41 protein-coding genes (1 of these 41 cut by a window edge) are annotated in these 43111 nt (G+C 70.7%); 26 read left to right on the top strand and 15 right to left on the bottom strand.

Annotated features, from left to right (window positions below; all coding sequences use genetic code 11):
- Window positions 1-994 precede the first annotated feature (994 nt).
- Window positions 995-1795 (top strand): HAD hydrolase family protein, encoded by an 801-nt coding sequence (locus AB0H54_RS23960; protein WP_357347990.1) that lies wholly within the window; start codon window positions 995-997, stop codon window positions 1793-1795.
- Window positions 1796-1799: 4 nt separating this feature from the next.
- Here AB0H54_RS23960 and AB0H54_RS23955 read toward each other — a convergent pair whose 3' ends face one another.
- The gene (locus tag AB0H54_RS23955; RefSeq protein ID WP_357347988.1) at window positions 1800-2222 is read right to left on the bottom strand and encodes a VOC family protein; all 423 of its coding nucleotides are present in this window, start codon (window positions 2220-2222) and stop codon (window positions 1800-1802) included.
- A gap of 91 nt (window positions 2223-2313) precedes the next feature.
- On the opposite strand from AB0H54_RS23955, the gene AB0H54_RS23950 reads away from it, so the two are divergent.
- The gene (locus AB0H54_RS23950) at window positions 2314-3252 is read left to right on the top strand and encodes a YafY family protein (protein ID WP_357347986.1); all 939 of its coding nucleotides are present in this window, start codon (window positions 2314-2316) and stop codon (window positions 3250-3252) included.
- Between the two features lie 44 nt (window positions 3253-3296).
- Here AB0H54_RS23950 and AB0H54_RS23945 read toward each other — a convergent pair whose 3' ends face one another.
- Together AB0H54_RS23945 and AB0H54_RS23940 are read right to left on the bottom strand one after the other, a co-directional pair.
- Complete coding sequence (locus AB0H54_RS23945; protein WP_357347984.1) at window positions 3297-3986, bottom strand: SGNH/GDSL hydrolase family protein; 690 nt, start codon at window positions 3984-3986, stop codon at window positions 3297-3299.
- A 10-nt stretch (window positions 3987-3996) separates the two neighbouring features.
- Window positions 3997-5415, bottom strand: coding sequence for an MFS transporter (locus AB0H54_RS23940; protein WP_357347982.1), 1419 nt, complete (start codon window positions 5413-5415; stop codon window positions 3997-3999).
- A gap of 103 nt (window positions 5416-5518) precedes the next feature.
- Here AB0H54_RS23940 and AB0H54_RS23935 point away from each other — a divergent pair, with 103 nt between their 5' ends.
- Entirely contained in the window at window positions 5519-6127 is a 609-nt protein-coding gene (locus AB0H54_RS23935; RefSeq protein WP_357347980.1) for a TetR/AcrR family transcriptional regulator, read from the top strand.
- Window positions 6128-6157: 30 nt separating this feature from the next.
- Here the strand turns inward: AB0H54_RS23935 and AB0H54_RS23930 are convergent, their stop codons facing one another.
- Together AB0H54_RS23930 and AB0H54_RS23925 are read right to left on the bottom strand one after the other, a co-directional pair.
- Window positions 6158-7096 carry a hypothetical protein gene (locus tag AB0H54_RS23930; protein ID WP_357347978.1) on the bottom strand — a complete coding sequence of 313 codons (939 nt, stop codon included), beginning with the start codon at window positions 7094-7096 and terminating at the stop codon, window positions 6158-6160.
- Window positions 7097-7209: 113 nt separating this feature from the next.
- Window positions 7210-7854 carry a hypothetical protein gene (locus AB0H54_RS23925; protein WP_357347976.1) on the bottom strand — a complete coding sequence of 215 codons (645 nt, stop codon included), beginning with the start codon at window positions 7852-7854 and terminating at the stop codon, window positions 7210-7212.
- Between the two features lie 109 nt (window positions 7855-7963).
- On the opposite strand from AB0H54_RS23925, the gene AB0H54_RS23920 reads away from it, so the two are divergent.
- Window positions 7964-9469 (top strand): hypothetical protein, encoded by a 1506-nt coding sequence (locus AB0H54_RS23920; RefSeq protein WP_357347974.1) that lies wholly within the window; start codon window positions 7964-7966, stop codon window positions 9467-9469.
- Between the two features lie 10 nt (window positions 9470-9479).
- Here the strand turns inward: AB0H54_RS23920 and AB0H54_RS23915 are convergent, their stop codons facing one another.
- From AB0H54_RS23915 to AB0H54_RS23895, 5 genes are read right to left on the bottom strand one after another with little or no spacing between them, the layout of a single operon-like run.
- Window positions 9480-10262 carry a sirohydrochlorin chelatase gene (locus AB0H54_RS23915; RefSeq protein WP_357347972.1) on the bottom strand — a complete coding sequence of 261 codons (783 nt, stop codon included), beginning with the start codon at window positions 10260-10262 and terminating at the stop codon, window positions 9480-9482.
- Window positions 10262-11557 carry a GTP-binding protein gene (locus AB0H54_RS23910; protein WP_355278692.1) on the bottom strand — a complete coding sequence of 432 codons (1296 nt, stop codon included), beginning with the start codon at window positions 11555-11557 and terminating at the stop codon, window positions 10262-10264. The genes AB0H54_RS23915 and AB0H54_RS23910 overlap by 1 nt, the downstream gene beginning before the upstream one ends.
- The gene (cysD, locus tag AB0H54_RS23905; protein ID WP_357347970.1) at window positions 11557-12516 is read right to left on the bottom strand and encodes a sulfate adenylyltransferase subunit CysD; all 960 of its coding nucleotides are present in this window, start codon (window positions 12514-12516) and stop codon (window positions 11557-11559) included. Before cysD ends, AB0H54_RS23910 begins: the two co-directional genes overlap by 1 nt.
- Complete coding sequence (locus AB0H54_RS23900) at window positions 12513-13232, bottom strand: phosphoadenylyl-sulfate reductase (RefSeq protein ID WP_357347968.1); 720 nt, start codon at window positions 13230-13232, stop codon at window positions 12513-12515. Before AB0H54_RS23900 ends, cysD begins: the two co-directional genes overlap by 4 nt.
- A 20-nt stretch (window positions 13233-13252) precedes the next feature.
- Entirely contained in the window at window positions 13253-15043 is a 1791-nt protein-coding gene (locus AB0H54_RS23895; protein WP_357347966.1) for a nitrite/sulfite reductase, read from the bottom strand.
- 435 nt (window positions 15044-15478) lie between these two features.
- On the opposite strand from AB0H54_RS23895, the gene AB0H54_RS23890 reads away from it, so the two are divergent.
- The 4 genes from AB0H54_RS23890 (at window position 15479) to AB0H54_RS23875 (ending at window position 18214) form a co-directional block, all read left to right on the top strand.
- Window positions 15479-15907 (top strand): SgcJ/EcaC family oxidoreductase, encoded by a 429-nt coding sequence (locus AB0H54_RS23890; RefSeq protein ID WP_355278700.1) that lies wholly within the window; start codon window positions 15479-15481, stop codon window positions 15905-15907.
- Between the two features lie 108 nt (window positions 15908-16015).
- Window positions 16016-17203, top strand: a complete 1188-nt coding sequence (gene hemW / locus AB0H54_RS23885) for a radical SAM family heme chaperone HemW (RefSeq protein ID WP_355279259.1) — start codon at window positions 16016-16018, stop codon at window positions 17201-17203.
- 42 nt (window positions 17204-17245) lie between these two features.
- Window positions 17246-17788 (top strand): DinB family protein, encoded by a 543-nt coding sequence (locus tag AB0H54_RS23880; protein WP_357347964.1) that lies wholly within the window; start codon window positions 17246-17248, stop codon window positions 17786-17788.
- A gap of 201 nt (window positions 17789-17989) precedes the next feature.
- Window positions 17990-18214, top strand: a complete 225-nt coding sequence (locus AB0H54_RS23875; protein WP_355278702.1) for a hypothetical protein — start codon at window positions 17990-17992, stop codon at window positions 18212-18214.
- A gap of 90 nt (window positions 18215-18304) precedes the next feature.
- Here AB0H54_RS23875 and AB0H54_RS23870 read toward each other — a convergent pair whose 3' ends face one another.
- Entirely contained in the window at window positions 18305-20125 is a 1821-nt protein-coding gene (locus AB0H54_RS23870; protein WP_357347962.1) for a hypothetical protein, read from the bottom strand.
- Window positions 20122-20487 carry a hypothetical protein gene (locus AB0H54_RS23865; RefSeq protein ID WP_357347960.1) on the bottom strand — a complete coding sequence of 122 codons (366 nt, stop codon included), beginning with the start codon at window positions 20485-20487 and terminating at the stop codon, window positions 20122-20124. Before AB0H54_RS23865 ends, AB0H54_RS23870 begins: the two co-directional genes overlap by 4 nt.
- Before the next feature lie 318 nt (window positions 20488-20805).
- Here AB0H54_RS23865 and hrcA point away from each other — a divergent pair, with 318 nt between their 5' ends.
- The 12 genes from hrcA (at window position 20806) to AB0H54_RS23805 (ending at window position 35880) form a co-directional block, all read left to right on the top strand.
- Window positions 20806-21840, top strand: a complete 1035-nt coding sequence (hrcA, locus tag AB0H54_RS23860; RefSeq protein WP_218717363.1) for a heat-inducible transcriptional repressor HrcA — start codon at window positions 20806-20808, stop codon at window positions 21838-21840.
- A 130-nt stretch (window positions 21841-21970) separates the two neighbouring features.
- Window positions 21971-23125, top strand: coding sequence for a molecular chaperone DnaJ (dnaJ, locus tag AB0H54_RS23855; protein ID WP_355278709.1), 1155 nt, complete (start codon window positions 21971-21973; stop codon window positions 23123-23125).
- Window positions 23126-23129: 4 nt separating this feature from the next.
- Window positions 23130-23870, top strand: a complete 741-nt coding sequence (locus AB0H54_RS23850) for a 16S rRNA (uracil(1498)-N(3))-methyltransferase (RefSeq protein WP_357347957.1) — start codon at window positions 23130-23132, stop codon at window positions 23868-23870.
- A gap of 208 nt (window positions 23871-24078) precedes the next feature.
- Complete coding sequence (locus AB0H54_RS23845; RefSeq protein WP_336083603.1) at window positions 24079-25140, top strand: PhoH family protein; 1062 nt, start codon at window positions 24079-24081, stop codon at window positions 25138-25140.
- Window positions 25141-25203: 63 nt separating this feature from the next.
- Window positions 25204-25758, top strand: coding sequence for an rRNA maturation RNase YbeY (gene ybeY / locus AB0H54_RS23840; protein ID WP_189033070.1), 555 nt, complete (start codon window positions 25204-25206; stop codon window positions 25756-25758).
- Window positions 25755-27128, top strand: coding sequence for a hemolysin family protein (locus tag AB0H54_RS23835; protein WP_357347955.1), 1374 nt, complete (start codon window positions 25755-25757; stop codon window positions 27126-27128). The genes ybeY and AB0H54_RS23835 overlap by 4 nt, the downstream gene beginning before the upstream one ends.
- Complete coding sequence (locus AB0H54_RS23830; protein ID WP_355278718.1) at window positions 27121-27456, top strand: cytidine deaminase; 336 nt, start codon at window positions 27121-27123, stop codon at window positions 27454-27456. Before AB0H54_RS23835 ends, AB0H54_RS23830 begins: the two co-directional genes overlap by 8 nt.
- Window positions 27449-28354 (top strand): GTPase Era, encoded by a 906-nt coding sequence (gene era / locus AB0H54_RS23825; protein WP_357347953.1) that lies wholly within the window; start codon window positions 27449-27451, stop codon window positions 28352-28354. Before AB0H54_RS23830 ends, era begins: the two co-directional genes overlap by 8 nt.
- A 90-nt stretch (window positions 28355-28444) precedes the next feature.
- Window positions 28445-31276: an ABC transporter substrate-binding protein gene (locus tag AB0H54_RS23820; protein ID WP_357347951.1), complete on the top strand. Its 2832-nt coding sequence runs from the start codon at window positions 28445-28447 to the stop codon at window positions 31274-31276.
- Between the two features lie 158 nt (window positions 31277-31434).
- Window positions 31435-33102, top strand: a complete 1668-nt coding sequence (locus AB0H54_RS23815; protein WP_357347949.1) for a serine/threonine-protein kinase — start codon at window positions 31435-31437, stop codon at window positions 33100-33102.
- Complete coding sequence (locus AB0H54_RS23810) at window positions 33089-34297, top strand: hypothetical protein (RefSeq protein WP_357347947.1); 1209 nt, start codon at window positions 33089-33091, stop codon at window positions 34295-34297. The genes AB0H54_RS23815 and AB0H54_RS23810 overlap by 14 nt, the downstream gene beginning before the upstream one ends.
- Window positions 34294-35880 (top strand): protein kinase, encoded by a 1587-nt coding sequence (locus AB0H54_RS23805; RefSeq protein WP_357347945.1) that lies wholly within the window; start codon window positions 34294-34296, stop codon window positions 35878-35880. Before AB0H54_RS23810 ends, AB0H54_RS23805 begins: the two co-directional genes overlap by 4 nt.
- Window position 35881: 1 nt before the next feature.
- On the opposite strand, the gene AB0H54_RS23800 is transcribed toward AB0H54_RS23805, so the two are convergent.
- Entirely contained in the window at window positions 35882-37309 is a 1428-nt protein-coding gene (locus AB0H54_RS23800; RefSeq protein WP_357347943.1) for an amidase, read from the bottom strand.
- A gap of 151 nt (window positions 37310-37460) precedes the next feature.
- Here AB0H54_RS23800 and AB0H54_RS23795 point away from each other — a divergent pair, with 151 nt between their 5' ends.
- From AB0H54_RS23795 to AB0H54_RS23775, 5 genes are all read left to right on the top strand, one after another.
- On the top strand, window positions 37461-38327 hold the full coding sequence (locus AB0H54_RS23795) for an alpha/beta hydrolase (RefSeq protein WP_357347941.1): 867 nt from the start codon (window positions 37461-37463) through the stop codon (window positions 38325-38327).
- Entirely contained in the window at window positions 38314-38916 is a 603-nt protein-coding gene (locus AB0H54_RS23790; protein ID WP_357347939.1) for a TetR/AcrR family transcriptional regulator, read from the top strand. Before AB0H54_RS23795 ends, AB0H54_RS23790 begins: the two co-directional genes overlap by 14 nt.
- A 54-nt stretch (window positions 38917-38970) precedes the next feature.
- Window positions 38971-39741, top strand: a complete 771-nt coding sequence (gene recO, locus AB0H54_RS23785; RefSeq protein WP_355278743.1) for a DNA repair protein RecO — start codon at window positions 38971-38973, stop codon at window positions 39739-39741.
- Between the two features lie 69 nt (window positions 39742-39810).
- On the top strand, window positions 39811-40623 hold the full coding sequence (locus AB0H54_RS23780; protein ID WP_357347937.1) for an isoprenyl transferase: 813 nt from the start codon (window positions 39811-39813) through the stop codon (window positions 40621-40623).
- 74 nt (window positions 40624-40697) lie between these two features.
- Complete coding sequence (locus tag AB0H54_RS23775; protein WP_355279261.1) at window positions 40698-41051, top strand: YbjN domain-containing protein; 354 nt, start codon at window positions 40698-40700, stop codon at window positions 41049-41051.
- A gap of 3 nt (window positions 41052-41054) precedes the next feature.
- Here AB0H54_RS23775 and AB0H54_RS23770 read toward each other — a convergent pair whose 3' ends face one another.
- Window positions 41055-41798, bottom strand: coding sequence for a hypothetical protein (locus AB0H54_RS23770; protein ID WP_357347935.1), 744 nt, complete (start codon window positions 41796-41798; stop codon window positions 41055-41057).
- A 105-nt stretch (window positions 41799-41903) separates the two neighbouring features.
- Window positions 41904-42512 (bottom strand): TetR/AcrR family transcriptional regulator, encoded by a 609-nt coding sequence (locus tag AB0H54_RS23765; protein WP_355278751.1) that lies wholly within the window; start codon window positions 42510-42512, stop codon window positions 41904-41906.
- A gap of 103 nt (window positions 42513-42615) precedes the next feature.
- Between AB0H54_RS23765 and AB0H54_RS23760 the strand changes: the two genes are divergently transcribed.
- A protein-coding gene (locus AB0H54_RS23760; protein ID WP_357347932.1) for a hypothetical protein crosses the window boundary here: on the top strand, window positions 42616-43111 show its 5' portion. 473 nt of this gene lie beyond the right edge of the window; the window shows 496 of its 969 coding nt (coding positions 1-496); the start codon lies at window positions 42616-42618; the stop codon falls past the right edge of the window.

Here is a 43111-nt window from a genome sequence, read left to right as displayed (position 1 = left end):
CGCCGCTGATGCACGTACGCCTGTCTACCCTGCCTCGTCGGGTGGCTCCTCGAGTGGCTGCGCCTCCGGCGGCTGCGCCTCATCCGCCTGGTGCATGAGCGGTGGCGGAGCCAGCGGTGGTGGTGGCGGTTCGCGCCGCTGATGCACGTACGCCTGTCTACCCTGCCTCGTCGGGTGGCTCCTCGAGTGGCTGCGCCTCCGGCGGCTGCGCCTCATCCGCCTGGTGCAAGAGCGGCGGAGGAGCCAGCGGCGGTGGCGGTGGTCGTGGTTCGCGCCGCTGATCCGCGCACGCCTGTCCGCCCTGCTTTCCAGTGCGGTGTTTTCCGGCGGCTGCACCTCATCCGCCTGGTGCAAGAGCGGTGGCGGTTCGCGCCGCTGGCCCGCGGAACGCCCGCGCTCTTTCCTCGCGCGGCGGTGCTCCCGGCGGTGGCGGTTTGCGTCGCTGATCCGCACACGCTTGTCTGCCGTGCCTCGGGCGGCGATGTGTCCGGTGGTGGCGCCTCATCCGGCGGGTGCAGAGTGGTGGCGCGAGCGGCTGTGGGGTGACGGTTCGCGCCGCTGGCCGGTGTTTGCCAGGCCACATCGCCTGGACCTGACGGAACGGAGTGGCTGCCTCGTGCGCCGACTGCCTGAAGTTCGTTGGTACCGAACGGATCCGACAGGACGACCGGATCGTAGTGGCGGCCGGGGCGTAGCGGTGGTCGTGTCGTGATCGGCCGTCCCTGTGCGCGATTCGATCTGGCAAGTCGACGAGCGGCCGCCGGCCGCACTTCCGCCGACCTCGGTTCGAGCGCGTCCGGCGCGGCGCCTCGGCCGACTCGGTTCAGGTGCGGCAGGCGGGAGTTCCGCCGATGAGCGGACCCGCTTCGGCAGGGCTGGAGCGGCTACGTACTCGATCGGGCGGGTGAGATCAGTTGCGGGTGTGGGTGATCGTGGCTGGTAGGGGGTGCCGGATTTTCGGGTGGGTGTCGGTGGGGACGGGCACAATGGGCAGATGGCATTACTCGGGGGAGCGCCGAAACTGATCGCGCTCGATGTGGACGGAACTCTGTTGGCGACGGGGTTCGAAGTGAGCGCGCGGGTCGTGGCGGCGGTGGGGGCCGCGGTGGCGGCGGGTGCGCACGTGGTGGTGACCACCGGGCGCACCCTGCTGACGACACGGCCGGTGCTGAAGGAATTGGGTCTCACCGAGGGGCACGCGTTGTGCTCCAACGGCGCGGTGCACATCGATGTGGCGCGGGGTGAGCCGGTCGCGGTGCAGTCGTTCGACCCGGCGCCCGCCATCCACGCCCTGCGAGCGCTGTTCCCGGACATGATCTTCGCGGCCGAGCGGGTGGGGGAGGGCACCTGGGCGACGGGGCACGGACCCGGCGAGTTCTCCATCGGCGAGTTCCTCCTCGTCGACCATCAGATGCTGGGCAGCTCGCCGACACCGCGGCTCAACGGCTGGTGGCCCGGCGGCACCGTCGAGGAGATGCTGAGCCTGCTCGTCTCGCTGGAGGTGCCCGACGCCTCTTGGGTGCACGGCGAATTCGGCCCGTGGGTCACGGTCTCACGCCGCGGCGTCTCCAAAGGCTGGGCGCTGGAACGGCTCCGGCTCGCGCTCGGCATCGAGCCGGAGGCCACCCTGGCGATCGGTGACGGCTTCAACGATCGCGAGATGCTGCGCTGGGCAGCCCATTCCGTCGCGATGGCGGGCTCGCCGGACTCGATCCTCGCCCTGGCCGACGAAGTGACCGGCGACGTCACCGAGGACGGTGTCGCCACCGTCCTCGAGCGCTGGTTCGCCGCCTGACCGGCTAGGCCGACGCCGCCGCGTCCCGCTCGGCGGTCATGGCGACGAAGTGCGGGTTGCTCATGATCCCGAGCACATTGCCGAACGGGTCGAGCACCGCCGCGGTCGCGAATCCCGCGCCTTCGCCGCGCTCGGTGATCGGCTCGTACTCGGTGGCACCGAGGGCGAGCAGCCGGGCGAAGGTCGCGGCGAGATCGTCGACATGCCAGAACACGACACCGCCACCACCGGGGGCGTTGCGGGCGCCCGCGGGAGCATAGGCGCGGTTGATGATGCCGAGCTCGGCCTGCATCGGCCCGACCCGGAACTCGTAGTAGCCGCCCGGCACCTCGTAATACGGTGCCAGGCCGAGGAACTCGGTGTACCAGTCCTTGGCGGCGGTGAGGTCGTCGGCGTAGTAGGTGGTGGTCGCCATTCCCTGCAGCATGTCTGCTCCCGATGTCGTCGTTGTGGTGAGAACGACTCTGCCAGTCAAAGTGCTCACCGAATGAGCACTTTGTTGGGCAGAATCAAGAACTATGCGAGCGGACAGATTGGTGGCCACCCTGCTGTTGATGCAGGCGCGCGGCCGAGTGACGGCCGCCGAGGTCGCCACCGAATTGGAGGTCTCGGTGGCGACCGCCCGCCGTGACCTGGAGGCATTGTCGGCGGCGGGCATCCCGGTGTATCCGCAGGCGGGCCGTGGTGGGGGCTGGTCGCTGATCGGCGGCGCGCGCACCGATCTGTCCGGGCTGACCGCGGGCGAGACCAGGGCGCTGTTCCTGCTCGCCGGACCGGCCGCGCAGGCCGCGCCGGAGGTGAAGTCCGCCCTGCGCAAGCTGGTGCGGGCCCTGCCGCAGACCTTCCGGGCGGACGCCGCCGCGGCGGCCGACGCGGTCGTCGTCGACCCCGCCCGCTGGGGCCGACCTGACCCGCAACCACCCGCGGCGCTGTCTCTGTTGCAGCAGGCGGTGGTCGATCGCCGCCAGGTCCGCATGGAGTACTCGCGGGCCGGGGAACGCACGGTTCGCGTCGTGCATCCGTGGGGACTGGTGGAGAAGGAGACGGTCTGGTACCTCGTCGCGGGGACCGAGCGTGGTCGCCGGACGTTCCGGCTGGACCGGATCGGCGCGGTCACGGTCCTCGCCGAAACAGCCGATCGCCCTGCGGATTTCGAACTCGCCGGAGAGTGGGCGCGGATCGTCACCCGGATGGAGGAACGGCGGGCCGCCGTCGCCGCGACGGTGCTGGTGTCGGCGGCGCTCGCACCGATCCTGGCCGATCAGCAGGGCCGCAACTGCACCCTGCTCGGACCCACCGAGGACGGCCGGGTCGAGGCCAGGATCACCGCCGACACCGCGAAGATGGTCGCCCGGCAATTGGCGGGCTGGGGCGCCGATGTCGAGGTGCTCGGACCGCCGGAAGTCCGCGCCGAACTCGTGGCCCTCGGCACCGAATTGGTCCGCGGCAACAGCTGACCGCGCTGTGGTGCCGGCGGGGCTACCGCCGACACCACAGCGCACTAGCTGTCGAGGCGCGCGGCCAGTGCGCGGATCACCTCGGTCGCCACGACCGCGTGCCCGCTGGTGGTGAAGTGGATGAGATCGGCACTCATCAGGCCCGGCCGCGTCCGCACCGGGTGATCCCAGAACTCGGTGAGCACCGCGTCGTAGTCGGCGGCCACCGCACGGATCACCTCGTTCATCTCGGCCATGCGCGGCCGCATGGGCCGCATCGGCGCCATCCGCTCGATCTCCCACACATCGGCCACGGTGAACACCGACAACCGCGCTCCCGTCGCGGCCAGTTCGGCGAACATCGCCGAGAGGTTGTTCCGCAGCCGGTTCGGGTCGCCGCCCGCTTCGAACAGATCGTTGCCGCCGCAACTGATGTGCACGAGATCCGGCGCGAAGTCCAGGATCTCGGGCAGCTGATACTGCCTGACCTGGGTGCTGGTCGCGCCGATCCGGCCGGTATTGCGGTACACCAGCGCGGGATTCACCGACGACAGGACGGCGGCGACCCGGTCGGCCCACCCGCCCGGCGCGTAGCCGGGGCTCGGGTCGCCGGTGCCCGCGGCGATCGAGTCGCCCAGCACCGCGAAGCGCTGCCACGGCGCGTCGCGCAGCAGCGCGCTCGCCTCGTCGGGGTGCAGCAGGAGTGGATCGTCGGCCTCGGTGTACTGCTCGGACAACGGTGTGGTGGACGACATCTCGCAACTCCTAGCGATCAGTATGGGCACGGGACGGGACGACGAGCAGCAGCGCGACCGCGAGACCGATCACCGCGCCGACGGCGAACACCGTGTGGAAGGCGCGCACCGCGTCGCCGGGAATCGCGGTGAAGACGGCGGCGAGCACCGCCACCCCGAGCGCGCCACCCACCTGCCGGGCGGTCACGTTCATACCGATCCCGGCCGCGAACTGCTGCGGGGGAACCGAACTCGCGGCCGCCGTGCCGAGCACGGTGACCACGATGCCGATCCCGCCGCCGCCGAGCAGCCCGGCGGGCACCCACGCCGACCACAGCGCGGGGTCGGGGCCGAACGCGTCGGTGCTCATCCAGGCCAGCGAGGCGGCGTACATCAGCGCGCCGATCACCCCGGCCCAGCGCTGGCCCTGCGGCGCGGTGATCCGGCCGACGATCACCGAGGTCACCATCGACGCCGCCGCGCCGACGGTCAGCGCCGCGGCCGATTCGAGCACCGAGTAGCCCCAGAGCGCGTCCAGGAACATCGGTCCGGCGAGCAGCCAGGCGAACATGGTCGCGCCGAACAGGAGCGAACCCGCGTTGGCGAGCGCGAATTGCCGGTCCCGCCACAGTGCTACGGCCACGGCCGGATCGGGGTGCCGTGCCGAGCGCACCAGCGCGAACGCCACCAGCACCGTGCCGCCGATCAGCGCGGCGAGCGTGCCGGGCGCGGTCCAGCCCCAGGTCTGTCCCTCGGTGATGGCGGCGACGACGGCGCCGAGGCCGATCGCGACGGCGAGGATGCCCAGCGGATCGGGCAGGGCGGCGTCGCGGCGGGTGTCGTCGGTGCTCGGCAGTCGCAGGCCGGGCACGATCAGCGCGAGCGCGATCGGCACGTTGACGAGGAAGACCGCGCGCCAGCCCAGGCTTTCGACGAGCGCGCCGCCGATGGCCGGGCCGACCACCGCGGCGAAGCCGCCCGCGGCCGTCCAGACGGCGATGGCGGAGCCGATCTTCTCCCTGGGTGTGGCGGCCAGCACCAGCGCCAGCGCGGCGGGCACCATGAACGCCGCCGTCATGCCCTGCAATACGCGTCCGGCGATGAGCCAGCCCGCGCTCGGCGCGAGTCCGCACAGCAGCGAGGTGACGGCGAATCCGGCCAGTGCGAGGGCGAACATCCGGCGCCGCCCGAGCACGTCGGCCAGCCGGCCCGCCGGCGTCAGCAGGGCGGCGAAGGCGATCGCGTAGCCGCTGACGATCCAGGTCAGCGTGCTGGTCGCGGTGCCGGGGTAGGTGGTGGAAATGGTGGGGAACGCGATGTTGACCACGGACAGGTCGAGGAAGGCGATGAACGCGGCACCCGCCGACACGGCCAGGGTGCGGCCCGCGGCGCCGGTGTCGGGTGGCGTGCTGGTCGGCGAATCTTCGGGCCGAGCGGAAACGTCGGTCATGGGAAGTTCCTTCACGGAGGAGAAATAAGAACGTACGATCGTTCGTAGATAAAAGTACGACCGATCGTTCACTCATGCAAGAGGCGGTGGAACAATGGAGTTCATGACCCAGCTGACCGAGTCCGGCGACCAACGACTGGCCAAGGGCGCCCGCGCCAGGGCCACGATCGCGCGGCGCGCCGCCGAGCTCGCCTCCATCGAAGGGCTGGACGGCATCAGCATCGGCATGCTCGCCACCGATCTGGGGATCAGCAAGAGCGGCATCGCCACGCTGTTCGGCACCAAGGAGGCGCTGCAGCTGGCCGCCGTGGCGACCGCCCGTGACGTGTTCATCGAACGGGTGATCGCGCCGAGCCTGAGGGAGTCCCGCGGCGCGGGCCGGATCAGGACGCTGATCGACCGCTGGTTCGCGCACATCGAGGATCCGCCCTTCCCCGGTGGCTGTTTTCGCGTCGCCACGCTGACCGAGTACAGCAGCAAGGAGGGGCCGGTCCGCGATGCCGTGGTGGCCGACCACGACGAGTGGCTGGCGCTGCTGGCCGTCGAGATCCGCAAGGCGCAGGAGCTCGGTGATTTCGCCGGCGCCGACCCGGAGCAGCTGGTGTTCGAGCTCGACGCGGTGGTGAGCGCGGCCAATATCGCACGCCAGATCGGGGATTCGGCGCGGGTCGACGCCGCGCGCGCCATCGCCACGCGTCTGCTCGCGTCCTGACCGGCCCCGGAAACGCCATCGATCGGCGACTCAGTGGTGGTGTGCGTGTCCGGCGTGCTCGGCGTGCCGCGGCGCCGCGATGCCCGCGGTGAGCGTGAACGCGGCGGTGCGGACCACCTCGCCGTGCCGGAAATCGAGGAACAGGCGGTAGGTGCCCGGACCGGGAACGGCGGTGTGGAAGGTGATCTCGGGTCCGGCCGGGGTGACGCCGTCGCCGGGTTCGCCGTTCGGATGCACGTGCACGTAGGCGAGATCGCCCGCGCGCAGGATCACCAGGTGGCCGAAGGCGGCCAGGTAGGGCTGCAGATCCGTCACCGGCGCACCGTCTTTGCGGACGGTCAGCGTGAGTAGATCGCCCTCGGCGCGCAGCTCGCCGTCGACGGTGACCTCGTACCCGTCGACCGTCGCGGTGCGCCCGACCGCCGGAACCGGTTGCGGCGCATAGTGGCCCGCGATCGCGAGGTCGGCGCCGAGGGTGATCGTGCGGCCCAGCGCGCGCGGCGCGATATCGGTGAAGACCCGGTAGGCGCCCGCCTCGGGCAGGTCGAGGCGGATCACCCAGGTGCCGTCGGCCTCGCGCACCGGATGGACGTGCCAGAACCCGGTCAGCTCCCGGCGCGCGACGATCAGATGCAGTTCGCGGTCGTGGATGGGGTCGAACTCGGTGACCGCCGCCCCGTCCGGGCCGAGGATCCGGAACCGGAAGTCGATGGCGCCTGGCGCGGCGATGGTGGTGTCGAGGTCGAGGGTGTACCCGTCCTGGGTGACCAGCAGGCCGCCCGGCGCGCCCGCGGCGTGGCCCGCGTGGGCGTCGCCGTGGTCGGCGGCCGCGTGCTTGCCGTGTCCCTGGTGTGCCGCGTGCGCGGCGGTATCGATTCCGTTGTCCGCGTGGTTGTTCTGATGTGCCGCGTGCGCGGTGTCAGCGTGTCCGGCGTGGGTGTGGTGTCCGGCGTGGGCGTTGGTGGTCATCGTGATCGCCTCTTTTCTGTTCGCTGTGCGTTGCTACGAACATATACCCCCTGGGGGTATCTAGTGAAGAGGGGTGACCTGTGAACTGGGTCACTCGACCCGGGGGTCTCGGGTCAGTGCTGGGCGTTCCAGAAGCCGATGGCGATGGCGCCCCACCAGCAGATCTGGGAGATCGCACCGGAGGCGGCACCCCAGAGCAGCAATCGCGGCGGGAGCGGTGCGGTCGTCCGTTCGGCCAGTCGCGTGCTCAGCACCGTCGCCTGTAAGCCGTTGACGGTGAGAATCGCGGTCAGCACCATCTTGGTCTGGGTCAGCGGCGAACCGAGATTCGGCTCGAGCACGGTACCGCTGACGACGAGCGTCGCGAGACCGAGCCAGATCGGCACGTGCATCCGGGAGACGCCTGCCATCGCCTCGGCCAGGGTGCTGCGCCCGGTCAGCCACAGCGCGGTCAGGTAGTCGGCGATGAGTACCCCGCCGAATCCGAGTGTCAGCCCCGCCAGGTGGACGAACAGTCCGGCGGTGTGCAGCGCGGGGTCCGGGTGGACGTGGGTGGCCACCCACAGGACGCCGCCGAGCAGTACCGTCGATCCGAGTGCCGCGGCGCCGATGAGCCACCAGGAATCGAGCGGGCCGATCGGCCGCTCGGGTTCGGGGGCGGGCCAGCGGCCGCCGCGCGGTGCCGGGGCACGGAGCGTGCCCCAGATCGTCGGCGCAACAGCCGCTTCAGGTCGAATGACCAGCAAGTTCTCCGCCATCGAGGCCTCCACCCGGTGTTCCAGCAAAAGATTAGGAGAGGCTAAACTATTTCTTCGGGTCGGGTAAAGACGTTCCCGGCCGCTGTCGGCCGAGAGAGATGGGTGTGCGATGGCGGTCGGCTGGGGAGTGTCCATCGGTGCGCGCAACACGGTCTGCGCGGTGCTCGGCGGCGGCGACGATCCGGTGGTGCGGCGGGACCGGACCGGCTCCCGGGCGGACCGGATCCTCGGTTTCGCCGACCTGACCATCGCCGGTGGGCTGTTGCTCGAACCCCCGGCCGAGGAACTGGTCGTCCGGGTGCTCGGGGACGCGATGGCCGCGCACGGCGCGGTCGCCGAGCACACCGTGCTGACCGTCCCCGCCGTCTACGACGAGCGGCACCTCGCCGCGCTCCGGCGTGAGCTCGGACGGGCACGGCTGGGTGAGGTCGAGTTGGTGCCCGAGCCGATCGCGGCCGCCGCGGTGCTCGATCGGTCGGACGAGACCGTCACTGCCGCACCGGATTCGGCGACCCTGCTGGTGTACGACCTGGGCGCGACCTCGCTCGATCTCGCGGTGGTCGTGCGGGACCGGCGGGGGCATCGGATCGCCGGTCGGCCCGCCCGGTCCTATGCGTTCGGTGGCCGCTCGACCGCCGCGGCGCTGGCGGTCACCGCGCACGATCTGGCGGAGGAGGAGGAACCCGCCGCTCCGGATCCGGGGCACGCGCTCGCGGTCCGCGATCGGCTCGTCCGGGATTCACTGCCCCTCGTGCACGAATGCCTGCGTACCGCAGGGCTTTCCGCCGGGCGCCTCGACGCGGTGCTTCTCGTCGGCGGTGCGGCGTCCCCGGTCGAGGTGGCGCACGCGCTGGCCGACGCCCTGCGCTGTCCGGTCCTGCGTGAACCGGTGCCGGGCGAGTCCATCGCCCGGGGCGCGGCGCTGCTCGGCGCGCGGCGCGCGGCCGCGGGCACCGTACTGGTTCCGGTCCGTCGGCCGATCTCGCGCGGTGCGCTCGTCGCCGCCGCGATCGCGGTGCCCCTGCTGTTCTCGGTCGCGCTGGGGCTGCTGCGCGCCGACGACGGGCGTGGCGGTGCGCTGGTGGCGGCACCCGGGCGGGCGCTGCCCGCGGTGCCCGGCGAGCACGTCGGCGCGGCACCGGTTTCCGGGCCGGAACGCGCACTGCCGGTCGTTCCGGCGAGCCGCTGGACCCCGCGTGGACCCGAGAACGCGGACCTGTCGCCATCGGACCCCTCGGTGGCTGATCACGACGAGCGGACGCCCGACCGGGCGGTTGTGGATTCGTCGGTGGGATCCACGAGAGCGGAGCCCACCGGATTCGTCGAGAGCTCGGCGAGCGTCTCCGTGGCCTATCCGCCGACGACACCGGACTCGGCCACGCCGGGGCACGACGTGCCGTCCGACCAGGTGCCGTGGACGCTGACAGTCGAGATCCCGGCGCAGGCCCCACTCGAAACGCGCGGTATCCCCGCCGATCCCGGTCAAGGGGTACCGATCGATGCCCCCTCGATGCCGGCTCCGCAGGGAGTGCCGGTGGAAATCGGTGCGGCCGCGCTGGACTCGTTCGTCCCCGATATCGCGCCGGTACCGGACTCCGTCGTAGCGCACCCTTGAGGCGGATCGCTCAGGCGGTCAGTTCCCACTCCGCGCCGACGGCCACGTCGTAGCGATCCCACACGACGGCGGCGAGCAGCGGGTGCGCGCCCAGCGCCGGGACATGGACGAATTCCGGTGCGGCGGTGCGCAACCGGTCGGTGAGCAGGCCGGGCGCGAGGAACCACGGCGCGACGACGAGGCGTTCGGCGCCGCGGGCGCGCAGTCGCTCGGCCGCCTCCCGAACAGTGGGTTCGCTGGTCGCGAAGCAGATCTCGGTGCGCAGTCCGGTGCGCCGAGCCACCTCGACGGCGACCTCGGCGGTGCGCTCGTTGGCGCCGGCGCGCGAGGAACCGACCGCGGCCACGGCGATCCCGATCCGGCCCGCCCCGGTGGGGACGGCCTCGACGATCCGGTCGCACAGAGCGGTGATCAGGCGTGGATCGGGACCGAGGACGTCGGCCTGATCCAGCTGGAGCAGCGGATGTCTGCGCCGTGCCACGTCGAGCAGTCCGGGCAGATCGACGCGGGCGTGGAACGCGCTGCCGAGCAGCATCGGCACCACGATCGCGCCGGTGTGGCCCTGCGCGGCGACCGCGTCGACGACCTGGTCGACCGACGGCGCGTTGAGATCGAGAAAGGCGAGCCGGACGGTCAGGTCCGGTCGCTGCGCGGCGACCAGATCGCGCACGGCCGCCGCGTTCGCCGCCGAACGCGGGTCACGGCTGCCGTGGGCGACCAGGATCAGCGCGAGCCCGCGCCCGCCGCGCGGCGCCACGGCGGCACCACGCAGCGGGGCGAGTACCGACGTCATCAGACCGCGGTACCGACCTCGACCGAGGTCAGCACATCGCCGACCAGGCCGGCGGCCAGGGTGTTGCCACCGGCGGGGTCGATCAGCAGGAACGACCCGGTGTGCCGGTTGGTGCGGTAGTCGTCGGCCGGGATCGGCTCGGCCAGGCGCAGCGACACCCGGCCGATGTCGTTGAGCTCCAGCGTCTCCGGGCTCGGCTCGGCGGTCAGGGTCTGCTCGTCGAACCGCTCCACGAGCGCGCCGACGATCGCCTGCGTGGTCTTGGCGCCGTGCTTGAGCAGCAGCCGGGCGCCGGGACGCAGCGACTTGTCGCCCAGCCAGCACACGGTCGCGTCGAAGGTGTCGATCGCCTCCGGCGCGTCGGCCACCGAGGCGATGATGTCGCCGCGCGAGATGTCGACCTCGTCGGCCAGGATCAGCGTCACGCTGCGGCCCACCTGGGCGACGGCGAGTTCGCCGTCGGGGGTGTCGATGCGCTCGACGGTGGTGCGCTTGCCCGAGGGCAGCACCACGATCTCGTCACCGGGGGAGACCGAACCGGCCGCGATCTGGCCCGCGTAGCCGCGGTAATCGGGGTACTCGGCGGTGCGCGGCCGGATCACGTACTGCACCGGGAAACGCAGGCCGAGGGCGTGCGCGCCGGTCGAATCCGCGTCCACCGGCACCGATTCCAGGTGCTCGATCAGCGAGGGGCCGTCGTAGTACGGGGTGTTGTCCGACCGGCTGGCGATGTTGTCGCCGTGCAGTGCCGAGACCGGGATCTCGAGGACGTCCTCGTCGGCCCAGCCCAGCTTCGCGGTCAGCGAGTTGAACTCCGCGGAGATCGCGGCGAACACCTCGGCCGGATTGTCGACCAGGTCGATCTTGTTCACGGCCAGCACCAGCTTCGGCACGCCGAGCAGCGCCAGCACCGCGGCGTGGCGGCGGGTCTGCTCGATGACGCCCTTGCGCGCGTCGACCAGCAGGATCACCAGCTGCGCGGTGGACGCGCCGGACACCGTGTTGCGGGTGTACTGCACGTGACCGGGGGTGTCGGCGAGCACGAAAGACCGCTTGGGCGTGGCGAAGTAGCGGTACGCCACGTCGATGGTGATGCCCTGCTCGCGCTCGGCACGCAGACCGTCGACCAGCAGCGACAGGTCCGGGGTGGACAGACCCTTGTCGACCGAGGCGCGGGTGACGGCGTCGATCTGATCGGCCAGCACGGACTTCGTGTCGTAGAGCAGCCGTCCGACCAGGGTGGACTTACCGTCGTCGACAGAACCGGCGGTGGCCAGCCTCAATAGGTCGGACATCAGAAATAACCCTCTCGCTTGCGGTCTTCCATGGCGGCTTCCGACACACGGTCGTCGCCGCGAGTAGCACCACGTTCGGTCAGTCGGGACGCGGCGACCTCGGCCAGGATGGCCTCGTTGTCGGCCGCGTCGGAGATGATGGCGCCGGTGGTGGAACCGTCGCCGACGGTGCGGTAGCGCACCGAGCGGGTCTCCAGCACCTCGTTCTCGGCCGGGCCACCCCAGACACCGGGGGTCATCCACATGCCGTCGCGCTGGTACACCGGGCGCTCGTGGGCGTAGTAGATGCTGGCCAGGTCGATGTCCTCGCGGGCGATGTAACGCCAGATGTCGAGCTCGGTCCAGTTGCTCAGCGGGAACACCCGCACGTGCTCACCCGGCGCGTGCTTGCCGTTGTAGAGGTTCCACAGCTCGGGGCGCTGGCGCTTCGGGTCCCACTGGCCGAAGGCGTTGCGCAGCGAGAAGATCCGCTCCTTGGCGCGCGAGCGCTCCTCGTCGCGACGGCCGCCGCCGAAGACCGCGTCGAAGCGGTGCTCGGTGATGGCGTCGAGCAGCGGGACGGTCTGCAGCGGGTTGCGGATGCCGTCGGGGCGCTCGGTGAGCCGGCCGTCGGCCAGGTACTCCTCGACCGAAGCGACGTGCAGGCGCAGGCCGTACTTGTCCACCACCTTGTCGCGGAACTCGAGCACCTCGTCCAGGTTGTGCCCGGTGTCGACGTGCAGCAGCGCGAACGGCAGCGGCGCGGGCCAGAAGGCCTTGAGCGCCAGGTGCAGCAGCACGGTCGAGTCCTTGCCGCCGGAGAACAGGATCACCGGCCGCTCGAATTCGCCCGCGACCTCACGGAAGATGTGGATCGCCTCGGATTCCAGCGCCGCGAGGGTGTCGAACTCAGTCAGGCCGAGGTCGCGTTCGGTGGTGTTGGTACTCACAGGCTCACTCCCGGTGGTGGTGATGGTCATGATTGGTGCAATCCGCATTCGGTCTTGGCGAGGCCGGCCCAGCGGCCGCTGCGCGGATCGGACCCCGGCTCGGGCTTGCGCGTGCACGGCGCGCAGCCGATGGACGGATAACCCTCCTCCACCAGGGGATTGACGAGGATGCCGTTGGCCTCGATGTAGGCCTGCATCTCGTCGTCGGACCACGGCGCGATCGGGTTGATCTTCACCAGTCCGAAGGCTTCGTCGAACGAGATCAGCGGCGCGTTGGCGCGGGTGGGCGCCTCGACGCGGCGGATGCCGGTGACCCAGGCGTTGTAGCCGGCCAGGGACTTCTTCAGCGGAACGACCTTGCGCAACCGGCAGCATTCCGCGGCGTCGCGGGCGAACAGATCCTTGCCGAGCAGCTGATCCTGTTCGGCGACACTGTGTTCGGGGCGCACGTTGACCACGTTCACCCCGTAGACGGCCTCGACCGCGTCGCGGGTGCCGATGGTCTCGGCGAAGTGGTAGCCGGTGTCGAGGAACAGCACGTCGACGCCGGGCCGGGTCTGCGCGGCCAGGTGCACCAGCACGCCGTCCTGCATGTTCGAGGCGACGATGTAGTTGGTGCCGAAGGTGCGGTCGGTCCAGGCGATCAGGTCGGCGGCCGAGGCCTCGGTGCCGAGCTCGGCCGCGCCTTGCTCGGCGATGGCCCGCAGCTCGTCCTCGGACAGCTTCGCGGCGAGATTCGTTGTCACAGTTGAGATCCCCTCATCCACTAGCGGAGGTCGGCCTCGTCGGCGCGCACGGCCCACACCGCGAATCGCTCACCGGCTTCCCGGTTCTTGACGAAGTTGCGTACGACGCGGTCGATGTAGTCACCGAGCTCCACGCTGGTCACCTTGTGCTGACGCAGCTTGCGGCCGAATCCGGAATCCAGACCGAGGCTGCCACCCAGGTGAACCTGGAAACCCTCGACCTGATTCCCGTCGCCGTCGTCGACGAGCTGCCCCTTGAAGCCGATGTCGGCGATCTGGGACCGGCCGCAGGAGTTCGGGCAGCCGTTGATGTTGATGGTGATCGGCACGTCGAGCTCGGCGTTGATGTCGGCCAGGCGCTGCTCGAGCTCCGGCGCGAGCACCTGCGACCGCTTGCGGGTCTCGACGAAGGACAGCTTGCAGAACTCGATGCCCGAGCAGGCGAGCAGGTTGCGCCGCCAGATCGACGGACGGGCCTGCAGACCCAGCGGCTCCAGCTCGTCGATCAGCGCGTCGACCTGATCGTCGGCGATGTCGAGGATGATCAGCTTCTGGTACGGGGTGAACCGGATGCGGTCCGAGCCGTACTTCTCGGCGGCGTCGGCGACCTTGCTCAGGATGGTGCCCGAGACGCGACCGGCGATGGGGGAGAAGCCGACGGCGTTGAGGCCGTTGCGCAGCTTCTGCACGCCGACGTGGTCGATCGGCTTGGCCGGCTGCTCCGGCGCGGGGCCGTCGATCAGCTTGCGCTTGAGGTACTCGTCCTCGAGCACCTGGCGGAACTTCTCGATGCCCCAGTCCTTGATCAGGAACTTCAGGCGGGCCTTGGTGCGCAGGCGGCGGTAGCCGTAGTCGCGGAACAGCGAGACCACGGCCTCCCACACGTCGGGCACCTCGTCGAGCGGCACCCACGCGCCGACCCGCTTGGCCAGCATCGGGTTGGTCGACAGACCGCCGCCGACCCAGAGGTCGAGGCCGGGGCCGTGCTCGGGATGGTTCACGCCGACGAAGGCGACGTCGTTGATCTCGTGCACCACGTCCTGCTGACCCGAGATCGCGGTCTTGAACTTGCGGGGAAGGTTGGAGTACTCCTTCTTCCCGATGTAGCGCTTCACGATCTCGTCGATGGCCCAGGTCGGGTCGATGATCTCGTCTAGCGACTCACCGGCCAGCGGCGAACCGAGGACGACGCGGGGGCAGTCACCGCAGGCCTCGGTGGTGTGCAGACCGACCGACTCCAGCCGCCGCCAGATCTCCGGGACGTTCTCGACCTCGATCCAGTGGTACTGGACGTTCTCGCGGTCGGACAGGTCGGCGGTGTCGCGACCGAACTCGGTGGAGATGCCGCCGATGGTGCGCAGCTGGGCGACGCTGAGCGCGCCCGCGTCGCAGCGCACCCGCATCATGAAGTACTTGGCTTCGAGGATGTCGATGTTGTCGTCGTCGGTCCAGGTGCCGTCGTAGCCCTCTTCGCGCTGGGTGTAGAGACCCCACCAGCGGAAGCGGCCGCGCAGGTCGGCTTTGTCGATCGAGTCGAAGCCGCCCTTGGCGTAGATGTTCTCGATGCGCGCGCGCACGTTGAGCGGGTTGTCGTCCTTCTTGGACTGCTCGTTCGGGTTCAGCGGCTCGCGGTAGCCGAGGGCCCACTGGCCCTCGGAGCGGCGGCGGACCGGCTTGCCGGTGCGCTCGCGCGGCGCGACGGGGGCTTCGCTGCGCGGCCGATCGGGCCGGACGCGGCGTTCGGCTGCCGGGCGCTCGGGGCGGGCCGGCGTCGACTGTTCGGTCGAAGCGGCGTCGGTGCTCGACGTCATGTGGGGTCGCTCCTGCGGGGGTGGGTGGTACATCCGTGCTGAAGGCGCGAGGGGCTGGCTCGCGTCAGGTGGTCAGCGGGCCGATGAAAGTCGATGGCACCGGGGGAGACCCGGGCGTGGACGCCGCTGCGCTACCGGTGGAAACCGGGCCGACAACAGGCGCTGCAGACACGCTGGAAGTCGACGTGGCGCCGGGCCACGAGTCGTACTCCAGTTGCGTGCATGGGCCTATTGTGCCATGTCAGCCGGGTCGTTCCGACCGCAAGGAGATATTTCCCGCACTTTTGGGGGAAATTCCCTGGACGGTCGTCTCGTTCTGTGACGGGGGTCATAGTTCTCCGGCTGGAAGCGACTTGTGATTCGTCATGGACCCCGGATGTGCGGTGCGGCACAGCGCGTTGACCTGGAGCGTCGTTGAGGTTGCACAGTGGTCGCATGAGCAACGACGCCACCGTGGCGGGGCAGACGCCCGCCGATCTCGAGACCGAACTCGCGGCCATCACCGCCGTCGTCGAGTCCATCGCCCACGCCCAGGACAACGAACTGATCGACGAGTTCACCGCCGTCTTCCGGGCGGACGCGATCTGGACCACCGGCCACGGCAAGCGGCTGTTCGGCAGACCCGCCATCGCCGAGTTCACCGCGCAGGTGCTGCCCGGCGCCACCACCCACGGCAAGGCGACCTACGAGATCGAGCACGTGCTGTTCCTGCGGCCCGACGTCGCCGCCGTCAAGATCCGGCAGCGCTACTTCACCCTGGACGGCGAGCTGTCGGGGCAGGGCACGCCGATGTACGTCATGACCAAGGAGGACGGCGCCTGGGTGCTCACCGCCAATCAGAACACCCCCGTGGTGGCCGACTGATCGCCGACCGGTCGATCCGGGACCCCGGTCGGCCCCTGCGTGCCGGAGCCGACGGGAGCCCGGCAGACTGGAGGGGTGACTATCAGCGCTGCTTCCGGGGCTCCCGGCGTGACACCGGCCGATGCCGATCGGCCGGTGCTGCGCGATTTCGGGGGCGGCGCGTTCGGGGTCTACGTGCACGTGCCGTTCTGTGCCACCCGGTGCGGGTACTGCGACTTCAACACCTATACGGCGGGGGAGCTGGGGACCTCGGCGTCGCCGCAATCGTGGCTCGAGGCGCTGCGCGGTGAGCTCGCGACCGCCGCGACCGAGTTCGCGGCGCTGCCGAGCGCGACGCCGCCGGTGTCGACCGTCTTCGTCGGCGGGGGAACCCCGTCGCTGCTCGGCGGTGACGGACTGGCCGCGGTCTTGGACGCGGTGCGCGCGAACTTCACTCTGGCCGTCGACGCCGAGGTGACCACCGAGTCCAATCCGGAGTCCACCGCGCCGGAGTTCTTCGAGCGCATCCGGGCCGCCGGCTACACCCGGGTGTCGCTGGGCATGCAGTCCGCGGCCCAGCACGTGCTGAAGATCCTGGACCGCACCCACACGCCCGGCCGCGCGGTGGCGGCGGCGAAGGAAGCCAGGGCCGCCGGGTTCGACCACGTCAATCTGGACCTCATCTACGGCACGCCCGGTGAGACCGACGCCGATCTGGACGCGAGCCTCGACGCCGTGCTGGCCGCCGGTGTCGACCACGTCTCCGCCTATTCGCTGATCGTCGAGGACGGAACCGCCTTGGCGCGCAAGGTCCGTCGCGGTGAACTGCCCGCACCCGACGAAGACGTCCTCGCCGCCCGCTACGAACGGATCGACGCTCGCCTCGCCGACGCGGGCCTGTCCTGGTACGAGGTCTCCAACTGGGCGGCCGACGACGCCGCCCGGTGCCGCCACAACCTCGGCTACTGGGACGGTGGTGACTGGCTCGGCGCAGGCCCCGGCGCGCACAGCCATGTCGGCGGTGTTCGCTGGTGGAACGTCAAGCATCCGTCGCGCTACGCCGACCGCGTCGCTCTGGGTGGCCTGCCCGCCGCGGGCTGGGAAGCCCTCACCGACGACGAGCGCTACACCGAACACCTCATGCTCACCGTCCGCCTCCGGACCGGTCTGCCGCTGGCCACCCTCGCACCCACCGCGCGCCCCGCGCTGGACCGCATCCTGGCCGACGGGCTCGCCGAGATCACCGGTGATCACCTCGTGCTCACCGACCGCGGCCGCCTCCTCGCCGACGGCGTGGTCCGCGACCTGCTCGACTGACCCGCGAATATTCGGTATCGGTCGCGCGGCGGCCGTGACACGATGCGCCGCGTGTCTCCTTCGCGGAATGAGCTGGTGCGCTGGCAGTTCGACCTGACCTGGTCGCTGTTCGAGTACCACCTGGATCGGCTGACGGCGGCGGACTTCCTCTGGGAGCCCGCCGAACTGTGCTGGACGATGCGGCCCGACGACACCGGCGGCTGGGTCGCGGACTGGGCCGACACCGAACCCGATCCGATCCCGGTCCCGACGGTGGCCTGGCTGAGCTGGCATATCGGCTGGTGGTGGAGCGTGGCCATCGACCACGTGTGCCGCCGGACGCCACGGGAGCGGGCCGACATCGCCTGGCCGGGGCCGGGAGCGCCGACAATCGCCTGGCTGCGTCAGCTGCGGGCGGACTGGATCGCGATCGTCGACGCACTCGACGACGCCGAACTGGACGCGGCGTCGGCCTATCCCTGGCCCGCCGACGCCGGGCTGACGATCGCTCATCTGGTCTCCTGGGTCGATGCCGAACTGATGAAGAACGTGGCCGAGATCGGTCAGCTGCGACTGCTGCGGGCGGCTACGACCCAGGTCGCTTGACACCGATTCGTGACCGGAATTCCGGGGTCGGGCAGTGGCGTCGGCGACATCGATGATCGCCCGGTCAGCGCCATGAGAAGGCGTGATGCACACCTCACCGGAGGGGCTACGCACCGGGGTCGTCGAGTGCGGGGTTCGGTGGGTTCGGGGCCGAAGATAACGATTGGGGGCGTAGGCTTCGGCTCGATCCTAGGGAGCTATATGTCCACCGAACGGCACATCACCCTCGTCCAAGAGCAGAGCGAATTCGCCGAGGCGCGCTCTGCGGAGAAGGCGGAGAACGCGCGGCAGTGCGCGGTCGCCGCTCGCACGGTCGCGTCACATTCTCACGACGCGGAAGACTGCGTATCGCTGCTGGCGATGCTCGGCCTGGATGCCCTCGCGGGCAAGCAGGTGGGCGCGGCCTCCACCGCCGCCCAACGCTGAATCGGGCCGGACCGCCCTTCGCGGGCGGTCCGCACCGGCGGCCGATCCGATCGGCCGCACCCGCTCGTAGCTCTCGGCTCGCCGACACGATCAGCCCCGAGCCGAGGATCGGTGCTGCGCGTCCGGCCCTGATTCCGCCGCACCGCCGATCACACCCCCGGCGACCGTAGGTCGCCCTTCGCCGAGCAGCGCATCGGTATTCGCCCGTGTGATCAGATACGCCGGCACCGCGCGTTCTGCCCCACCACCCGGCTCCTGCGCCTGACCGAACGGCGCGGCGTAGTGGAACAGCCGATCGATCACCCGGGCCGGCGCCGGAACCCCCGGCGGATTCGCCCCGATGACCGGCCCCACCGCCCCGGGCACACTGCGCCACGCCTCCGGCCGACCGAAGTCGCCCTCGCGCCCCGACCGGTAGGGCATCCCACCCGCCGCCCCCCGATCTCCCACCGCTGCCGTCGGCCCACCCGAGCCCGGCCCGCTGTCACCGAGATCCGCGGCCGCCCGCCCGAGCCCTGCCACCGACGCCCCGATACCCGGCACAGCAGGCTCCGAATGTGCCGCGAACTCCGAACCACCGATCGCACGGAACCGCTGCGCACCGGGTGCATGGAATCCGTGGCCACTCGGCTCAGCCGACCCATGGCTACTGGGCGCAGCGGTCCCATGGCCGCCGGGTGTGTGGGGTCCGGTGCTGCCGGGCGCAGCGGACCTTGGGCCACTGGGTGTGTGGAGTCTGGTGCCGCTCGGCGCAGCGGACCCTGGGCCGCCGGGTGCGAGGAATCCGGTGCTACCGGGCGCAGAGAACTCATGGCTGGCGGGCGCAGCCGAGAGCGATGGGGTGCTGACGCCCGTAGTCGACGACGACACCACCGTTGAACTCGCCGCCGACACCCCGCCCGGCATCCCCTCGCCGGCCGATTCACCTGCACTCGAGTCCGCCACAGCCAGGCCGGTGGCGATCGATCCACCGCTCGCCGCTGTGCTGTCCAGTTGCCCGATATCCGGTGACGAGACCTGACAAGGTTCGTCTCGAACTGCCGCCGCGGTATTCCCTACGCCACTCGCCGCCTCGTCCGTCAATTGCGCGTTCATGCGTCCTGCCGACGGCCGGTGATCGCCGTCCGTAGGTAGTGCGTGGTCGCTGTCCGCCGACTGGTTGGAGACCATCCGCCGTGGGTGATCGCAGTTGATCGATGGGAATGGGTTGTAGCTCTTGGGCAGAGCACGGTCGTTGTCGGTCGACGGCTGTTCGTCGCCGCCCCTCCGCAGTGCGTGATCATGGTCCGTCAACGGCTGGTGGTGTCTACCTGCCGACAGTGTGTGCGTGCCGTCCGCACTCCAGGCGCGCGCACGTTGTCGGCCGGAATTCGCTTCCGACCCGACCGGCCGAATCGGCAGGGGCAGCACAGAAATCCGGTCGTCGATCGCGCTGAACGGCAGCACATACCGCTCCCGCATCGCGAGGCGCGCGGACTCCTCCGCGGCGGCGACTACACGATGTGCCGCCGCCCCGCTCGACGGCGACAATGCCGATCTCGGCTCGTCGAGGACCAGTTCGGGAATCGCGTACTTCGTGGCGACAATCGCCTCGGCGGCGGCCCGAACCAGGCGGGGTAGCTCCACCAGTGCGGGCGTCAGCTCCCGCGCTCGCGCCACATACGCGCTGACAGCGGCACCGGCCGCGTCGGCCCCGACACCCGCCCAGGCTGTCGCGAGTGTTTCCCGCATGGTCCGGGCGAAGGCGTCCAGCCCTTCCGTCCACCGCACCGTGATCCGGTCGAACCGGTCTGCCTGCGCGATCGCATCGGTCACCTCGAGCGCCGTGAACGCCCGCGCGATCTCCGCGTGCCGCCAGTGCCACGCATTCTCGCCACCATCGGGAATCGCTCGTGGCTCGTATCCGGTCATGGCAGAGACTTCCCGGAAATCGGTTGTCCTGCCGCGGGTTCCACCGCGCGGAGCCGACCGGCCCCCTCGTCGTCCGTGCGCACCAGTTCATCCCGCGCGGCTCGGTACGCGCACCGGAGTTCGGCGACGGCGTCGGCGTGGGCCGCCAGCACCGCGGCGACACTGTTCGCGCCGGAGTCCGCCTTGGCGCGCAGCCGGGCGACCACCGTGGTCGCGGAGATCAGCCGCGGGTCGTCCTCGCCCAGACCCCACCGCGCCTGGTCGCCGATCTCGCCGGCCAGCGCGATGAGCGACCCGATCACCCGCAGGAACTCCGCGCACCCCCGATCGAATCCGGCGAACTCCGCCGGATTCAGCGCCACCGCCGTGGCCGTATCACTGCCGTCTCGCCGCACCACATGCCCCCCGCCGTCGACACCCGAAAAACGCTGGTAAACAGCTGAATCAGTGCCGAACGTACGCCGCCGTGCGCAGCGGTACCAGAGCCGGCGCGCCACCTGTGGACAAACCACGGCCTGTGGACAACTCCACTCCGTCGCGACCATGTGAGCGGGCGATCTCGGACCGGACAATTAGACTGGAGAACGAGACGCTCCGAGCGTCCGCGTGCGAGTCTGTGCGTCGAACACAGCGGTACACGGGCCGATGACGTACCCGGCACGAGCGAGGAGGTGGGGTCGATGGCGTCGAGCACCGAGGATCGGCGATTCGAGGTCCTGCGAGCGATCGTCGCGGACTACGTCGCCACCAAGGAACCGATCGGCTCGAAGTCGCTCGTGGAACGGCACCACCTGGGTGTTTCCAGTGCCACGATCCGCAACGACATGGCCGTGCTGGAGGCCGAGGGGTACATCACCCAGCCGCACACCAGCTCGGGCCGCATCCCCACCGACAAGGGGTATCGCGAGTTCGTCGACCGGATCGCCGAGGTGAAGCCGCTCTCGGGCGCCGAGCGGCGCGCGATCATGGAGTTCCTCGAATCAGGCGTCGATCTCGACGACGTCCTGCGTCGCGGGGTGCGGTTGCTGGCCCAGCTCACCCGCCAGGTCGCGGTCGTGCAGTACCCCACGGTCTCGGCGTCGATCGTGCGCCACATCGAGGTCGTCGCGCTCAATCCGGCCCGCCTGCTGCTGGTGGTGATCACCGACACCGGCCGGGTCGATCAGCGCATCGTCGATCTCGGTGCCGTCATCTCCGACGACGATCTCGCCGCGGTGCGCGGGCTGCTCGGTGGCGCCATGGACGGCAAGCTGCTGTCGGTGGCCAGCGCGTCGGTGGCCGGCCTGCCGGAGCGGGCGCCCGCCAAGATCAAGGACGTGCTCGTGCGGGTCTCCACGGTGCTGGTGGAAACCCTGGTGGAGCACCCGGAGGAACGGCTGGTCCTCGGTGGCACGGCCAACCTCACCCGCAATGTCGCCGACTTCGGCTTCCCCGGCTCGCTGCGGACCGTGCTGGAAGCGCTCGAGGAACAGGTCATCGTGCTGAAACTGCTGGCCGCGGCACAGCAGCCGGGCCAGGTGATGGTGCAGATCGGCGAGGAGACCCAGGTCGAGCAGATGCGCGGCACCTCGGTGGTGTCCACCGGCTACGGCGCGGCGGGCGCGGTGCTCGGCGGCATGGGGGTACTCGGCCCCACCCGGATGGACTATCCGGGAACGATGGCCTCGGTGGCGACCGTCGCCCGCTACATCGGCGAGGTACTCGCCGAAAGATGACGCGGGCCGGAATCGGCCCGACCCGCAACTGTTAAGGTCGATACTTCGGCCGGTAAAGTTGAGTGGATTCGACTAAGGATGCGCCCGGCGCTCGGCTGGACCACAGCGACCAAGGACTAGAGAACTCACAGTGGCACGGGATTACTACGGACTGCTCGGCGTCGGCAAGAACGCCACCGACCAGGAGCTCAAGCGCGCCTACCGCAAACTGGCCCGCGAACTGCACCCCGACGTGAACCCGGACGAGGCCGCACAGGCCAAGTTCAAGGAAGTCTCGACCGCCTACGAGGTGCTGACCGATCCGGAGAAGCGCCGGATCGTCGACCTCGGTGGTGACCCGCTCGAAAGTGGCGGCGGCGGTGCCGGTTTCAACGGCGCGGGTTTCGGCGGTCTCGGCGACGTCTTCGAAGCGTTCTTCGGCGGCATGAGCGGGCAGGGTGGTGGCGCGCGCAAGCCGCGCGGCCGCGTCCAGCCCGGCGCCGACTCGCTGATCCGTACCCGGCTGAGCCTGGCCGAGTGCGCGGTCGGCGTCACCAAGCACCTGACCGTCGACACCGCGATCCTCTGCGACATCTGTCAGGGCGCCGGCACCAACGGCAACTCCAAGCCGGTGCGCTGCGAGACCTGTGACGGCGCCGGTGAGGTGCAGTCGGTGCAGCGCTCCTTCCTGGGCCAGGTGCTCACCTCGCGTCCCTGCCCGACCTGCCGTGGCGCGGGCGAGACCATCCCCGACCCCTGCCACAAGTGCGGTGGCGACGGCCGGGTCCGCGCGCGTCGCGAGATCGCCGCGCCCATCCCGGCCGGTGTCGCCAACGGCATGCGGGTGCGGCTGGCCGCCCAAGGCGAGGTCGGCCCCGGTGGCGGCCACGCCGGTGACCTCTACGTCGAGGTCGTCGAGCAGCCGCACGACACCTTCGTCCGCGACGGCGACGACCTGCACTGCACCGTCCGGGTCCCGATGGTCGACGCCATCCTGGGCACCACGGTCGTCGTCGACACCATCCTCGACGGCCCGACCGAGCTCACCATCGCGGCGGGCACCCAGCCCGGCGAGGTCATCCAGCTGCGCGCCCACGGCATGCCCCGGCTGCGCTCGGGCGCCCGCGGCGACCTGCTGGCGCACCTCGACATCATCGTGCCGACCAAGCTGGACGGGAAGCAGACCGACCTGCTGCGCAAGTTCAAGGGCATGCGCGACAAGGACCGCGCCGAGGTGATGTCGGCGCAGTCCGAGCACAACAGCGGCCTGTTCGCCCGGCTGCGCGCGTCCTTCAGCGGACGCTGAGGCCGTGGCCGCGACGGTCTTCTACCTCGACGAGGTGCCCGAACCGGGTGCCGTCGCGGTCCTCGACGGTCCGGAGGGCAGGCACGCGGCCACCGTGCGCCGGATCAAGGTCGGCGAGCCGATCACCCTGTCCGACGGACGCGGTGTGCTCGCCGAATCGGAAGTCGTTGCGGCCCAGAAGGACCGGCTCGAACTCGCGGTGCGGCACCGGCGGATCGCCGCGCCGGTGACGCCGCGGGTCACCGTGGTGCAGGCGCTGCCCAAGTCGGATCGGTCGGAGCTGGCCGTCGAGCTGATGACCGAGGCGGGCGCCGACGTCATCGTGCCGTGGCAGGCCGCGCGGTGCGTCTCGAACTGGGAGGCGAAGGCCGCCAAGGGCGTCGAGAAGTGGCGGGCCGCCGCCAAGACCGCGGCACGGCAGTCCCGGCGGGCCTACATTCCCGAGGTCACCGACCTGCACCGCACCCGCGATCTGATCGAGCTGGTGCGAAAGGCCGGCGCGGACGGCGCGATCGTCGCCGCCCTGCACGAGTCCGGCGCGGGCAAGTTCACCGAGCTGCCGCTGGCCCAGGCGGGCGATGTCGTGCTGATCGTCGGGCCCGAGGGCGGCCTCGACGACGCCGAACTGGCCGCGCTGGCCGAGGCGGGGGCCACCAACGTGGTGCTCGGCCCGACCGTGCTGCGCACCTCCACGGCCGCCGCGGTGGCACTCGGTGCCCTCGGCGCGCTCACTCCGCGCTGGTAGATCACCCGCCCGGCGGCCGCCGCCCGCTCGTGACCTGCGATCACCGGTCGATCGCGGTTCGGCCGATCCCGCCGTTATATCGCTGGGCGGTGTCGGTGCCGCGCGTTAAACTGTGCTCATCGAACACACAGTCGAGACCGGAAGCAGGCCATAGCCACTTTTGAAGAACTCAGGCGAGATCGGCGACCCCACCAACCCCGTATCAGGCATCGGCGCAGGCGGAAACAACGCGGGTCCCGCGGCGCGAACAGTGCGTTCCAGCATCGAACTCGCCCCGGAGTCTGTTTTCCCGTTCCTCGGCTCGGCCGACCAGAATCTTCGTCAGCTCGAGAAGCTGCTCCCGGCCGACATCCACGTCCGCGGCAACACCGTCACCATCACCGGTAAGGCCGGCGATGTGGCGCTGGCCGAGCGCGTCATCGAGCAGCTCGTGGCGCTGACCGGCCGCAATCGGGTGATCACCCCCGAAGCGGTCCGGCACACTGTCTCGATGCTCACCGAGGGCGTGTCCGAATCGCCCGCCGAGGTGCTGAGCCTGGACATCCTGTCGCGCCGCGGCAAGACCATCCGGCCCAAGACGCTGAACCAGAAGCGCTACGTCGACGCGATCGACGCCAACACCATCGTGTTCGGCATCGGTCCCGCCGGTACCGGCAAGACCTACCTGGCGATGGCCAAGGCGGTGCAGGCCCTGCAGTCCAAGCAGGTCACCCGCATCATCCTGACCAGGCCCGCGGTCGAGGCCGGCGAGCGGCTCGGCTTCCTGCCCGGCACGCTCAACGACAAGATCGACCCGTATCTGCGACCGCTCTACGACGCGCTGCACGACATGATGGACCCGGAAGCGATCCCCAAGCTGCTCGCCTCGGGTGTCATCGAGGTCGCGCCGCTGGCGTACATGCGTGGCCGCAGCCTCAACGACTCGTTCATCATTCTCGACGAGGCGCAGAACACCACGGCCGAGCAGATGAAGATGTTCCTGACCCGCCTCGGCTTCGGTTCGAAGATGGTGGTCACCGGTGACATCTCGCAGGTCGACCTGCCCAACGGGCAGCGCTCGGGTCTGCGGGCGGCCGCAGAGATCCTCACCGACATCGACGACATCCACTTCTCGGAGCTCACCAGCGCCGATGTGGTGCGCCACCGGCTGGTCTCCGACATCGTCGACGCCTACGACCGGTACGAGTCCGACACCCGCGCGGTTCCCGGCCCGCACTACCCGGGCAACCGGGCACAGCGCCGCGCCGCCGGCCGCGCGAACCGGGGGTAACTCACGCCACGCTGGCCCGATGCCGCTCCCGGCGGCGTCGGGTCGGCACCGTACCCTGAACAGGTGAGCATCGAGATCGCCAACGAATCGGGCATGGACGTCCCCGAAGAAGACCTGGTCAGCGTCGCACGTTTCGTCATCGGCCGGATGGACGTGCATCCCGCCGCCGAGCTGTCGATGGTGCTCGTCGATCTCGACACCATGGCCGACCTGCACGTGCGCTGGATGGACCTGCCCGGCCCGACCGACGTGATGTCGTTCCCGATGGACGAGCTGGAGCCGGGCGGTCGCCCCGACAGCCCCGAGCCCGGCCCGTCGATGCTCGGCGACATCGTGCTCTGTCCGGAGTTCGCGATGGGGCAGGCGCAGAAGGCGGGCCATTCCCTCGACCACGAGCTGGCACTGCTCACCGTGCACGGCGTGCTCCACCTGCTCGGCTACGACCATGCCGAGCCGGAGGAGGAGAAGGAGATGTTCGCACTGCAGGCCCAGCTGCTCGAGGAGTGGTACGTGAGCCTGCGTGAGGAACAGCGGCGCGCCGAACTGGCCGAGCGCGATGCCCAACTGCTCGGCAAGGCAGGTTTCACCGCACCGGGTGACGCCCTGGGCCCCGCGTGACCGCACTGACCCAAATCCTGCTGGCGATCGTGCTGATCGGCCTCGGCGGGGTGTTCGCCGGAGTCGACTCGGCGTTGAACACGGTGTCGCGCGCCCGGCTCGACGACATGGTCCGCGAGGAACGGCCCGGCGCGGCGCGGCTGCGCAAGATCGTCGACGACCGGCCGCGGTACGTGAATCTCATGGTGCTGCTGCGCATCCTGTGCGAGATCACCGCGACCGTCCTGCTCGCCGCCGCGGCCCTGTCGCTGTGGAGCGCGGGCACGGCGCTGCTGGTGACCGCCACGGTGATGGTGGTCGTGTCCTACGTCGTGATCGGTGTCGGCCCGCGCACCCTCGGCCGCCAGCACGCCTACTCGATCGCGCTCGGCGCCGCGGTGCCGTTGCAGATCATCGGCGCGGCGCTGGGGCCGGTGAGCAGGCTGCTGATCCTGCTCGGCAACGCGATCACCCCGGGTAAGGGATTTCGCAACGGCCCCTTCGCGTCCGAGATCGAGCTGCGGGAAGTGGTCGACATGGCCCGCGAGCGCGGCGTGGTCGCCGACGACGAACGCCGGATGATCCAGTCGGTGTTCGAACTCGGCGACACCCTCGCCCGCGCGGTGATGGTGCCGCGCACCGAGATGGTGTGGATCGAGGCCGACAAGACCGCGGCCCAGGCGATGTCGCTGGCGGTGCGGTCGGGGCACTCGCGGATTCCGGTGGTCGGCGAGAACGTCGACGACGTGCTCGGCGTGGTGTACCTCAAAGACCTTGTCCCGTACGCCGATCGCAGCCGCAAGGTGACCGTGCGCGAGGTCATGCGGCCCGCGGTGTTCGTCCCCGATTCCAAGCCGCTCGACGATCTGCTCGACGAGATGCAGCGCCGCCGCAACCACATGGCGCTGCTGGTCGACGAGTACGGCGGCATCGCGGGTCTGGTGACCATCGAGGACGTGCTCGAGGAGATCGTCGGCGAGATCGCCGACGAGTACGACACCGACGAGACCCCGCCCGTGGAAGACCTGGGCGACGGCCGCTACCGGGTGTCGGCACGGCTGTCGGTGGAGGATCTCGGCGAGCTGTACGGGCTCGACATCGAGGATGAGGACGTCGACACCGTGGGTGGGCTGCTGGCCCACGAGCTGGGGCGCGTCCCGCTGCCCGGGTCGAAGGTGACCGTCTACGGCCTGGTGCTGCGCGGCGAGGGCGGCGCCGACGCGCGCGGGCGGATGCGGGTGAACACCGTGCTGGTGCGCCGCGACGCCGAGAAGGACAAGAAGACCGAGAAGTCCCGCAAGGGCAAGACCAACGGCACCGAGCAGACCACCAACGGCAGCGAGCCCGCGGAGGTCACCGTGCCCGACGACAACGGAGATACCGATGAGTGAATTGGACGCCGAGGACAACAAACTGCTGGTGCTGGCGCGGGGCGCGCTGGGCCGCACCGGTGGCGCGAGTGGCGCCGCCATCCGCGACACCGACGGTCGCACCTACGCCGCCGGCGAGGTCGCGCTGACGGCGCTGCGCCTGACCGCGCTGCAGGCCGCCGTGGCCGCCGCGATCTCCAGCGGCGCCGAGGGTTTCGAGGCGGCCGTCGTCGTCGGCGGTGACGCCGACGACGCGGGCATCGCCGCGGTTCGCGAGGTCTCGCCCTCGGCCGCGGTGATCCGCACCGACCGCGCGGGCGCCGTGCTGAGCGAGGTGCACGGTGGCTGACAAGGAATTCCGTTCCGGCTTCGTCTGTTTCGTCGGCCGCCCGAACACCGGCAAGTCGACGCTGACCAACGCCCTGGTCGGCACCAAGATCGCGATCACCTCCTCGCGTCCGCAGACCACCCGGCACACCATCCGCGGCATCGTGCATCGCGAGCACGCCCAGCTGATCCTGGTCGACACCCCCGGCCTGCACCGCCCGCGCACGCTGCTCGGCCAGCGGCTCAACGATCTCGTGCGCGACACCTACTCCGAGGTCGACGTGATCGCCGTGTGCATCCCGGCCGACGAGAAGATCGGACCCGGTGACCGCTGGATCGTCGAGCAGATCAAGATGATGGCGCCCAAGACCACCGTGCTCGGCGTGGTCACCAAGATCGACAAGGTGAGTCGCGACCAGGTCGCCCACCAGTTGATGGCGGTCTCGCAGCTGCTCGGGCCCGAGGCCGAGGTCGTGCCGGTGTCGGCGGTCAAGGGTGAGCAGGTCGAGGTGCTCGTCGACGTGATCGCCGCGCAGATGCCCGAGGGCCCGGCGTTCTACCCCGACGGCGAGATCACCGACGAGCCCGAGGAAACTCTGATGGCCGAGCTGATCCGCGAGGCCGCGCTCGAGGGCGTGCGCGACGAACTGCCGCACTCGCTGGCCGTGGTGATCGAGGAGATCCAGCCGTACGAGGCCAACGAGGACATGCTCGAGGTGCATGCCCTGCTGTATGTCGAACGGCCGAGCCAGAAGGCGATCATCATCGGCAAGAACGGTTCCCGCCTCAAGGAGGTCGGCACCAACGCCCGCAAGCAGATCGAGCACATCCTGGGGACCCGGATCTACCTGAACCTGCACGTGAAGGTGGCCAAGGACTGGCAGCGCGACCCGAAACAGCTGGGGAAGCTGGGCTTTTGACCGTTTGAGCGTCGGCGGTACGGGGTATCGTTCGGCGAATACGCCGACGGTGTTCGGTGTGCTCGCTGATCGCCCGGGGAGGCCGTCGAAGTGCCCGATGCCAATGATGTCGGCAAGCTGCTGGAGTTGCTGCGGGCGCTGGAGATCCCCGACACCAAACCGCGGGTGCTGCGCACGCTGCTGCGGGGGCGTCGCACGCTGCCCCGGCCGATCGTCGAACTGGTCGGGGTGCAGGGGCACGCGGTGCTGGTCGCCGACCTCTACAGCTGGCTGAGTGAATCGGGCGGCCGCCGCGCGACCCCGCGGGCCAAGGTCGACCTGCACGCGCCGGACCTGCCACGCACCGCGCTCACACCTGACCTCACCGCGGTCAGCTCGCACGACGATCAGGAGATCGCCGGGCATTGCCTGCCGATCATCCAGCAGCTGGTCGCCGGCTTCGCGGCCGACGACACCGCGATGGGCGCGATCAAGTTCCCGCGCTACCGCACCGCCGATTGGCTGACGCGCCAGCGGGTCACCAGCGACGAGTCCGAGGCCCCCGACGAACTGCGCCGCAGGCTGCCGAAGCTGCTGCGCAGCGGATCGCCGACGAGCCGCTCCGACACCGCGGAAGGCGTAGCGGGGGACACGATCTCGCGCGTGGTCTTCGGCGTGCTCGCGCTGTGGCCGGTGCTGCGGCTGTGGCTGTGGGTGTCCGGGCGCATCCCCGGGATGTCGAAGGTGACCAGGTGGTTCCTGCACCAGCGCTACCTTGCACCCGAATTGTCCGGTAGTTTCCTGGGTTTCGCGTCCCGGCTGACCGCCTCGCACCGGGTCGACGAGAACGAGGAGCAGGTCGCCAAACTGCTGATCCACGCGTTCCTCGAGGATCTGCGCGACGCGTACCGGCGCCGGATCTGGCGGCCGTCGAGCTGGCGGCGCACCGCCTATCCGGTCGCGCTGCTCGGAGGTCTCGCCGAGGGCAGTGACGGTGCCCGCATCCTCACCTGGATCAACGAGATCAGGAACGAGACCGGGCATTTCGACCCGCTGGTGCTCGTCGCATTCCGGGACGAGGGCCCGAACCGCGAGGTCGGCGAGCTCGGTGACATCGGGGAGCTGCGCACGCTGCGCACCCTGGAGAGCCTGGCCGAGCAGCCCTCGCCGCAACCGCCGGACCCGTTGCAGAGCTGGGTCAGGGAGATCGACAACCGGCGCACCCACCGCCAGGCCGACGCGTGGTTCCTGCCGCTGCGCGCGCTGCTGCCCCCGGACACGCCGCCGCGGATCAGCGACCCGCGCTTCCGCGGTCTCGCCCTGCCGCCCGCACCGCCGATGGCGGCGCGCAGCTGGTTCGTCGGCCTGTGCGTGCTCATCCCGATCGCGCTGGCCGTCGCCGCCGCGCTGGTCTACTTCCCGCCGCTGCGCGGCGCGCCGTGCTCGCAGTGGCCGTGGACCGGCGGTGTCTCGGTGGCCCTGCGCGACGGTGAGTGCGTCGGCTACAGCGACAACGCCGCGCAGCTCTTCGCCGACGATCCCGAGCTGACGGCCATGCAGCGCGAGGTGTTCCGGCTCAACGAGCAGGCCACGAAGGCCCGCGCGAGCAACCCCGACCGGCCGCTGGTCTCGCTGGTGTACTTCGCCGGTCTCAGCTACGCCGACACCAATGTGCGCTACCCGCACGCCCAGGTCGAGGAACTGGCCGGGCTCGCGGTGCAGCAGCGCCGCGCCCTGCTGGCCTCCGACGAGTCGGAACCGTTGCTGCGCGTCGTCATCGCCAACGGCGGCTCGGACATGCGCCAGGCGAGCTGGGTGGTCGAGCACGCGCTGCGCGGCCTGGTGGCCGACGACCCCAGCGTGCTCGGCGTGGTCGGCATCGATCGCAGTACCGACGAGACCCGCACGGCGATCGCCCGGCTCGGCGAACTCGGCGTGCCCGCGGTCGCGACGACGCTGTCGGCCGACGGCCTGGATCGCGCCTCGCCCCTGTATTTCCAAGCGGCGCCGAGCAATACCGTGCAGGCCCGGCTGGTCGCCGACTACGTCCAGGGCGCGCGCGAGCCGAACGGCGCCCCGCGCTACGACAAGGTGACGATCTACCACCCCGAGGCGGCCGACGACCTGTACGTGACGACGCTGGTCGCCGATCTGCAGGCCGAGCTCGCCGGCCGCGGTGTCGCCCAGCAGAGTCTGAGCTGGCGCGAACAGCAGGAGCTGTACCGGTTCCCCGCGCCGTGCGAGACCGAGGGCGCCGACCGGCGCACCCTGCTGTTCTTCGCGGGCCGCAACGCTGATTTCCCCACCTTCGCCAAGGCGGTCAGCCGCGGCTGCCTCAGTGGCGCAGGACCGGCGATCCTCGGCAACGACGCGGTCACCCGGCTGATCACCGACCCCAAGGCCACCGCCGCGCTGCCGGCCAACCTGACGGTGCGCTACGTGTCCAAGGCCGCGCCGGTGATGCTCGGCGGCGCCGACTGCGTCAGCGGCGTCGGCAAACTCGGCGATCAGCCGGTGCCGTTCGAACACGAGCAGCTGTGCGTCGAACTGGCCGGGCTGATCGAGGACCTGCGCGGCTACCCGGACCTGGCCGATTACCGCCCGACGTGGGCTGGTGACCGCACCGGGCTCGCGTTCGACGTGAGCGGCCTGTTCCTGCAGGCGGTCCGGGCCAGCCGCGGCGTCCTCGCCGACCTGCCGCCGAACCGGACCGCGATCGCGGTGCAGTTGCGCGAGAGCGACTATCGCGGTGTCACCGGCACCCTGGGCTTCTCGACACGTCGCGTCGCCGACGGCTCGTCGATCGCGGTACTGGTCACCACCGCGGTCGGCGGTCCCGGCCCGCAACGCTGCCTGATCATGTTCCCGCGCCGGACCGGTCAGGACGGCTGCCCGGCCGGGACGAAGAGCGATCTCGAGGGCTGGACCGAACCGGGGCGGTAGTGCGGAGATGTCGGAATTCCCGGACCGCACTACCGGATTCGTGCTGTTATAGTCGCTCGAACATGACCTCCGGGTGGGGACCGGCTTCAGCGGCGACCGATTCGGAGACGCTGCCGGAAGGGTCCCGGTAGCACTGTGACCGTGGGAGACCGGGGCGGGTGAGTATCGCAGAGGGCGCGGAGTTCGCCGGGTATCTGATCGAGCGGCGACTGGGCGCCGGTGGCATGGGCACCGTCTACCTGGCCCGCCATCCCCGCTTGCCGCGCCACGACGCGCTCAAGATCCTGGCCGACGACCACGCCGCCGATCCCGAGTTCCGGGCCAGGTTCCTGCGCGAGGCCGAACTCGCCGCCGCGCTGGCCCATCCGAACCTCGTCGCCGTGCGCGATCGCGGGGAGACCGACGGCAAGCTCTGGATCGCCACGCAGTACGTCGCCGGGTCGGACGCGGCCGAACTCGTGCGCGACGCGCCGTCGGGGCTCGATCCGGCGCGGGCGGTGCACATCGTCGGCGAGGCGGCGCGCGGACTCGACGCGGTGCACCGGGCCGGGCTCCTACATCGCGACGTGAAGCCGGCCAACATCCTGGTGGCCGAGGAAGCGGGTCATCCCGACCGGGTGCTGGTCACCGACTTCGGGATCGCGCGCCGGGCCGAGGACACCGCGACGCTCTCGGCGGGCGGCGGACTCGTCGCGACCCTGTCCTATGTGGCGCCCGAACAACTCGGCGGCGACCGGGTCGACCTGCGCGCCGACGTCTACGCGCTCGGCTGCTCGCTGTTCCAATTGCTGGTCGGCACAGTGCCGTTCGTCCGGCAGACACCAGCGGCGCTGATGTACGCGCACCTGCACGAGCCACCGCCGCGGCCGTCGGCGCTCCGGCCGGAGCTGCCCGCCGCGTTCGACGCTGTGATCGCGCGGGCCATGGCGAAAGACCCCGCCGACCGGTTCGCCTCCTGCGGTGACCTGGCGGCGGCCGCTCGTGCCGCGGCGGACGGGCGCGCGCTGCCACCGACCGCGGCGACCCCCGCGCTCCCCGGCGCGACGACGATCGCCGAGACGCGGGCACAGCCGTCGGTGCAGGACGCCCCGCCGCACGAACCGTCCGTGCTGCCACTGCCCGTCGCCGGACCGGGCTTCGGCGGGACATGGCCACCCGCCCCGATGCTCGAGGCCGACCCGTTCACCGCGGCCCTGCTGCGCCGCCGGACGCCGTGGGGCAGACTGATCCGCCGCCGTGGCTTCCGGGTGGCGGCAGCGGTGGTCGTCGTCCTCGGGCTCGCCACGACGGCGGCGCTGGTCGCCGCCGGACCCGACGACTCGGCATCGCGCACGGCCGCGTCCACCACGCTGCCGCCACTGCCGCCGGCGACCGCGTGGGGTGCCTACAGCTTCGTCGCCGACACCTTCCCCGACCTGCTGCCCGCCTTCCAGTTCGGTGTCGGCTACCAGGAGCTTACCGGCTGCTACATGTTCGACGAGAAGTGGAACTTCGCGCCGACGGACAAGGCCGAACCGATCGCGAAGATGAGCTGTAGCGGAAACCGTGATCCCGCCGTCGGGATCACGATCGTCTGCAATACCGACCGCTCCCGCATGCTGGCGCAGCCCAGCACCGATCAGGTCGAGGGCAACGAGGAATGGCGCCGCCCGACCGGCACCGGGAACCTGCACTGGGGCAGCAATATCGGCCTGGACAAGACCCAGACCGGCTTCCTGCACGTCTACTTCGACGAACCGGCGCGCTCGTTCTGCCGGATCGATGTCAACGGCGGCGACAACGGCGCCGAACTGCGCGAGAAGTGGTGGGCCGATGCGCCGCTGTGATCCCCGCGCTGCCGTGCGGACGGCCGCCCTGCTCGCCGTCCTCGCGCTGACCGGCTGCACGGTGGCGGGCACGCCGGAACCGGCCGACGCCGACCTGTCGACGCTGGATTACGGTACCTACCAGCATGTTCCGCTGGTAGCGCCGGACGGCGACGAGTACTCGGGCCGGGTGCTGGAGTCGGTGCGGATCGGCGAGGTGATGATCAACCCGGCCAAGGCCGACGCCGCCCTGTCCCTGCCCGCCGACGCCAAACCCACGGTCCCGCTGCCGACCCCGGCCAAGGTGTCCGGTGTGCTGTCGGAGCAGGCGCGCGCCGTGCTCGACAAGTACGGCATGATCGCCGGATTCCAGGTCGCGGGCACCGACTCGGTCCGCACCAAGGGGCTGTCGCTGCTGGCGCTGCGCATGCCGGATCCGGAAGCCGCCGCCAAGGCCGCCGTCGACCTCGATGCGACCGACGCGGCGGTCAGCCGCGAGAATGTCGCCGTCGCGATCCCGAACTATCCCACGGCGCGGGCGCATTGGCGGCCCGCCGTGGCGAGCATGGCCGCCACCGTCGCGCGCGGCTCGTTCGTGGTGAGCGTGCTGGTCGCGCACCCGACGCCGGACGCCGCGGCCCTGACCGGGTTGATCGGCAAGGCCTTCGACGCGCAGCTGCCCGAACTCGATCGCTTCGTCGCCACCCCGGTCGACCAGCTCGCGCGCCTGCCGCTCGACGGCGAGCAGATGCTGACCCGGCTGGTTCCGGAGAAGCTGGGCCGCTGGTCGCGGCCCGCCGTGCTGCTCATCGATCGCGAACAGCTCGCCGGGGGCAAGACGCTGGTGCACGCCAGCGGCGTGGTCTACGGGCCGAACGTGGCCTATCTGAACGGAACCCGGCAGCAGCGATCCACGGCCGACGCCTTCGCGATGATCGGCTTCGACGGGCTGATGCGGTATCCCGATGCCGTCGAAGCGCGCCGTGCCTTCGATCGCGGGACCCGGTCACTGGCCGCCGACGGCTTGCGGACCGTCGCCGGTCCGGCCGGGCTGGCCGATGTCCAGTGCCTCGACGACGACGCGGGCCAGCCCGCGGTGCGCTTCGCCTGCCGGGTGCTGCACGGACGCTATGTCGCCACCGTGTTCGCGCCGCGCGAGCAGCAGATCAAACAGAAGGCCGCCGCCCAGTACAGCCTGCTGGTGCGCGCCGGATGACCGCACAGCTGCGGTCCGGCTCGGTCTTCGCTGGCTACGTGATCGAGCGGGTGCTCGGCAGTGGTGGGATGGGCACCGTCTACGCCGCGCGGCATCCGCGGCTGCCCCGCCTGGACGCGATCAAGGTGCTGAGCGAAGCGCACAGCGGCGCACCGGAATTCCGGGCCAGGTTCATCCGGGAGGCCGAACTGGCGGCCCGCATCGATCATCCGAACGTGGTGGCCGTGCACGATCGCGGCCTCGTCGACGGCATGCTGTGGATCGCGATGCAGTACGTCGCGGGGACCGACGCCGCGGCGGTGTTGCGCGCCGGTGTGCCCCGGCCGGAGTACGCGCTGCACATCGTCACCGAGGCGGCCGCCGGGCTGGACGCGGCGCACCGCGCCGGGCTGCTGCACCGCGATGTGAAACCGGCCAACCTGATGCTGGAGACGCGGCCGGGGGAGTCGGACCGGATCCTCGTCGCCGACTTCGGCATCGCCAAATCCGGCGCCGACAGCACCGCGCTCACCGAACCCGGCGCCTTTCTGGCCACCCTCGCCTACGCGGCGCCGGAACTGATCCGGCTCGATGCCGTGGATCGCCGGGCCGATCTGTATTCGCTGGGCTGCACGCTGTTCGAACTGCTCACCGGGCGTAAGCCGTTTCCCCGCGACACCGTCGCCGCGGTGATCAACGCCCACCTGACCGAGCCGCCGCCCCGGCCGACGCAGGTGAACCCGCACCTGCCACGGGCCATCGACGCGGTGATCGCCAGGGCCATGGCGAAGAATCCCGACGATCGGTACTCCAGTTGCGGCGCGCTGGCCGCGGCCGCGGCCGCCGCGTTCGGTGCGCCGGTGCCGCCGACGACGCGCGTGGCCCAGCCGGGTACGCCGCGTGAACCGGCCGGTCGCCCGGGCTTCGCGCCCGACGCCCTGGCCGAGGCGACCACTGTCCCGGTCGGCCTCGGCTCGGCTCGGGAACCACGCCGGGTCGTCCCGGCGCGCCGATGGCCACTGGTCGCCGGGGCGACGGCCGTGCTCACGATCGCGCTGGTCGCGGTCGGTGTCGTCGCGCTGAATCGCGATCAGTCACCGAGCGCCGCGCCCGCGTCCTCGGTGCCGCCGACCACCGCCGCCGAATCGGCATGGGGTGTCCACGACTACATCGTCCGGGCCTTTCCCGGACTGCTCCCGCGCACGCCGTTCGCCAGCGGCTTCCAGGGCATCCGGTGCGCGGCCGTCGACAAGGAGCACCGGCCGATCGCGCTCGACCGGCACGACGGCATCGGCAGGCTCAGCTGCAACGGCGATCGCGATCCCGTCGAGCGGATGACGGTGTACTGCAACGGCGACCGCACGCCGAGCAGCGCGCGCCCGTTTCTCGAGGCGACCGCGATCCGGGAGGAGAACTGGGAGCGCTCCTCGGGCCGCGGCAAGCTCATCGTCCAGGACATGCCGGGCCTGCGGGCAGGCACGACATCGGGCGGACTCGTCGTCCAATTCGACGACACCGCGCGCAACTTCTGCCTGCTCAGCGTTTTCGGCGCCACCAACGGCGCCGAGCTCTACGACCGCTGGTGGCCCATCGCGCCGCTGTGACTCACCACCACGGCGTGGGTCGCTCTCGTTCCCAGCGCAATTCGGCTTCCAGCTGTGCCGCCAGTGAGATGAGCATCGGCTCGGTGTTCGCGGTGCCCATCAGCTGCGCGCCGATCGGCAGCCCGGCCTCGGTGAAACCGGCGGGCACGTTCACACTCGGCCAGCCGAGGACGTTCCACGGCCAGGTGTACGGGCAGGCGGCGGTGATCAGGTTGTTGGTGGCGCCGACGCCGATGCCGTCGATCTCCTCCGCGCGCGGGGGCGGGGTGGCGGTGGTCGGGGCCAGGACCAGGTCGTAGTCGTCGAAGAACCCGCCGATCCGCTTGTGCAGCAACGGCTCCGCGCGCCGAGCCGCAGCGAGCACGGGACCGCCCAAGACGCCGCCGAGCCGGGCGTTGGCCGTGGTGCGCGGGTCGACGACGGCCTCCGGCATCGCCCGGCGCACCCGGGTGATCCCGGCCATCGAGCGTGGCAGGAACGAGGCGCCGATCATCAGGCCGTAGTGCAGGTCGGCCACGGTGACGGTGTGCCCGAGGCCGCGCAGCGTCTTCGCCAGCGCGTGCACGGCGGCCGCGATCTGCGGGTCCAGCGCGGTCTTGGTCGCGGTGAACGGAATCCGCAGGGAGAGTGCGATTCTGAGCTTGCCGGGGTCACGTCCCACGGCGGCGCTCGCGTCGATCGGCGCCGGGGTGTGCAGGTCACCGTGGTGTGGCCCGGCGGCGACGTCGAGCAGCAGGGCGGCGTCGCCGACGGTACGCGCGAGCGGCCCGTTGACAGTGAGGCCGTAGAACGCCTCGGCGTGCGGCCAGGTGGAGATGCGCCCGCGCTGCGGCTTGATCCCGACCAGGTTGTTCCACGACGCCGGGATGCGCACCGAGCCCGCGCCGTCGGAACCCAGTGCGGCGGGCACCAATCCGGCCGCGACCGCCGCCGCGGAACCGCCCGAGGAGCCGCCGGGGGTGCGCGTGCGATCCCAGGGATTGCGGGTGTGGCCGAAGGCGTCGCCGCTGGTGAACGGGAGCTGGCCCAGCTCACAGGTATTGGCCTTGCCCACGATCACCGCACCGGCGGCGCGCAGCCTGCGCACCGATTCGGCGTCCTCGGTCTTCGGCGTGAACTCGCCACCGCAGCCGAAGGCGGTGATCTCCCCGGCGATATCGGTGTCGTCCTTGACCGCGATCGGTACGCCGAGCAGCGGCAGCCGCGCACCGGCGGCCAGGCGCGCGTCGGCGTCGGCGGCTTCGCGCAGCGCGGCCTCCCTGCGGACGACGCGGAAGGCGTTGAGCGTCGGCTGGGCGGCCTCGATCCGGTCGAGCGCCGCGGTCACGGCGGCGACGGAGGAGAGGCTGCCGTCGGCGATCGCGGCGGACATTTCGGAGAGGCCGAGGTCGGCCGATGGCTTCGGCGCGAGGCGGTCGGGCGCGGACATGTGAACTCCGTCTCTGCAGGTAGTGGGGTCGACGGTAGCGTCGAGCTGGTCACCCGTCCACATACCCTGGGTGGATTTCTCGGCTATAGACATACATCCCGTATGTATGTAACAGTGGTGAGGCCCAGCATTCGAACCAGGGGAGGACCCCATGGGAATCAGCTCAGCACTCGGCCCGGCGCGCGAGATCGCCCTGTCGTCCGGCCGCATCCGCTACCACGACACCGGCACCGGATCGCCGGTCGTGTTCGTCCACGGCCTGCTGGTCAACGCCGACCTCTGGCGCGGGGTGGTGCCCGGCCTCGTCGCCGCCGGACACCGCTGCCTCACGCCCGACTGGCCGCTCGGATCGCACTCGATTCCGCTGCCCGACGCCGACCTCACGCCCACCGGCATCGCGGACCTCATCGCCGAGTTCCTCGACGCGCTCGACCTGACCGATGTCACCATCGTCGCGAACGACACCGGCGGCGCGCTCACCCAGATCCTGATGACCCGCAGGCCGGAACGGATCGGCCGGGTGGTGCTGGCCGCCGTCGACTGCTTCGAGGTCTTCCCGCCGCAGCCGTTCGCGAGTCTGCTGAAGGTCGCGAAGCTGCCCGGCGCCATCGCCGCGCTGCTCGCGCCGCTCGGGTGGCGGCCCCTGCAGCGGTTGCCGCTCGCCTTCGGGTTGGTGACCAAACGCCATCTGCCGCAGGAGATCGCGAAGTCCTACCTGCGGCCCGCCCAGCGTGATGCCGCGATCCGCGCCGACCTGTGCCGCTTCGCGGCGGGCGTGGACAATCGGGTCACCCTGGCGGCCGCCGAGCGCTTCGGCCAGGTCGATGTCCCGGTGCTCGTGGTGTGGTCCACCGAGGACCGGCTGTTCCCGATGACGCTGGCGCAGCGGCTCGTCACCGCCCTGCCGAAGGCGAGCCTGCGCACCGTCGACGACTCCTACACCTTCGTGCCCGAGGACCGGCCGGAGTTGCTCGCCGAACTGATCGTGGAGTTCACTCGGCTGCATGCAGCGCCGTAGTCAGGAGGATCGCTCCCGCACCACCCGAGCCGCGCTCGAGCAGGCAGGCCGCAGCCTGTTCGCCGAGCGCGGCTTCGCCGCGACGTCCGCCGAACAGCTGGTGGCCGCCGCCGGCGTCACCCGCGGCGCGCTGCACCACCACTACGGCGACAAGCGCGGATTGTTCCTGGCCGTGCTCGAGCAGATCGAGACCGAGGCGACCGCGGAGATCGCGAGCGCGGTGGCGGCGGTCGACCCCGACGACGTCGTTGCCGGGATGACCGCGGGTCTGGCCTGCTTCCTCGACATCTGCGGCCGCCCGGAGATGCTGCGCATCGTCCTGATGGACGCCCCGACCGTCCTCGGCTGGCCCGCCTTCCGCGACTTCGAATCCCGGCACGGCCTCGGCCTGATCACCGGCGAACTGCAACGTGCCGTCGACGCCGGTCTCGTCCCGGCCGTCCCCGTCGCGGTCCTCGCGCAGCTGCTGCTCAGCGCCATCACCGAGGCGTCGCTCATCGTCGCCCACGCCGAGGACCCCGAGCGCGCTCGCGCCGAGACCCAGCAATCCCTGTTGCTGCTCATCGCGGGTCTGCTGCGCCGGGACTGACCGGCCCGCCGTGTCCGTGGTGGCGGTGTCGGGTCGACGTGGAAGACTGGGGCCGTGCGGTTGTATCGGGATGAGGCGGTGGTGGTCCGTCAGCACAAGCTGGGCGAGGCCGATCGCATCGTCACGCTGCTGACCAGGCAACACGGTCTGGTGCGCGCGGTCGCCAAGGGGGTGCGGCGCACCAAGTCGAAGTTCGGGGCGCGGCTCGAGCCGTTCGCCTACATCGACGTGCAGCTGCATCCGGGCCGCACACTCGACATCGTCACCCAGGTGACCACGGTCGAGGCGTTCGCCGCCGACATCATCGACGACTACGGCCGCTACACCACGGCCTGCGCGATCCTCGAGACCGCCGAACGCCTCGCGGGTGAGGAACGCGCGCCCGCGCCGAAACTGCACGCGCTCACCGCGAGCGCCCTGCGCGCCATCGCCGCCAAGCAGCGCCCGCACGAACTCGTCCTCGACGCCTATCTGTTGCGCGCCATGGGTTTCGCGGGCTGGGCGCCCGCCCTCGACGAGTGCGCCCGCTGCGCGACGCCGGGCCCGCATCGCGCGTTCCATGTCGCGGCGGGCGGTGCGGTCTGCGTGCACTGCAGGCCGCCGGGCGCGAGCACCCCGGCTGCGGGTGTCCTCGATCTGCTCGTCGCCCTGCTGAAGGGGGAGTGGGACTACATCGCCGGCGTCCCCGACAATGTCCGCCGACAGGCCAGCGGTCTGGTCGCCGCCCACCTGCAGTGGCACTTGGAACGGCAGCTGCGTACCTTGCCGCTGATCGAGCGTTCCCGGACCGACACCGCCGCCCCCGTGGTCGACCGCGTCGGCTGACGTCACACGGGCGCCGTCGCCTGTGTGGATGCCGGAGCCCGTGCGGGGCGCGCGAGACGATCAGGCAGGATGGAAGCCGTGATCCTGCGTCGTGACTCTTCCACCGCGAGCAAGACGGCCCGCACCGTTCGCCCACCGTCGCCGCACCCCTCGGGTGCGCGGCCGCCCGCGATCCCGCCGGAGCTCGTCCCCAACCACGTCGCGCTGGTGATGGATGGCAACGGCCGCTGGGCGCAGGAGCGTGGCCTGCCGCGCACCGCCGGGCACGAACGCGGCGAGGCCGTGCTCATGGACGCCGTCGAAGGCTGTATCGAGATCGGCGTCAAGTGGCTGTCGGCCTACGCCTTCTCCACCGAGAACTGGCGGCGCAGCCCCGACGAGGTGCGCTTCCTGATGGGCTTCAACCGCGACGTGATCCGCCGCCGCCGCGACGAGATGCACGAGATGGGCGTGCGCGTGCGCTGGGCCGGGCGCCGACCGCGCCTGTGGCGCAGCGTGATCAAGGAGCTCGAGGTCGCCGAGGAGCTCACCAAGGACAACGACGTGATGACGCTGACCATGTGCGTCAACTACGGCGGCCGCGCCGAGATCGCCGACGCCGCACGGGAGATCGCGCGCCGGGTGGCCGCGGGCGAGATCGATCCGGAGAAGATCGATGAGGCGACCGTCGCCCGGTACCTCGACGAACCCGATATGCCCGACGTCGACCTGTTCCTGCGTCCCTCCGGCGAGTTCCGCAGCTCGAACTTCCTCATCTGGCAGGCCGCGTACGCCGAATTCGTCTACCAGGACACGCTTTTCCCCGATTTCGACCGGCGTAACCTGTGGGACGCGTGCCTGGAATACGCCAAGCGCGATCGCCGCTTCGGCGGCACCAAATGAGCGACGGAGCCGACATGGACGCGGTGGTCACGCCCGAACTGGACCTGCAGGCGCGCACCGGCGCCTGCCTGCAGATGCAGGACATCGATATCCGCGTCGACGCCGACGGCTCGCTCGGCTTCGAATACGACGGCGCGCTGTGCTCGATCCGCGCCGTCACCCTCGCGCCCGGCCTCACGGTGCTGTCACTGACCAGCGTGCTGGCCTGGGATCGGCCGCTCAAGCCGCAGCTGCACAAGCGCGTCGCCGAGCGCAACAACGAGATCCAGTTCGGCTCGGTCACCCTGATCGGGCGCGGCAAGCTGGGCGATGTCATCCTGCGCTACACGTTCCCGGCCGAGGGTCTCGACGATCAGGCCCTCACCACCATGCTGCTGCTCACGCTGACCGGCGCGAGCAGGGCCAGGCAGGGCCTGCTCGCGCCGTAGGCGTCAGTTCGAGGGCTTCCAAGTGATCTTGCCGCCCTGGAAATCCTGGGCCTTGCCGCCCTGGTAGTCGTATTCGTCGCTGGTCGGGTAGCCGTAGCGGCCGCCTTCGGAACCGGCGCGGATCCAGTCGGCCTGGATGCTGCCCCACACCGCGTGCGCGCCGGTCGTCGAGGACCAGTAGATGGCGCCGGTCGGGAACAGCGAGAACTGGCCGTCGCCCTTGCCCGCCTTGGAGACGTCGCTGAGTGGGAAGCCCAGCGGGCTGGACTCCCAGCCGAGCGCGGCCCACTTGTCCCGGATCGGGCCGCTGATCTGGTGCGCGCCGGTACCGACGGACCAGTAGATCGAGCCCTTCTGGAAGTGGTTGTAGCGGCCGCTGCCACCCGGGGTCGACTCCTCGCGGGTGACCGGGTAGCCGAGCTTGCCGCCCTCGTTGCCGAGCTCGGCGAACTTGTCGCGGATCTGCCCGGCGACGGTGTTGGCGTTGGTGTCGGGGTGCCAGTAGATCGCCGCGTTGTTGGCGAAGGTCTGGTACTTGCCGCCCGCCGCGGCGTCGGATTCGGGGGAGGTGGGGTCACCGAGCGCGGCGCCGCCCGCCTGGTCGTATTCGATCTCGATGGCGCCGCCCACCTCGAAGTCGCCGATCTTGCGTGCCTGGGCGGTGCCCGCGAGGGCCAGCGGCAGCACGGCCGCGGCCGCCAGGACGGCGATCCCGCGCGATCGAAGGGTTCGTCGGTGAAATGCCACAGGAAACTCCCTGGTCGAATCGTTGTTCGGTGTTTTCGGCGCTCGACCCCGACCGGCACCGCACCCGAACCTACCCGCTCGACCGCGTGCGTAACAGTGAGCTTTCTAACCCGCACCGCCCGGTTCGATCGTCATCAGCACGTCGATGCCACGGGCGAAGGTGTCCGGGTCGGCGTCGCCGAGCAGCAGGTGCTGCAGCATGAAACCGGGCAGCACCCCGATGATCGCCTTGGCCAGCGCGTCCACGTCGGCGTCGGGCGCGATCCAGCCCAGGTCCCGCATCCGCACCGCGTACTCGCGCCACAGATCACGCATGGACGCGATCGCGTGGCGCACCGGAACGCTCGCTTCGGGCTGGACCATCGCCAGCGCCCAGGCCTGCGGCGCCAGCCGGAGGGGACCGTCCGGCCCGCCACGTTCGATCACCTCGGCGGTCACCATGCGCACCACCTCGGCGGGCGTCGGCGGGGTCTCGCTGCGGATGATCTCGGCCATCCGGCCGCGCAACGGGGTCATCGTCTCCACGATCAGCGCGAAGATAATGTCGTTCTTGCTGGCGAAATAGCGGTAGACCGCCCCCGCGGACAGTCCGGACTCGGCGAACACGTCCTGCATCGACGTCTCGTGGAAGCCCTTGCGGGTGAAGCATCGCTGCGCGGCCTCGAGGATCTGTTTCCGGCGGCGCTCCAGGTGTTCTTCGCTGACTCGGGGCATGGGTCAAAAATAAAACGAATATCCGTTCTTGACAAGGATGCCCCGCTGGTGGGACCGTGAAGCCACCAAAAAGAACGAACATTCGCTTTTAAGGGAGAATGTCATGTCGATCACCCGACGAGCAGTGGCTCTCGGCCTCGCAGCCACCCTGCTGCAGGCGCTGCTCCTGATCGCCTTCGCCTGGCCCGCCGTCAACCTCGCCCCGCGCGATCTGCCCATCGCCGTCACCGGCCCGCAGTCCGCGCAGGTCACCCAGCAGTTGCAGCAGCGCAGTCCCGACGCCTTCGAGATCACCACCCTCGCCGACGGTGCCGCCGCCCGGACGGCGCTCACCGACAACGAGATCTACGGCGCCGTCGTCACCGGCGAGGGCGCGCCGCAGGTCCTGGTCGCCTCGGCCGCCTCACCCGCGGTCGCCCAGCAGCTCACCGCCCTGGCCCAGCAGCTCAGCGGTGCCCCCGCCGCGCCGGTCCAGGACGTCGTCGCCACCGACCCCGACGACCCGCGTGGCGCGGGCTTCGGCTCGATGGTGCTGCCGCTGGTGATGTCCGGCATCGCGGCGGGTGTCCTGCTCACCCTGCTGATCCCGAGCCTCGGCG

The sequence above is a fragment of the Nocardia sp. NPDC050718 genome (genome assembly GCF_040654235.1).
Taxonomy (GTDB): domain Bacteria; phylum Actinomycetota; class Actinomycetes; order Mycobacteriales; family Mycobacteriaceae; genus Nocardia.
The sequence above is the reverse complement of the archived record's forward strand: the minus strand, read 5'-3'. Positions and strand labels throughout refer to the sequence as shown.

Bases quoted from the DNA above. Each gene is read 5' to 3' on its own strand.
- AB0H54_RS23955 (WP_357347988.1), bottom strand. From the start codon at position 2,222: ATGCTGCAGGGAATGGCGACCACCACCTACTACGCCGACGACCTCACC.
- AB0H54_RS23870 (WP_357347962.1), bottom strand. From the start codon at position 20,125: ATGACCGGATACGAGCCACGAGCGATTCCCGATGGTGGCGAGAATGCG.
- AB0H54_RS23805 (WP_357347945.1), top strand. From the start codon at position 34,294: ATGACCGCACAGCTGCGGTCCGGCTCGGTCTTCGCTGGCTACGTGATC.
- AB0H54_RS23915 (WP_357347972.1), bottom strand. From the start codon at position 10,262: ATGACGTCGGTACTCGCCCCGCTGCGTGGTGCCGCCGTGGCGCCGCGC.
- AB0H54_RS23775 (WP_355279261.1), top strand. From the start codon at position 40,698: ATGCAGGACATCGATATCCGCGTCGACGCCGACGGCTCGCTCGGCTTC.
- AB0H54_RS23910 (WP_355278692.1), bottom strand. From the start codon at position 11,557: ATGTCCGACCTATTGAGGCTGGCCACCGCCGGTTCTGTCGACGACGGT.
- AB0H54_RS23945 (WP_357347984.1), bottom strand. From the start codon at position 3,986: ATGTCGTCCACCACACCGTTGTCCGAGCAGTACACCGAGGCCGACGAT.
- AB0H54_RS23765 (WP_355278751.1), bottom strand. From the start codon at position 42,512: ATGCCCCGAGTCAGCGAAGAACACCTGGAGCGCCGCCGGAAACAGATC.
- AB0H54_RS23795 (WP_357347941.1), top strand. From the start codon at position 37,461: ATGGGAATCAGCTCAGCACTCGGCCCGGCGCGCGAGATCGCCCTGTCG.
- hrcA (WP_218717363.1), top strand. From the start codon at position 20,806: ATGGCGTCGAGCACCGAGGATCGGCGATTCGAGGTCCTGCGAGCGATC.
- AB0H54_RS23950 (WP_357347986.1), top strand. From the start codon at position 2,314: ATGCGAGCGGACAGATTGGTGGCCACCCTGCTGTTGATGCAGGCGCGC.
- AB0H54_RS23880 (WP_357347964.1), top strand. From the start codon at position 17,246: ATGCGCCGCGTGTCTCCTTCGCGGAATGAGCTGGTGCGCTGGCAGTTC.
- AB0H54_RS23790 (WP_357347939.1), top strand. From the start codon at position 38,314: ATGCAGCGCCGTAGTCAGGAGGATCGCTCCCGCACCACCCGAGCCGCG.
- AB0H54_RS23800 (WP_357347943.1), bottom strand. From the start codon at position 37,309: ATGTCCGCGCCCGACCGCCTCGCGCCGAAGCCATCGGCCGACCTCGGC.
- cysD (WP_357347970.1), bottom strand. From the start codon at position 12,516: ATGACCATCACCACCACCGGGAGTGAGCCTGTGAGTACCAACACCACC.
- AB0H54_RS23940 (WP_357347982.1), bottom strand. From the start codon at position 5,415: ATGACCGACGTTTCCGCTCGGCCCGAAGATTCGCCGACCAGCACGCCA.
- AB0H54_RS23895 (WP_357347966.1), bottom strand. From the start codon at position 15,043: ATGACGTCGAGCACCGACGCCGCTTCGACCGAACAGTCGACGCCGGCC.
- AB0H54_RS23960 (WP_357347990.1), top strand. From the start codon at position 995: ATGGCATTACTCGGGGGAGCGCCGAAACTGATCGCGCTCGATGTGGAC.
- AB0H54_RS23830 (WP_355278718.1), top strand. From the start codon at position 27,121: ATGAGTGAATTGGACGCCGAGGACAACAAACTGCTGGTGCTGGCGCGG.
- AB0H54_RS23925 (WP_357347976.1), bottom strand. From the start codon at position 7,854: ATGGCGGAGAACTTGCTGGTCATTCGACCTGAAGCGGCTGTTGCGCCG.
- AB0H54_RS23780 (WP_357347937.1), top strand. From the start codon at position 39,811: ATGGAAGCCGTGATCCTGCGTCGTGACTCTTCCACCGCGAGCAAGACG.
- AB0H54_RS23875 (WP_355278702.1), top strand. From the start codon at position 17,990: ATGTCCACCGAACGGCACATCACCCTCGTCCAAGAGCAGAGCGAATTC.
- AB0H54_RS23810 (WP_357347947.1), top strand. From the start codon at position 33,089: ATGCGCCGCTGTGATCCCCGCGCTGCCGTGCGGACGGCCGCCCTGCTC.
- AB0H54_RS23920 (WP_357347974.1), top strand. From the start codon at position 7,964: ATGGCGGTCGGCTGGGGAGTGTCCATCGGTGCGCGCAACACGGTCTGC.
- AB0H54_RS23890 (WP_355278700.1), top strand. From the start codon at position 15,479: ATGAGCAACGACGCCACCGTGGCGGGGCAGACGCCCGCCGATCTCGAG.
- AB0H54_RS23930 (WP_357347978.1), bottom strand. From the start codon at position 7,096: ATGACCACCAACGCCCACGCCGGACACCACACCCACGCCGGACACGCT.
- AB0H54_RS23935 (WP_357347980.1), top strand. From the start codon at position 5,519: ATGACCCAGCTGACCGAGTCCGGCGACCAACGACTGGCCAAGGGCGCC.